The sequence below is a fragment of the Streptomyces sp. NPDC057854 genome (genome assembly GCF_042797055.1).
Classification (GTDB): domain Bacteria; phylum Actinomycetota; class Actinomycetes; order Streptomycetales; family Streptomycetaceae; genus Streptomyces.
This window is the reverse complement of sequence record NZ_JBHVMF010000026.1, coordinates 1-55,264: the sequence shown is the minus strand read 5'-3', so window position 1 is coordinate 55,264 and position 55,264 is coordinate 1. Positions and strand designations below refer to the sequence as shown.

The 55,264-nt window shown below is 72.5% G+C and carries 54 protein-coding genes, 2 pseudogenes and 1 riboswitch (1 of these 57 cut by a window edge); of the genes and pseudogenes, 38 read left to right on the top strand and 18 right to left on the bottom strand.

From position 1 onward, the window contains the following. Both ACFVQZ_RS30370 and ACFVQZ_RS30365 read right to left on the bottom strand, forming a co-directional pair. A protein-coding gene (locus tag ACFVQZ_RS30370) for a GNAT family N-acetyltransferase (protein WP_383627915.1) crosses the window boundary here: on the bottom strand, positions 1-652 show its 5' portion. It extends 602 nt beyond the left edge of the window; 652 of the gene's 1,254 nt are visible here — the first part of the coding sequence; its start codon is at positions 650-652; its stop codon lies off the left edge, out of view. A gap of 220 nt (positions 653-872) precedes the next feature. Next, a complete protein-coding gene (locus tag ACFVQZ_RS30365) occupies positions 873-1,814 on the bottom strand; it encodes a cation diffusion facilitator family transporter (protein WP_030495661.1) in 942 nt (313 codons plus the stop codon). Between the two features lie 417 nt (positions 1,815-2,231). On the opposite strand from ACFVQZ_RS30365, the gene ACFVQZ_RS30360 reads away from it, so the two are divergent. The 17 genes from ACFVQZ_RS30360 (at position 2,232) to ACFVQZ_RS30280 (ending at position 19,902) form a co-directional block, all read left to right on the top strand. After that, positions 2,232-4,046, top strand: coding sequence for a DUF5941 domain-containing protein (locus ACFVQZ_RS30360; protein ID WP_383627995.1), 1,815 nt, complete (start codon positions 2,232-2,234; stop codon positions 4,044-4,046). Beyond that, entirely contained in the window at positions 4,043-4,780 is a 738-nt protein-coding gene (locus tag ACFVQZ_RS30355; protein WP_383627913.1) for a sugar phosphate nucleotidyltransferase, read from the top strand. The genes ACFVQZ_RS30360 and ACFVQZ_RS30355 overlap by 4 nt, the downstream gene beginning before the upstream one ends. Further along, positions 4,768-5,829: an iron-containing alcohol dehydrogenase family protein gene (locus tag ACFVQZ_RS30350; protein WP_030495665.1), complete on the top strand. Its 1,062-nt coding sequence runs from the start codon at positions 4,768-4,770 to the stop codon at positions 5,827-5,829. The genes ACFVQZ_RS30355 and ACFVQZ_RS30350 overlap by 13 nt, the downstream gene beginning before the upstream one ends. Further along, a complete protein-coding gene (locus tag ACFVQZ_RS30345; protein WP_081959203.1) occupies positions 5,807-6,586 on the top strand; it encodes a CDP-alcohol phosphatidyltransferase family protein in 780 nt (259 codons plus the stop codon). The genes ACFVQZ_RS30350 and ACFVQZ_RS30345 overlap by 23 nt, the downstream gene beginning before the upstream one ends. A gap of 162 nt (positions 6,587-6,748) precedes the next feature. Beyond that, a complete protein-coding gene (locus tag ACFVQZ_RS30340) occupies positions 6,749-7,681 on the top strand; it encodes an ABC transporter permease (RefSeq protein ID WP_030495667.1) in 933 nt (310 codons plus the stop codon). After that, the gene (locus ACFVQZ_RS30335; RefSeq protein WP_030495668.1) at positions 7,674-8,462 is read left to right on the top strand and encodes an ABC transporter ATP-binding protein; all 789 of its coding nucleotides are present in this window, start codon (positions 7,674-7,676) and stop codon (positions 8,460-8,462) included. The genes ACFVQZ_RS30340 and ACFVQZ_RS30335 overlap by 8 nt, the downstream gene beginning before the upstream one ends. Before the next feature lie 119 nt (positions 8,463-8,581). Beyond that, complete coding sequence (locus ACFVQZ_RS30330) at positions 8,582-9,214, top strand: TetR/AcrR family transcriptional regulator (protein WP_383627910.1); 633 nt, start codon at positions 8,582-8,584, stop codon at positions 9,212-9,214. 293 nt (positions 9,215-9,507) lie between these two features. Then, positions 9,508-10,395 carry a squalene synthase HpnC gene (gene hpnC / locus ACFVQZ_RS30325; protein ID WP_383627993.1) on the top strand — a complete coding sequence of 296 codons (888 nt, stop codon included), beginning with the start codon at positions 9,508-9,510 and terminating at the stop codon, positions 10,393-10,395. Positions 10,396-10,397: 2 nt separating this feature from the next. Then, on the top strand, positions 10,398-11,333 hold the full coding sequence (gene hpnD, locus ACFVQZ_RS30320) for a presqualene diphosphate synthase HpnD (protein ID WP_383627991.1): 936 nt from the start codon (positions 10,398-10,400) through the stop codon (positions 11,331-11,333). Beyond that, complete coding sequence (gene hpnE, locus ACFVQZ_RS30315) at positions 11,333-12,730, top strand: hydroxysqualene dehydroxylase HpnE (protein ID WP_030495672.1); 1,398 nt, start codon at positions 11,333-11,335, stop codon at positions 12,728-12,730. Before hpnD ends, hpnE begins: the two co-directional genes overlap by 1 nt. Continuing rightward, entirely contained in the window at positions 12,727-13,827 is a 1,101-nt protein-coding gene (locus ACFVQZ_RS30310; protein ID WP_383627908.1) for a polyprenyl synthetase family protein, read from the top strand. Before hpnE ends, ACFVQZ_RS30310 begins: the two co-directional genes overlap by 4 nt. A gap of 107 nt (positions 13,828-13,934) precedes the next feature. Continuing rightward, positions 13,935-15,935: a squalene--hopene cyclase gene (gene shc, locus ACFVQZ_RS30305; RefSeq protein WP_383627906.1), complete on the top strand. Its 2,001-nt coding sequence runs from the start codon at positions 13,935-13,937 to the stop codon at positions 15,933-15,935. Continuing rightward, a complete protein-coding gene (locus tag ACFVQZ_RS30300) occupies positions 15,935-16,591 on the top strand; it encodes a 1-hydroxy-2-methyl-2-butenyl 4-diphosphate reductase (protein WP_383627904.1) in 657 nt (218 codons plus the stop codon). Before shc ends, ACFVQZ_RS30300 begins: the two co-directional genes overlap by 1 nt. 7 nt (positions 16,592-16,598) lie before the next feature. After that, entirely contained in the window at positions 16,599-17,615 is a 1,017-nt protein-coding gene (gene hpnH, locus ACFVQZ_RS30295; RefSeq protein WP_030495676.1) for an adenosyl-hopene transferase HpnH, read from the top strand. A 10-nt stretch (positions 17,616-17,625) separates the two neighbouring features. Continuing rightward, positions 17,626-19,011, top strand: coding sequence for an aspartate aminotransferase family protein (locus ACFVQZ_RS30290; RefSeq protein ID WP_030495677.1), 1,386 nt, complete (start codon positions 17,626-17,628; stop codon positions 19,009-19,011). A 76-nt stretch (positions 19,012-19,087) separates the two neighbouring features. Beyond that, positions 19,088-19,717, top strand: coding sequence for a helix-turn-helix transcriptional regulator (locus tag ACFVQZ_RS30285; RefSeq protein ID WP_030495678.1), 630 nt, complete (start codon positions 19,088-19,090; stop codon positions 19,715-19,717). Between the two features lie 20 nt (positions 19,718-19,737). Beyond that, complete coding sequence (locus ACFVQZ_RS30280) at positions 19,738-19,902, top strand: DUF6126 family protein (protein ID WP_321192919.1); 165 nt, start codon at positions 19,738-19,740, stop codon at positions 19,900-19,902. 15 nt (positions 19,903-19,917) lie between these two features. Here the strand turns inward: ACFVQZ_RS30280 and ACFVQZ_RS30275 are convergent, their stop codons facing one another. Further along, positions 19,918-20,742: a tyrosine-protein phosphatase gene (locus tag ACFVQZ_RS30275; protein ID WP_383627900.1), complete on the bottom strand. Its 825-nt coding sequence runs from the start codon at positions 20,740-20,742 to the stop codon at positions 19,918-19,920. Positions 20,743-21,132: 390 nt separating this feature from the next. Next, a riboswitch (cyclic di-AMP (ydaO/yuaA leader) is annotated at positions 21,133-21,297 on the top strand. A 4-nt stretch (positions 21,298-21,301) separates the two neighbouring features. Between ACFVQZ_RS30275 and ACFVQZ_RS30270 the strand changes: the two genes are divergently transcribed. Beyond that, entirely contained in the window at positions 21,302-22,288 is a 987-nt protein-coding gene (locus tag ACFVQZ_RS30270) for a peptidoglycan DD-metalloendopeptidase family protein (protein ID WP_383627898.1), read from the top strand. Positions 22,289-22,463: 175 nt separating this feature from the next. Then, positions 22,464-23,267, top strand: a complete 804-nt coding sequence (locus tag ACFVQZ_RS30265) for an SGNH/GDSL hydrolase family protein (protein ID WP_030495681.1) — start codon at positions 22,464-22,466, stop codon at positions 23,265-23,267. On the opposite strand, the gene ACFVQZ_RS30260 is transcribed toward ACFVQZ_RS30265, so the two are convergent. From ACFVQZ_RS30260 to ACFVQZ_RS30240, 5 genes are read right to left on the bottom strand one after another with little or no spacing between them, the layout of a single operon-like run. Further along, positions 23,254-24,117, bottom strand: a complete 864-nt coding sequence (locus tag ACFVQZ_RS30260) for an STM4011 family radical SAM protein (RefSeq protein ID WP_383627896.1) — start codon at positions 24,115-24,117, stop codon at positions 23,254-23,256. The genes ACFVQZ_RS30265 and ACFVQZ_RS30260 overlap by 14 nt on opposite strands. Before the next feature lie 9 nt (positions 24,118-24,126). Then, positions 24,127-25,464, bottom strand: coding sequence for an STM4012 family radical SAM protein (locus ACFVQZ_RS30255; RefSeq protein ID WP_383627894.1), 1,338 nt, complete (start codon positions 25,462-25,464; stop codon positions 24,127-24,129). Then, entirely contained in the window at positions 25,461-26,282 is an 822-nt protein-coding gene (locus ACFVQZ_RS30250) for an STM4013/SEN3800 family hydrolase (RefSeq protein ID WP_383627989.1), read from the bottom strand. Before ACFVQZ_RS30250 ends, ACFVQZ_RS30255 begins: the two co-directional genes overlap by 4 nt. 11 nt (positions 26,283-26,293) lie before the next feature. Beyond that, on the bottom strand, positions 26,294-27,439 hold the full coding sequence (locus tag ACFVQZ_RS30245) for an STM4014 family protein (protein WP_383627892.1): 1,146 nt from the start codon (positions 27,437-27,439) through the stop codon (positions 26,294-26,296). Next, the gene (locus ACFVQZ_RS30240; RefSeq protein ID WP_383627890.1) at positions 27,436-28,395 is read right to left on the bottom strand and encodes an STM4015 family protein; all 960 of its coding nucleotides are present in this window, start codon (positions 28,393-28,395) and stop codon (positions 27,436-27,438) included. Before ACFVQZ_RS30240 ends, ACFVQZ_RS30245 begins: the two co-directional genes overlap by 4 nt. 168 nt (positions 28,396-28,563) lie before the next feature. On the opposite strand from ACFVQZ_RS30240, the gene ACFVQZ_RS30235 reads away from it, so the two are divergent. The 3 genes from ACFVQZ_RS30235 (at position 28,564) to ACFVQZ_RS30225 (ending at position 30,899) form a co-directional block, all read left to right on the top strand. After that, positions 28,564-28,890, top strand: coding sequence for a hypothetical protein (locus ACFVQZ_RS30235; protein WP_383627888.1), 327 nt, complete (start codon positions 28,564-28,566; stop codon positions 28,888-28,890). A 70-nt stretch (positions 28,891-28,960) separates the two neighbouring features. Continuing rightward, positions 28,961-29,983 (top strand): DUF6745 domain-containing protein, encoded by a 1,023-nt coding sequence (locus tag ACFVQZ_RS30230; protein WP_383627886.1) that lies wholly within the window; start codon positions 28,961-28,963, stop codon positions 29,981-29,983. 130 nt (positions 29,984-30,113) lie between these two features. Further along, a complete protein-coding gene (locus tag ACFVQZ_RS30225; RefSeq protein ID WP_383627884.1) occupies positions 30,114-30,899 on the top strand; it encodes an SIMPL domain-containing protein in 786 nt (261 codons plus the stop codon). Here the strand turns inward: ACFVQZ_RS30225 and ACFVQZ_RS30220 are convergent. Further along, the gene (locus ACFVQZ_RS30220; protein WP_383627882.1) at positions 30,868-31,503 is read right to left on the bottom strand and encodes a TetR/AcrR family transcriptional regulator; all 636 of its coding nucleotides are present in this window, start codon (positions 31,501-31,503) and stop codon (positions 30,868-30,870) included. The genes ACFVQZ_RS30225 and ACFVQZ_RS30220 overlap by 32 nt on opposite strands. 187 nt (positions 31,504-31,690) lie before the next feature. On the opposite strand from ACFVQZ_RS30220, the gene ACFVQZ_RS30215 reads away from it, so the two are divergent. Further along, positions 31,691-32,935 carry an MBL fold metallo-hydrolase gene (locus tag ACFVQZ_RS30215; protein WP_383627880.1) on the top strand — a complete coding sequence of 415 codons (1,245 nt, stop codon included), beginning with the start codon at positions 31,691-31,693 and terminating at the stop codon, positions 32,933-32,935. Between the two features lie 395 nt (positions 32,936-33,330). On the opposite strand, the gene ACFVQZ_RS30210 is transcribed toward ACFVQZ_RS30215, so the two are convergent. Genes ACFVQZ_RS30210 through ACFVQZ_RS30195 form a run of 4 tightly spaced genes read right to left on the bottom strand, consistent with a single transcriptional unit; the run spans position 33,331 to position 37,079 of the window. Then, entirely contained in the window at positions 33,331-33,825 is a 495-nt protein-coding gene (locus ACFVQZ_RS30210) for a hypothetical protein (protein WP_383627879.1), read from the bottom strand. Further along, complete coding sequence (locus ACFVQZ_RS30205) at positions 33,822-34,406, bottom strand: hypothetical protein (RefSeq protein ID WP_383627877.1); 585 nt, start codon at positions 34,404-34,406, stop codon at positions 33,822-33,824. The genes ACFVQZ_RS30210 and ACFVQZ_RS30205 overlap by 4 nt, the downstream gene beginning before the upstream one ends. A 3-nt stretch (positions 34,407-34,409) precedes the next feature. Further along, positions 34,410-36,653, bottom strand: a complete 2,244-nt coding sequence (locus ACFVQZ_RS30200; RefSeq protein WP_383627875.1) for a DUF6571 family protein — start codon at positions 36,651-36,653, stop codon at positions 34,410-34,412. A gap of 9 nt (positions 36,654-36,662) precedes the next feature. Beyond that, positions 36,663-37,079, bottom strand: a complete 417-nt coding sequence (locus ACFVQZ_RS30195; RefSeq protein WP_321192921.1) for a hypothetical protein — start codon at positions 37,077-37,079, stop codon at positions 36,663-36,665. Positions 37,080-38,291: 1,212 nt separating this feature from the next. On the opposite strand from ACFVQZ_RS30195, the gene ACFVQZ_RS30190 reads away from it, so the two are divergent. Further along, complete coding sequence (locus ACFVQZ_RS30190; protein WP_383627873.1) at positions 38,292-39,359, top strand: hypothetical protein; 1,068 nt, start codon at positions 38,292-38,294, stop codon at positions 39,357-39,359. A 27-nt stretch (positions 39,360-39,386) separates the two neighbouring features. Then, positions 39,387-39,566 carry a hypothetical protein gene (locus ACFVQZ_RS30185; RefSeq protein WP_383627871.1) on the top strand — a complete coding sequence of 60 codons (180 nt, stop codon included), beginning with the start codon at positions 39,387-39,389 and terminating at the stop codon, positions 39,564-39,566. Between the two features lie 149 nt (positions 39,567-39,715). Here the strand turns inward: ACFVQZ_RS30185 and ACFVQZ_RS30180 are convergent, their stop codons facing one another. Continuing rightward, a complete protein-coding gene (locus tag ACFVQZ_RS30180; RefSeq protein WP_383627869.1) occupies positions 39,716-39,856 on the bottom strand; it encodes a hypothetical protein in 141 nt (46 codons plus the stop codon). 767 nt (positions 39,857-40,623) lie between these two features. Between ACFVQZ_RS30180 and ACFVQZ_RS30175 the strand changes: the two are divergent. After that, positions 40,624-41,574: pseudogene (locus tag ACFVQZ_RS30175) on the top strand (iron-siderophore ABC transporter substrate-binding protein). Between the two features lie 27 nt (positions 41,575-41,601). After that, a pseudogene (locus ACFVQZ_RS30170) lies at positions 41,602-42,039 on the top strand (iron chelate uptake ABC transporter family permease subunit); the annotation flags it as partial. Positions 42,040-42,300: 261 nt separating this feature from the next. Here the strand turns inward: ACFVQZ_RS30170 and ACFVQZ_RS30165 are convergent. Further along, complete coding sequence (locus tag ACFVQZ_RS30165; RefSeq protein ID WP_383627867.1) at positions 42,301-43,392, bottom strand: helix-turn-helix domain-containing protein; 1,092 nt, start codon at positions 43,390-43,392, stop codon at positions 42,301-42,303. A gap of 302 nt (positions 43,393-43,694) precedes the next feature. On the opposite strand from ACFVQZ_RS30165, the gene ACFVQZ_RS30160 reads away from it, so the two are divergent. Next, on the top strand, positions 43,695-44,048 hold the full coding sequence (locus tag ACFVQZ_RS30160; RefSeq protein WP_030495700.1) for a hypothetical protein: 354 nt from the start codon (positions 43,695-43,697) through the stop codon (positions 44,046-44,048). Positions 44,049-44,244: 196 nt separating this feature from the next. Here ACFVQZ_RS30160 and ACFVQZ_RS30155 read toward each other — a convergent pair whose 3' ends face one another. The 3 genes from ACFVQZ_RS30155 to ACFVQZ_RS30145 form a co-directional block, all read right to left on the bottom strand. After that, positions 44,245-45,675 (bottom strand): flotillin family protein, encoded by a 1,431-nt coding sequence (locus ACFVQZ_RS30155; RefSeq protein ID WP_383627865.1) that lies wholly within the window; start codon positions 45,673-45,675, stop codon positions 44,245-44,247. 54 nt (positions 45,676-45,729) lie between these two features. Then, complete coding sequence (locus tag ACFVQZ_RS30150) at positions 45,730-46,236, bottom strand: hypothetical protein (protein WP_030495702.1); 507 nt, start codon at positions 46,234-46,236, stop codon at positions 45,730-45,732. A 585-nt stretch (positions 46,237-46,821) separates the two neighbouring features. Continuing rightward, complete coding sequence (locus tag ACFVQZ_RS30145; protein ID WP_383627863.1) at positions 46,822-47,403, bottom strand: hypothetical protein; 582 nt, start codon at positions 47,401-47,403, stop codon at positions 46,822-46,824. 141 nt (positions 47,404-47,544) lie between these two features. Here ACFVQZ_RS30145 and ACFVQZ_RS30140 point away from each other — a divergent pair, with 141 nt between their 5' ends. The 10 genes from ACFVQZ_RS30140 (at position 47,545) to ACFVQZ_RS30095 (ending at position 54,962) form a co-directional block, all read left to right on the top strand. Further along, entirely contained in the window at positions 47,545-47,682 is a 138-nt protein-coding gene (locus ACFVQZ_RS30140; protein ID WP_383627861.1) for a hypothetical protein, read from the top strand. A 26-nt stretch (positions 47,683-47,708) separates the two neighbouring features. Beyond that, on the top strand, positions 47,709-48,671 hold the full coding sequence (locus tag ACFVQZ_RS30135) for a hypothetical protein (RefSeq protein ID WP_383627859.1): 963 nt from the start codon (positions 47,709-47,711) through the stop codon (positions 48,669-48,671). Between the two features lie 395 nt (positions 48,672-49,066). Then, the gene (locus ACFVQZ_RS30130; RefSeq protein ID WP_383627857.1) at positions 49,067-49,888 is read left to right on the top strand and encodes a potassium transporter TrkG; all 822 of its coding nucleotides are present in this window, start codon (positions 49,067-49,069) and stop codon (positions 49,886-49,888) included. 20 nt (positions 49,889-49,908) lie between these two features. Next, positions 49,909-50,472, top strand: a complete 564-nt coding sequence (locus tag ACFVQZ_RS30125; RefSeq protein WP_383627855.1) for a potassium transporter TrkG — start codon at positions 49,909-49,911, stop codon at positions 50,470-50,472. Continuing rightward, positions 50,420-51,136: a potassium channel family protein gene (locus ACFVQZ_RS30120; RefSeq protein ID WP_383627853.1), complete on the top strand. Its 717-nt coding sequence runs from the start codon at positions 50,420-50,422 to the stop codon at positions 51,134-51,136. The genes ACFVQZ_RS30125 and ACFVQZ_RS30120 overlap by 53 nt, the downstream gene beginning before the upstream one ends. Before the next feature lie 73 nt (positions 51,137-51,209). Beyond that, the gene (locus ACFVQZ_RS30115; RefSeq protein ID WP_030495706.1) at positions 51,210-51,497 is read left to right on the top strand and encodes a hypothetical protein; all 288 of its coding nucleotides are present in this window, start codon (positions 51,210-51,212) and stop codon (positions 51,495-51,497) included. After that, entirely contained in the window at positions 51,494-51,823 is a 330-nt protein-coding gene (locus ACFVQZ_RS30110; protein ID WP_383627851.1) for a hypothetical protein, read from the top strand. Before ACFVQZ_RS30115 ends, ACFVQZ_RS30110 begins: the two co-directional genes overlap by 4 nt. Further along, entirely contained in the window at positions 51,820-52,872 is a 1,053-nt protein-coding gene (locus ACFVQZ_RS30105; protein WP_030495708.1) for a helix-turn-helix domain-containing protein, read from the top strand. The genes ACFVQZ_RS30110 and ACFVQZ_RS30105 overlap by 4 nt, the downstream gene beginning before the upstream one ends. A 571-nt stretch (positions 52,873-53,443) precedes the next feature. Further along, positions 53,444-53,875, top strand: a complete 432-nt coding sequence (locus ACFVQZ_RS30100) for an NfeD family protein (RefSeq protein ID WP_030495709.1) — start codon at positions 53,444-53,446, stop codon at positions 53,873-53,875. Between the two features lie 4 nt (positions 53,876-53,879). Next, positions 53,880-54,962 (top strand): SPFH domain-containing protein, encoded by a 1,083-nt coding sequence (locus tag ACFVQZ_RS30095; protein WP_383627848.1) that lies wholly within the window; start codon positions 53,880-53,882, stop codon positions 54,960-54,962. Positions 54,963-55,264: the final 302 nt, after the last annotated feature.

Genomic DNA, 55,264 nt, shown 5'->3' with positions numbered 1-55,264 from the left:
CCATGCCGGGCACGGAGGTGTCGGCGGCGTCGGCGCGCGCCGCGAGCGGGACGTAGTACTCGTCCCAGTCGGAGTCGGGCTGGAGGAAGGTGCCGAGGACGTGGTACCCGGCCGCGACCGCCGCCGCCGAGAGCTCCGCGACCGTACAGAGCGGATAGTGCTCGTCCCAGAAGGCACGGGCCTCCGGGGCGGGCGCCCCGGTGGTCCACGCGCACTCGGTGAGGACCAGCGTGCCGCCCGGCGCGAGCAGCCGGCGCCACTCGGCGAGCGCCCGGTCGAAGCCGATCACGAAGACCGAGCTCTCGGCCCAGACCAGGTCGAAGGAGCCGTCGGGATACGGCAGCGCGCCCATGTCGCCGCGTACGGCGCGGACGGAGCCGTCCAGGCCGCGCCCGGCGGCCGACGCGCGCAGCTCGTCGAGGAACGGCTCGTGGGTGTCGACGGCCGTGACCTCGGCGCCCGCCTCGGCGGCCAGGAGCAGCGCGGAGCGGCCCGGGCCGCAGCCCAGGTCGAGGACCCGCGGACGCTCCGGGAGCGGGCCGGCGAGCCCGAGGAGACGGCGGGTGGTGGCGTCGGAACCGGGACCCTGCCGCGGCAGGCCGCGGTGCAGGGCGAAGAAGGCGTCGTGCAGGAAGGAAGCGTTGTCGGACAACGTGGGAAACCCTTGGTGTGAGAGGGCCCCGGCCGACGACGTGACGGACCGGTGGAAGAACCGGGATCAGGTCAGCCGGAGACCCGGGAGCTGAGGCTGGACCGGGTACGGCCGCGGGTGGCGGCCTCCATCGCGACGGTCATCAACCTCAGCTCCTCTCACGCACGTGTTCGTCCGCCGAGCCTAACAGCCGCGCCGCCCCCGGGGCACGGGCCGAAGGTCACAGGCACAGCTTGGCCTCGTGCGCCGCGTGCCCGGCCGGCTCCAGCTGGAAGGTGCAGTGCTCCACGTCGAAGTGGTCGCCCAGGCAGCCCTGGAGGTCGTGCAGCATCTTCTCGTGGCCCACCGAGTCCAGCGCCGCCGCGTCCACCACCACGTGCGCGGAGAGCACCGGCATCCCGGAGGTGATGGTCCAGGCGTGCAGGTCGTGCACGTCCTCGACGCCCGGCAGGGCCAGGATGTGCGCCCGCACCTCCGCCATGTCGACGCCCTTCGGCGCCGCCTCCAGCAGCACGTCCAGGGTCTCCCGCAGCAGCTTCACCGTGCGCGGCACGATCATCAGGCCGATGACCAGGGAGGCGATCGGGTCGGCGTACTGCCAGCCGGTCAGCAGGATGATCCCGGCGGCGACGATCACCGTCACCGAGCCCAGCGCGTCGGCCAGCACCTCCAGATAGGCGCCGCGGACGTTCAGGCTCTCCTTCTGGCCGCGCATGAGCAGCGACAGCGACACGATGTTGGCCACCAGGCCGACCACGGCGAAGGCGATGGCCAGCCCGCCCTTGGTCTCGGCCGGCTCCATGAACCGCTGGACCGCCTCGTACAGCACGTACCCGCCGACGCCGAGCAGCAGCAGACAGTTGGCGAGCGCCGCCAGGATCTCCGCCCGGGCGAAGCCGAAGGTGCGGTTCCCGGACGGCGGCCGGTTGGCGAAGTGGATCGCCAGCAGCGCCATCGCGAGCCCGATCGCGTCGGTCGCCATGTGCGCCGCGTCGGCGATCAGCGCCAGCGAGTCCGCCATGATCCCGCCGACGATCTCGATCACCATCACGGAGAGCGTGATCCCGAGCGCGATCCGCAGCCGGCTGCGGTACGCGGCGCCCGCGGTACCGGTCGGCGGCGTCCCCCCGTGGCTGTGCCCGTGGTCGTGTCCAGCCCCCATGAGATGGCCTCCCAGTCGTGTTGCGTCGGTGCCCCGAGACGTCAGTGAACTACGGGTGGGGGGTATGTGCAACACGGTACTGAACACCGTTGTCATTGCTCTGACCTGCGACGATGCGCATTCGGCCGACAATCGTGCGATCACCTGCCGGAATGCCGCCGACGACCGCGCCGGGCACGGTTTGGAGGGCCGGCCGCCGATCACGGATGATGATCGCGCGGTGCGCTGCGCATCCCGGCGGCGCGGGGCGGGCCGGCGGGAGTCCGGCGTGCGAAACCTCGGTGAACTCGCGCTCCGTCCATCCGATAGCCTCTGCCGACGTGCCGCCGCCCGGCGCCCGGGGCCCGGAGCGCACCGTCGCGCCCGGGGCCGTCAGGCCCCCGCCGGCCCCCTGCCCGTCCCAAGGAGTGAGTTCGTCTGTCGACCGCCATCCTCACCGGCCCGCCGGCACCCGGATCCTCGCTCGACGCTGATCTGCGGTCGCTCGGCTTCGACGTCCGCCGGGCCGCCGGCCCCGACGAGACGCGTACCCTCCTGGCCGCCGTCCCCGCCGGGGAGCGGGTCGCCCTCGTCGACCCCCGCTTCGTCGGGCACCTGCACGCCCTGCGCCTCGCGCTGACCGACCCCCGCTTCCCGGCCGCCGCCGTGCCCGGCGCGCTCACCGCGCAGCCCGAGGCCCGCCCGGCGCTCGCCCGCGCGCTCGCCGCCGCCCCGGCGCTCACCGCCCCGGCCGCCGCCGCGGCGGAACCGGACCTCACCGGGACCGTCGCCGACGCCCTCGACGCCGACGGCGTCGCCGTGCACCGGCCCGCCCTCGGCACCCTCGTCGCCACCGTCCCGGCCGACGACGACGCCCGCCGCGAGGCCCGCGCCGCCGTCGACGCCGTCGACGACGAGGCCGTCCGCCTGCGCTCCGCCGTGAAGGCCCACGACGGCTTCTTCACCACCTTCTTCATCAGCCCGTACTCGCGGTACATCGCCCGCTGGTGCGCCCGCCGCGGCCTCACCCCCAACCAGGTCACCACCGCCTCGCTGCTCACCGCCCTGATCGCGGCCGGCTGCGCGGCCACCGGCGAGCGCGGCGGCTACGTCGCCGCCGGCGTCCTGCTGCTCGTCTCCTTCGTCCTGGACTGCACCGACGGGCAGCTCGCCCGCTACGCGCTCAAGTACTCGACGATGGGCGCCTGGCTCGACGCCACCTTCGACCGGGCCAAGGAGTACGCGTTCTACGCCGGCCTCGCCCTCGGCGCGGCCCGGAACGGCGACGACGTCTGGACCCTCGCGCTCGCCGCCATGGTCCTCATGACCTGCCGGCACGTCGTGGACTTCTCCTTCAACGAGTCCAACGTCGAGGACACCGCCGCCCCCGGCTCCACCGCGAGGACCAGCCTGGCCCTCTCCAGCCGGCTCGACAGCGTCGGCTGGACCGTCTGGGCCCGGCGCATGATCATCCTGCCGATCGGCGAGCGCTGGGCGATGATCGCCGTCCTCACCGCCGCGACCACCCCCCGGATCGTCTTCTGGGCGCTGATCGCCGGCTGCGCCTTCGCCGCCTGCTACACCACCGCCGGCCGGCTGCTCCGCTCGGTGAAGCGCCGGGGCGCCCGCTCCGACCGGGCCGCCGCGGCCCTCGCCGCCCTCGCGGACTCCGGTCCGCTCGCGCTCCTGGCCGGCCGGATCACCCGCCGCCTCCCCGTACCCGCCCCGGCCGCGGCCCTCCTCGGCGCCGCCCTCGTGCTCGCCGTCGCGGCCACCGCCCCGGTCGGCGGCTGGGCCGCCGTCGCCGCCGCCGGCGGCTACGCGCTGCTGTCCGGCCGCGCCGTCGCCCGCCCCCTCAAGGGCCCCCTCGACTGGTTCGTCCCGCCGCTCCTGCGCGCCGCCGAGTACGGCACGGTCCTGGTGCTCGCCGCCCGGTCGGACGTCCCGCAGGCCGTCCCCGCCGCATTCGGCCTGGTCGCGGCGGTCGCCTACCATCACTACGACACGGTGTACCGCATCCGCGGCGGCACCGGCGCGCCGCCCGCCTGGCTGGTGCGCCTCACCTGCGGACACGAGGGGCGGACGCTCCTGGTGACCGTCCTCGCCGCGCTCCTCGTGGACCGCGGCGACGACTTCACCCTGGCGCTGACCGCCCTCGCGGGCGCGCTCGCGCTCGTGGTGCTCGTGGAGTCCATCCGCTTCTGGGTCTCCTCCGGAGCACCCGCCGTTCACGACGAAGGAGAAACAGCATGATCGGCCTCGTACTGGCAGCCGGTGCCGGACGGCGACTGCGTCCCTACACCGACACCCTCCCGAAGGCCCTCGTGCCCGTGGACGGTGACACCACCGTCCTCGACCTCACGCTGAAGAACTTCGCCGAGATCGGCCTCACCGAGGTCGCGATCGTCGTCGGCTACCGCAAGGAGGCCGTCTACGCGCGCAAGGAGGCCCTGGAGGCGAAGTACGGCCTCGCCCTCACCCTCATCGACAACGACAAGGCCGAGGAGTGGAACAACGCCTACTCCCTGTGGTGCGCCCGTGAGGTCCTCAAGCGCGGGGTGATCCTCGCCAACGGCGACACCGTCCACCCGGTCTCCGTCGAGAAGACGCTGCTCGCCGCCCGCGGCAAGGGCCAGAAGATCATCCTCGCCCTCGACACGGTGAAGAAGCTCGCCGACGAGGAGATGAAGGTCGTCACCGCCGAGGGCGAGGGCGTCCGGAAGATCACGAAGCTGATGGACCCGGCCGACGCGACCGGCGAGTACATCGGCGTCACCCTCATCGAGGCCGAGGCCGCCGAGGCGCTGGCCGACGCCCTGAAGGCCACCTTCGAGCGCGACCCCGACCTGTACTACGAGGACGGCTACCAGGAGCTCGTCAACCGCGGCTTCACCGTCGACGTCGAGCCGATCGGCGAGGTCTCCTGGGTCGAGATCGACAACCACGACGACCTCGCCAAGGGCCGGGAGATCGCGTGCCGGTACTGACCCGACTGATCCCGTCGCCGGTCGTCGTCGACATCCGCAGGGGAGCGCTGGACGACCTGTCCGCGCTCCTCGCGGACCAGCGGATCTCCAGCAACGGCAAGATCGCCGTCGCCATCAGCGGCGGCTCCGGGCTCAAGCTCCGCGACCAGTTCGCGCCCGAGCTGCCCGGCGCCGACTGGTACACGGTCTCCGGCGGCACCATCGACGAGGCCGTCAAGCTCGCCGACGCCATGCGCGGCAAGCGGTACGACGCCGTGGTCGCCCTCGGCGGCGGCAAGATCATCGACGTGACGAAGTACGCGGCGGCCCGGGTCGGGCTGCCGCTGGTCGCCATAGCGACCAACCTCTCGCACGACGGCATCTGCTCGCCGATCTCCACCCTGGACAACGACAACGGCCGCGGCTCCTACGGCGTCCCGACCCCGATCGCGCTGGTCATCGACCTCGACGTGATCCGGGACGCCCCGATCCGCTTCATCCGCTCCGGCATCGGCGACGCGGTCTCCAACATCTCCGCCCTCGCGGACTGGGAGCTGTCCCACCGCGAGACCGGCGAGAAGATCGACGGCCTGGCCGCCGCCATGGCCCGCAGCGCCGGCGAGGCCGTGCTCCGGCACCCGGGCGGCGTCGGCGACGACGACTTCCTGGTGACCCTCTCCGAGGGCCTGGTGATGTCCGGCATCGCCATGTCGATCAGCGGCGACAGCCGCCCCTCCTCGGGCGCCTGCCACGAGATCAGCCACGCCTTCGACCTGCTCTTCCCCGCCCGCGCGGCCAGCCACGGCGAGCAGTGCGGCCTGGGCGCGGCCTTCGCGATGCACCTGCGCGGGGCCCGCGAGGAGTCCGGCGTGATCGTGGAGACCCTGCGCCGGCACGGCCTGCCCGTGACGCCGGAGGAGATGGGCTTCACCGTCGACGAGTTCGTGCGCGCGGTGGAGTTCGCCCCGCAGACCCGGCCGGGCCGGTTCACCATCCTGGAACACCTCGACCTGTCCGACGACGAGATCAGGGACGCGTACGCCGACTATGCCAAAGCCATCGGTAGCTGAGCTCCGCCCGGTCGTCCACCCGCCGGGTGTGAAGGACCGGCGGAGCGGCGAGCACTGGGGCGGCCGCCTCTACATGCGGGAGATCTCGCTGCGGATCACCCGCCAGCTGGCGAACACCCGGGTCACCCCGAACCAGCTGACGTACCTGATGACCCTGGCCGGCGTCCTCGCCGCCCCGGCGCTGCTGGTGCCGGGCGTGGCGGGCGCCGTGCTCGGCGTCGTCGCGGTCCAGCTGTACCTGCTGCTCGACTGCGTCGACGGCGAGCTGGCCCGCTGGAAGAAGCAGTACTCGCTGGCCGGCGTCTACCTGGACCGGGTCGGCGCCTACCTGTGCGACGCGGCCGTGCTCGTCGGCTTCGGCCTGCGCGCCGCCGACCTGTGGGGCGAGGGCCGGATCGACTGGCTGTGGGCCTTCCTCGGCACCCTGGCCGCGCTCGGCGCCATCCTGATCAAGGCCGAGACCGACCTGGTGGGCGTCGCCCGCCACCAGAACGGCATGCCCCCGGTCAAGGAGGCGGCTTCGGAGCCGCGCTCCTCCGGCATGGCCCTGGCCCGCCGGGCCGCCGCCGCCCTCAAGTTCCACCGGCTGATCCTCGGGATCGAGGCGTCGCTGCTGATCCTGGTGCTGGCCGTGGCCGACCAGATGCGCGGCGACCTCTTCTTCTCCCGGCTCGGCGTCGCCGTCCTCGCCGGCATCGCCCTGCTCCAGACGCTGCTGCACCTCGTCTCGGTGCTCGCGTCCAGCAGACTGAAGTAGCGGGCCCCGGCCCGCCGCCCGCCGGAAGATCGCCCGGCGTCCCGGCGGGCCGCCCGGATGGCGTACGGTGTGGCGGCGGACCCGGTGCCGGGGGCCGCCCACCGGTCAGCTGACATCGCGGCACCCCCTCGTGCCGCCATCGTGAACACGAAAGTTTCGACTGTGAGTGACATTCACCAGGGCGGGGCGGTCGCGACCAGCGCGCCTCCCGCCTCCGTCGACGCGGGCCTGTCCCCGGGCGACCTCGCCGCGAAGTACGGCCTCTCGGTCAGCGGAGCCCGGCCCGGACTGTTCGAGTACGTCCGGCAGCTGTGGAGCCATCGCCACTTCATCCTGGCCTTCTCCTCGGCGAAGCTCACCGCCCAGTACAGCCAGGCCAAGCTCGGCCAGGTCTGGCAGGTGGCGACGCCGCTGCTCAACGCCCTGATCTACTACCTGATCTTCGGGCTCATCCTGGGCGCCGGAAAGGGCATGGAGAAGGACGTCTACATCCCCTTCCTGGTCACCGGCATCTTCGTGTTCACCTTCACGCAGAGCTCCGTGATGGCCGGCGTACGGGCGATCTCCGGCAACCTCGGACTGGTGCGGGCGCTGCACTTCCCGCGCGCCAGCCTCCCCGTCAGCTTCTCGATCCAGCAGCTCCAGCAGCTGCTCTTCTCGATGGTCGTGCTCGTCGCGATCGTCATGGTCTCCGGCAGCTACCCGTCGGCGAGCTGGCTCCTGGTGATCCCGGCGCTGCTGCTGCAGTTCGTGTTCAACACGGGCCTCGCGCTGATCATGGCCCGGGCCGGCGCCAAGACGCCCGACCTCGCGCAGCTGATGCCCTTCGTCATGCGGACCTGGCTGTACGCCTCCGGCGTCATGTTCTCGATCCCCGTGATGCTCCAGGACAAGCCGCAGTGGATCGCGGACATCCTCATGTACAACCCGGCGGCGGTCTACATGGACCTGATCCGCTTCGCCCTGATCGACGGCTACGGCTCCGAGAACCTGCCCGACCACGTGTGGGCCACCGGCCTCGGCTGGGCGCTGCTCTTCGGGATCGGCGGCTTCGTCTACTTCTGGAAGGCCGAGGAGAGGTACGGCCGTGGCTGACACCACCGAGAGCGCCAAGACGCCCACCGTCATCTGTGACGACGTCCACATCGTCTACCGCGTCAACACCGGCGGCGGCGGCAAGGGCAGCGCCACCGCCGCCCTCAGCCGGATCGTCGGCAAGGGCAAGGCCGAGGTCAGCCGGGGCGTCCGCAAGGTGCACGCGGTCCGCGGCGTCACCTTCACCGCCTACCGCGGCGAGGCCATCGGCCTCATCGGCACCAACGGCTCCGGCAAGTCCACCCTGCTGCGCGCCATCGCCGGCCTGCTCCCCACCGAGAGCGGCAAGGTCTACACCGACGGCCAGCCCTCGCTCCTCGGCGTCAACGCCGCCCTGATGAACGACCTCACCGGCGAGCGCAACGTCATCCTCGGCGGCCTCGCCATGGGCATGAGCCGCGAGGAGATCCACGCGCGGTATCAGGACATCGTCGACTTCTCCGGGATCAACGACAAGGGCGACTTCATCAGCCTGCCCATGCGCACGTACTCCTCCGGCATGGGCGCCCGGCTCCGCTTCGCCATCGCCGCCGCCAAGAACCACGACGTGCTCCTCATCGACGAGGCGCTCGCCACCGGCGACCGCAAGTTCCAGATCCGCTCCGAGGAGCGCATCCGCGAGCTGCGCAAGGAGGCCGGCACGGTCTTCCTGGTCAGCCACAGCAACAAGTCCATCCGGGACACCTGCGACCGGGTGCTCTGGCTGGAGAAGGGCCAGCTCCTCATGGACGGCCCGACCGAGGAGGTCCTCAAGGCGTACGAGCGCGAGACCGCCCGCTGACGCCCGCGCCGCACCGCGTGCCGCACGCCCCCCGCCGACCGGCGGGGGGCGTTCCGGTTTTCGCCGGTCGCGCGCCCCGGCGGAATGTTCATGCGGTCAACATCGGGCAGGATGAGCCCATGGCAGGGATCTCGGGCGGAAAGAACTACCACCACGGCGACCTGCGCAACGCCCTGCTGTGCGCGGCCGTCGGCCTCGCCGCCGAGGGCGGCCCCGAGCGGGTCGTGCTGCGCGAGGCGGCCCGCCGCGTCGGCGTCTCGCCCACCGCCGCCTACCGCCACTTCGACGGACGCGGCGAACTGCTCCGTACCGTCCGCGGCCACGCCCGGGCCCGGCTCGCCGAGGCCATGGAACGGGCCGCCGCCCGCGAGCCCGGCTCCGACGACCCCGCCCTCGCCGCCGAGCGCCGGCTCGCCGCCCTCTGCCGCGGCTACGTCGGCTTCGCCGTCGAGCACCCCGGCCTCTACCGGGCCGCCTTCGGCACCGTCCGCCCCGCCGGGGACCCGCCGGCCGGTCTCCCCGTCCCGCCGGAGCCCGAGATCCGCGCCTTCGCCCTGCTCCGCGAGGCCATGGACGCCCTCGACCGGACCGGCGGCCGGCGCCCCGCCGCCGGCGCCGCCGCCTGGTCCGCGGTGCACGGCCTGTCGCTGCTGCTCCTCGAAGGCCCGCTGCGCCGGCTCTCCGCCCAGCGCCGGGCCGACGTGGTCGAGACCACCCTCGCCATGGTCGTCTCCGGAGCCCGCGGCCGCTGACCCCCGGGCGCGCCACTATCGCCACTGGTCAGCCCCGGCGTGGCGCGAGGCCCCCCGAATGGCGACCTCCCCCGTACGACGTAAGCTGTACCGGTCTGATCCACACCACCCGCGGTGCCCCCGGGAACACCCCGGCGGGCGCGTGCTCCGTGCGCGGCGGCGTGTCCGAAAGAGGATGGATTGGATCGGCAGTGTAGAACGGGAGATATGACGGCCATGACGCAGAATCTCCATCTTCACGTGGGTGTCGCCGTCCCCGCGCCGGGCGCCGCCCGGTGACGGCTCCCCGGCACGTGCGCGCCGACGACCCATCGCGCACCACACTCGGCAAGTCCGCGGACGAGAACTTCCCCGTGGCCCCCTTCTTCCTGCCCCGCGCCTGGCGCGACGACCTCATGGCCGTCTACGGCTACGCCCGCCTCGTCGACGACATCGGCGACGGCGACCTCGCCCCCGGCGGCGCCGACCCCCTCGGCCTCCCCGCCGATGCCGGCCCGCTCGCCCTCCTCGACGCCCTGGAGGAGGACCTGGACCGGGTCTTCGGCGGCACCCCGCGCCACCCGCTGCTCCGCGCCCTCCAGCCGACCGTCCGCCGCCGCGGCCTCACCCGCGAGCCCTTCCTCGGACTGATCCAGGCCAACCGGCAGGACCAGCTCGTCCGCCGCTACGAGACGTACGACGACCTCCTCGCCTACTGCGAGCTCTCCGCCAACCCCGTCGGCCGGCTCGTCCTCGGCATCACCGGCACCGCCACCCCCGAGCGGATCCGCCGCTCCGACGAGATCTGCACCGCCCTCCAGATCGTCGAGCACCTCCAGGACGTCGCCGAGGACCTCGGCCGCGACCGGATCTACCTGCCCGCCGAGGACCTCAAGCGGTTCCACGTCACCGAGGACGACCTCGCCCGGCCCACCGCGGGCGCCGCCGTGCGCTCCCTCGTCGCCTTCCAGGCCGCACGCGCCCGCGCCCTGCTGCACGCCGGCACCCCGCTCGTCGGCAGCGTCCACGGCCGCCTCCGCCTGCTCCTCACCGGCTTCACCGCCGGCGGGCTCGCCGCGCTCGACGCCATCGCCGCCGCCGGCTTCGACGTCCTCGCCGGACCGCCGAAGCCCACCAAGCCGAGCCTGACGCGCCAGGCGGGAGCGGTCCTGCTCCGGGCGCGGAGAGAGGGGGGATCGTGACCGTGGACCACCTGACCGCGCCGTCCGCGCCGGTACAGGCCGCGTACAGCTACTGCGAGGCCGTCACCGGGCAGCAGGCCCGCAACTTCGCCTACGGCATCCGCCTGCTGCCCGCCGACAAGCGGCAGGCCATGTCCGCCCTGTACGCCTTCTCCCGGCGCGTCGACGACATCGGCGACGGCCCCCTCGCCCCCGAGGAGAAGCACGAACGCCTGGAGGCCACCCGGACCCTGCTCGACCGGGTCCGCAAGGGCGACGTGGCCGAGGACGACACCGACCCCGTCGGCGTCGCGCTCGCCGACGCCGCCCGCCGCTTCCCGATCCCCCTCGAAGGGCTCGACGAGCTCATCGACGGCGTCCTCATGGACGTCCGCGGCGCCACCTACCGCGGCTGGGACGAGCTCAAGGTCTACTGCCGCTGCGTCGCCGGCGCCATCGGCCGGCTCTCCCTCGGCGTCTTCGGCACCCAGCCCGGCGCCGCCGGGGCGGACCGGGCCGCCGAGTACGCCGACACCCTCGGCCTCGCGCTCCAGCTCACCAACATCCTCCGCGACGTCCGCGAGGACGCCGGCAACGGCCGCACCTACCTGCCCGCCGACGACCTCGCCCGCTTCGGCTGCCAGGACGGCTTCGCCGCCCCGCCGCCCCCCGGCGCCGACTTCGCCGGACTCGTGCGCTTCGAGGTCCGCCGCGCCCGCGAACTCTTCGCCGAGGGCTACCGGCTGCTGCCGATGCTCGACCGGCGCAGCGGCGCCTGCGTCGCCGCCATGGCCGGCATCTACCGCCGGCTCCTCGACCGCATCGAGCGCGACCCCGACGCCGTGCTCCGCGGCCGGGTCTCGCTCCCCGGCCCCGAGAAGGCGTACGTCGCCGTCCGCGGCCTCTCCGGCCTCGACGCCCGCCACATCGCCCGCCGCACCGCCCGGGGGCGTGCCTGATGGCCCCCGCCGACCGGGCCGGGACCCCGGCCCCGACCGCCGTCGTCGTCGGCGGCGGCCTCGCCGGCGTCACCACCGCCCTCCAGCTCGCCGACGCCGGCGTCGCCGTCACCCTCCTCGAAGGCCGCCCCCGCCTCGGCGGCCTCGCCTTCTCCTTCCGCCGCGGCGACCTCACCGTCGACAACGGCCAGCACGTCTACCTGCGCTGCTGCACCGCCTACCGCTGGTTCCTCGACCGGATCGACGGCACCCGCCTCGCCCCGCTCCAGGACCGCCTCGACGTCCCCGTCCTCGACGTCGCGCACCCCCGCGGCCCCCGCCTCGGCCGGATCCGCCGCGACCCGCTGCCGGTCCCCTTCCACCTGGCCCGCAGCCTCGCCACGTACCCGCACCTCTCGCTCGCCGAACGGGCCTCCGTCGGCCGCGCCGCCCTCGCGCTCAAGAAGCTCGACCCGGCCGACCCGGCCCTCGACGGCATCGACTTCGCCACCTGGCTCGGCCGCCACGGGCAGACGCCCCGCGCCGTCGAGGCGCTGTGGGACCTCATCGGCATCCCCACCCTCAACGCCCCCGCCCCCGACGCCTCCATGGGGCTCGCCGCCATGGTCTTCCGGACCGGGCTGCTCACCGACCCCGCCGCCGCCGACATCGGCTGGGCCCACGTGCCGCTCGGCCGGCTCCACGACACCCTCGCCGCCAAGGCCCTCGACGGGCTCGGCGTCCGCACCCTGCTGCGCACCAAGGCCCGCCGGATCTCCCGCGCCGACGACGGCCGCTGGCACGTCGAGGTGCCCGGCGAGACCCTGGCCGCCGACGCCGTCGTCCTCGCCGTGCCGCAGGCCGAGACCCACGCCCTGCTGCCCGACGGCGCGCTCGACGACCCCGACCGGCTCCTCGACATCGGCACCGCGCCCATCCTCGACCTGCACGTCGTCTACGACCGCCGGGTGCTGAAGCGGCCCTTCTTCACCGCCCTCGGCTCCCCGGTCCAGTGGGTCTTCGACCGCACCGCGTCCGCCGGACTCACCGGCGGCGGCCAGTACCTGGCCGTCTCGCAGTCCGCCGCCCAGGACGAGATCGACACCCCCGTGGCCGAACTCCGCGCGCGCTACCTGCCGGAGCTGGAGCGGCTGCTGCCCGCCGCCCGCGGCGCCGGGGTCCGCGACTTCTTCGTCACCCGGGAACGGACCGCCACCTTCGCCCCCACACCGGGCGTCGGGCGCCTGCGCCCCGGCACCCGCACCCGTGCGCCCGGCCTCTACCTGGCCGGCGCCTGGACCGCCACCGGCTGGCCCGCGACCATGGAGGGTGCCGTCCGAAGCGGCTTCAGCGCCGCCGGCGCGGCGCTCTCCGCCTTCGGCCGCCGCCACGACCATCCGCTGCAGGAGGCGGCATGAGTGTGATCACAGGAACCAGAGGAGAGACCGTGCCGACCGTGCCCCCGGGGTCCCCGGCCGTCGACACCGCCGACGTCAACGCGCTGCTGGAGAGGGGGCGGACCCTGTCCACCCCCGTCATGCGGGCGGCCGTCGGCCGCCTCGCGGCTCCCATGGACACCGTGGCCGCCTACCACTTCGGCTGGATCGACGCCCAGGGCAACCCCACCGACGGCGACAGCGGAAAGGCCGTGCGCCCCGCGCTCGCCCTGCTCTCCGCCGAGGCCGCCGGCGCCGCGCCCGAGACCGGCGTCCCCGGCGCGGTCGCCGTCGAGCTCGTGCACAACTTCTCGCTCCTCCACGACGACCTGATGGACGGCGACGAGCAGCGCCGCCACCGCGACACCGTGTGGAAGGTGTTCGGCCCCGCCCAGGCGATCCTGGTCGGTGACGCGCTCTCCGCCCTCGCCAACGAGGTGCTGCTGGAACTCGGCACCGTCGAGGCCGGCCGCGCCGCCCGCCGGCTGACCACGGCCAACCGCAAGCTCATCGACGGGCAGGCCCAGGACATCTCCTACGAGCACCGCGAGCGGGTCACCGTCGAGGAGTGCCTGGAGATGGAGGGCAACAAGACCGGCGCCCTCCTCGCCTGCGCCGTCTCCATCGGCGCGGTCCTCGGCGGCGCCGACGACCGCACCGCCGACAAGCTGGAGGAGTACGGCTACCACCTCGGCCTCGCCTTCCAGGCCGTCGACGACCTCCTCGGCATCTGGGGCGACCCGGAGGCCACCGGCAAGCAGACCTGGAGCGACCTGCGGCAGCGCAAGAAGTCGCTGCCGGTCGTCGCCGCCCTCGCGGCCGGCGGGGAGGCGTCCGAGCGGCTCGCCCGGCTGCTCGCCGAGGACGCCAAGGCCCCCGACTTCGACTCCTTCTCCGAGGCCGACTTCGCCTACCGCGCCGCCCTCATCGAGGAGGCCGGCGGGCGCGAGTGGACCGCCGAGGAGGCCCGCCGCCAGCACGCCGTCGCCCTCCGTGCCCTGCACGAGGTGGACATGCCCGCCCGGGTGCGCGACCAGCTGATCGCGCTCGCCGACTTCGTCGTCGTACGGAAGAAATGATCACCCACAGCCAGATATGAGTGCGCAGTCGCCGGCCGGTGCCACCCCGCCCCGGCCGACGGCAGACCCGCAGGAGCAGAAGGAACCGACTGCACGAAGGGGAAGCCATGACAGCGACGACCGACGGAAGCGCCGGGGCAGTGGGCCCCCTCGCGCCCGCGGCCCGCACCACACCGCAGCACCGCACCACCCCCGCCCCGGGACCCCTGGACGAGGCCGCCGCCCTCGCCGTCCGCAGGGCCACCGACCACCTCCTCGCCCGCCAGGCCCCCGAGGGCTGGTGGAAGGGCGCCCTGGAGACCAACGTCACCATGGACGCCGAGGACCTGCTGCTCCGCCGGTTCCTCGGGATCCTCGACCCGGACACCACGGCCGCCGCCGCCCGTCACATCCGCAGCCGGCAGTACGAGGACGGCACCTGGCCCACCTTCCACGGCGGCCCCGGCGACCTGTCCGCCACCGTCGAGGCGTACGTCGCCCTGCGGCTCGCCGGGGACCGGCCCGAGGACCCGCACATGGCCCGCGCCGCCGCCTGGGTCCGCGCCGAGGGCGGCATCGCCGCCGCCCGCGTCTTCACCCGCATCTGGCTGGCCCTCTTCGGCTGGTGGCGCTGGGAGGACCTGCCCGAGCTGCCGCCCGAGCTGGTCTTCCTGCCGACGTGGTTCCCGATGAACATCTACGACTTCGGCTGCTGGGCCCGGCAGACCATCGTGCCGCTCACCGTCGTCTCCGCGCACCGCCCGGTCCGGCCCGCGCCGTTCGCCCTCGACGAGCTGCACACCGACCCGGACCGCCCGGCGCCGCCCCGGCCGCTCGCCCCGCTCACCGGCTGGGACGGCCTCTTCCAGCGCCTCGACAAGGCCCTGCACGTCTACCACCGGTTCGCCTGGCGCGGCCTGCGCAGGGCGGCCATGAACGCCGCCTCCCGCTGGATCGTCGAGCGGCAGGAGAACGACGGCTGCTGGGGCGGCATCCAGCCGCCCGCCGTCTACTCGCTCATCGCCCTCCACCTGCTCGGCTACGACCTGGAGCATCCCGTCATGCGGGCCGGCCTGGAGTCCCTGGACCGGTTCGCCGTGTGGCGGGAGGAGCCCGACGGGCCCGTCCGCATGGTCGAGGCGTGCCAGTCGCCCGTCTGGGACACCTGCCTCGCCACCATCGCCCTCGCCGACGCCGGCCTGCCCGCCGACCACCCGGCGCTCGTCAGGGCCGCCGACTGGATGCTCGGCGAGGAGGTCACCAAGGCCGGCGACTGGGCCGTCCGCCGGCCCGGACTCCCGCCCGGCGGCTGGGCGTTCGAGTTCCACAACGACAACTACCCGGACATCGACGACACCGCCGAGGTGATCCTCGCGCTGCGCCGGGTCCGGCACCCCGACCCCGCCCGCGTGGACGCCGCCGTCGCCCGCGCCGCCCGCTGGACCGTCGGCATGCAGTCCGGCAACGGCGCCTGGGCCGCCTTCGACGCCGACAACACGGGCGTTTTGCCCAACAAACTGCCCTTCTGCGACTTCGGTGAGGTCATCGACCCGCCCTCCGCCGACGTCACCGCCCACGTGGTCGAGATGCTCGCCCACGAGGGCCGCGCCGACGACCCCCGCACCCGCCGGGGCATCGACTGGCTGCTCGCCGCCCAGGAGCCGAACGGCGCCTGGTTCGGCCGCTGGGGCGTCAACTACGTCTACGGCACCGGGTCGGTGCTGCCCGCCCTCGCCGCCGCCGGACTCCCCGCCTCCCACCCGGCGTTCCGCCGGGCCGTCGCCTGGCTCGCCGCCGCGCAGAACCCGGACGGCGGCTGGGGCGAGGACCTGCGCTCGTACGACGACCGCTCCTGGATCGGCCGCGGCGCCTCCACCGCCTCGCAGACCGCCTGGGCCCTCATCGCCCTGCTGGCCGCCGGCGAACGCGAGTCGGAGTCCGTCCGCCGGGGCGTCGCCTGGCTGACGGACACCCAGCGCGAGGACGGCTCCTGGGACGAGCCGTACTTCACCGGCACCGGCTTCCCCTGGGACTTCTCCATCAACTACCACCTCTACCGGCAGGTCTTCCCGCTCACCGCGCTCGGCCGGTACCTGCACGGCGAGCCCGTCCCGCGCCGGGAGGGGTGATGCAGCGCCCGCCCGGGGAACCGGGCGCCGCCGCGCCGCCGCTGCTCGTCGCCTGCGCGCTCGGCATCGAGCGGTTCGCGCTGCGCGGCGGCGGCCGGTCCGGGGCCCCGGGGCCGGTCCGGGTGGTCCGCACCGGCATGGGCCCCGCCCATGCCGCCCGCGAGGTGTCCCGGGCGCTCGCGCGCGACGGCTGGGCCGGGGCCGCCGTCGTCGCCTCCGGCTTCTGCGCCGGACTCGCCCCCGGCATGCACCCCGGCGACCTCGTCGTCGCCGGGGAGACCCGCGACCCCTACGGCACCACCGCCTGCGACGGCACCGCCCTGCTGGTCGACGCCCTCACCCGGGCGCTGCCCGGCCGGACCGTGCACACCGGCCCGCTGACCGGCTCCGACCACGTGGTGCGGGGCCCCGAGCGGGCCGCGCTGGCGGCCGGCGGGGCGATCGCCGTCGACATGGAGTCCGCCGCCACCCTCCGTACCGCCCGGGCCGTCGGACCCCGGCCCCTTGCCGCCGTACGGGTGGTCGTGGACGCCCCCGAGCACGAACTGGTCCGCATCGGCACCGTACGCGGGGGAATATCGGCCTTCCGTGTCCTGCGTGCCGTCCTTCCCGCCTTCTTCGAATGGCACCGTTCTCTGCTGCTCCCCAGGAGGTGAGCGAGTCATGGCCATGCCGCTCCGTCAGTCCGTCCGGGTCGGGACCTATCTCCTCGAACAGAAGCTCCGCAAGCGGGACAAGTTCCCGCTCATCGTCGAACTGGAGCCGCTCTACGCCTGCAACCTCAAGTGCGAGGGCTGCGGCAAGATCCAGCACCCGGCCGGCGTCCTCAAGCAGCGGATGCCGGTCGCCCAGGCGGTCGGCGCCGTCCTGGAGTCCGGCGCCCCGATGGTCTCCATCGCCGGCGGCGAACCCCTGATGCACCCGCAGATCCACGAGATCGTGCGCCAGCTCGTCGCCCGGCGGAAGTACGTCTTCCTCTGCACCAACGCGATGCTGCTGCGCAAGAAGCTCGCCGACTTCACGCCGTCCCCCTATTTCGCCTTCGCCGTCCACATCGACGGACTGCGCGAACGCCACGACGAGTCCGTGGCGAAGGAGGGCGTGTTCGACGAGGCCGTCGCCGCGATCAAGGAGGCCAAGCGGCGCGGATTCCGGGTCACCACGAATTCCACGTTCTTCAACACCGACACTCCGCAGACGATCATCGAGGTGCTGAACTTCCTCAACGACGACCTCCAGGTCGACGAGATGATGATCTCCCCGGCCTACGCCTACGAGAAGGCCCCCGACCAGGAGCACTTCCTCGGCGTCGAACAGACCAGGGAGCTCTTCCGGAAGGCGTTCGCCGGCGGCAACCGGCGCCGCTGGCGGCTCAACCACTCGCCGCTCTTCCTCGACTTCCTCGAAGGCAAGGCCGACTTCCCGTGCACCGCCTGGGCGATCCCCAACTACTCCCTCTTCGGCTGGCAGCGCCCCTGCTACCTGATGAGCGACGGGTACGTCCCCACCTACCGCGAACTCGTCGAGGAGACCGACTGGGACAAGTACGGCCGCGGCAAGGACCCGCGGTGCGCCAACTGCATGGCGCACTGCGGCTACGAACCGACCGCCGTCCTCGCCACCATGGGCTCGCTCAAGGAGTCGCTGCGGGCGGTCCGCGAGACCGTCCAGGGGAGCTGAGGGGCGCACCATGACCGACGGGTTCGACCTGCGGGCCCTGCTCGCCGAGCGCGGCGGCGAGCGGTACGCGCTGCACGCCCGCCACCTCAACCCGCAGCTGCCCCGGATGCTGCACACCATCGGCTTCGACAAGGTCTACGAGCGGGCCGCCGGCGCCCACTTCTGGGACGCCGACGGCAACGACCACCTCGACATGCTCGCCGGCTTCGGCGTCATGGGCCTCGGCCGGCACCACCCCGTCGTCCGCAAGGCCCTGCACGACGTCCTCGACGCGGACCTGCCGGACCTCACCCGCTTCGACTGCCCGCCGCTGCCCGGACTGCTCGCCGAGCGGCTGCTCGCCCACAGCCCCCACCTCGACCGGGTCTTCTTCGGCAACAGCGGCACCGAGGCCGTCGAGACCGCGCTGAAGTTCGCCCGGTACGCCACCGGCCGGCCCAGGGTCGTCTACTGCGACCACGCCTTCCACGGGCTCACCACCGGCGCCCTCTCCGTCAACGGCGAGAAGGGCTTCAGGGCCGGCTTCGACCCGCTGCTGCCCGACACTGCGATCGCGCTCGGCGACCTCGACGCCCTGGAGCGCGAGCTCCGCAGGGGCGACGTGGCCGCCTTCGTGGTCGAGCCGATCCAGGGCAAGGGCGTCCACGAGGCCCCGCCCGGCTTCCTCGCCGCCGCGCAGGCGCTGCTGCGCCGGCACGGGGCGCTGCTGATCGCCGACGAGGTGCAGACCGGCCTCGGCCGGACCGGCGACTTCTACGCGTACCAGCACGAGGACGGCGTCGAGCCGGACCTGGTGTGCGTGGCGAAGGCGCTCTCCGGCGGGTACGTGCCGGTGGGCGCCACCCTCGGCCGCGACTGGATCTTCAAGAAGGTCTACTCCTCGATGGACCGGGTCCTGGTGCACTCGGCCAGCTTCGGCTCCAACGCCCAGGCGATGGCGGCCGGGCTCGCGGTGCTGTCGGTGATGGAGTCCGAGGGGACGGTCGCGCACGTGCGGCGGGTCGGCGGGCTGCTGAAGGGCCGGCTGGAGGAGCTGGTGCCCCGGTACGAGCTGCTGCACGCGGTGCGGGGCCGGGGGCTGATGATCGGGATCGAGTTCGGCCGGCCGAGCTCGCTGGCGCTGCGCGGCCGGTGGGCGATGCTCCAGACGGCCCGCAAGGGGCTCTTCGCGCAGATGGTGGTGGTGCCGCTGCTCCAGCGGCACCGGATCCTCACCCAGGTCTCCGGCGACCACTTGGAGGTGATCAAGCTGATCCCGCCGCTGGTGATCGACGAGGCGGACGTGGACCGCTTCGTGACCGCGTTCACGGCGGTGATGGAGGACGCCCACGGCGGCGGGGGACTGCTGTGGGACTTCGGGAAGACACTGGTCAAGCAGGCGGTCGCGCAGCGCTGAGCCGTCCGCATCCGAAGGTTTTTGCCTCTGGGGCAAGAAACTTGCCTCAGAGGCACGATCCTGGCGGAATGGACGCATGGACCACGTCCCCCGGGGCTCCGCCCCGGAAACCGCCGCCCCCGAGCTCGTGCCCGACGTCGCCCCGCAGCTGCGGGCCCTGCGCCGGCGCCGGGGGCTCACCCTGGAGGCCGCCGCCCAGCGCGCCGGGCTCTCCCCGGCGCACCTCTCGCGGCTGGAGACCGGGAACCGGCAGCCGTCGCTGCCGATGCTGCTGGCCCTCGCCCGTATCTACGGTACGACGGTCGCCGAGCTGCTGGGGGAGGCCCCGCCCGAGCGCGACCCGGTGATCCGGGCCGGGCGGTCCGAGCCGGTCGAGGCGGACGGCTGGATCTACCGGCAGGCTGGCGGCGCCGGGCGCGCCCTGCAGTGCCTCCGCGTGCACGTGCCGTACGCCACCCGGGCCGACATCGTGCGCGTCCACCCCGGCGAGGAGTGGCTGCACGTCCTCGACGGACAGGTCCGGCTCGCGCTCGGCGAGACCGTGCATCTGCTCGATCCCGGGGACAGCGCGCACTTCGACTCGCTCACCCCGCACCGGATCGGCGCGGCCGGCCGCGCCGGCGCCGAGGTGCTGTTCGTCCACACCCTCCTGCAGAGCCCCGCCGCCGAACTGTGCCTGGGCGGCGGCGCCCCGCATTCCCGCTGAACCCCGAAGGGTTGACCGACATGTCCGACAAGTCAGCGCATTCCCGTCCGGTCACCGGAGAGGAGCGCGGGGAGGGCCGCTTCCCCAAGGGGCTGGTGCTCCGCCTCTTCGCGTACCTGGTCGCCGGCCACCTCTTCGCCGCCTTCCTCTACCTGCTCTTCATGCTCGGCGGGCAGAACCAGTAAGCGGTCCCGGGGCGCTCACGCCTCCGTCAGGAACCGCTCGCGCAGCCGCTCGCGGGTCTCGGGCGCCAGCTTCAGGCCCTCCGCGAGGTAGACGTCCACGGACCCCCAGGTCGCGTCGATCGTCTCGAAGGCGGCCCGCAGGTACTCCACCCGCGCGTCGAACAGCGGGCTCAGCAGCTCCACCACCTCGGGCGCCATCCCGTCCCGGGCGGTGGGGCTACGGCGCACCTTGTAGCGGCGGTGCGGGGCGTCGGACTTCACGTAGTCGGCCTCGATCGCCGCGCGCTCCACGCCCAGGGCGAGCAGGGTGATCGCGATCGAGAGCCCGGCGCGGTCCTTGCCGGCCGCGCAGTGCATCAGGGCCGGGACGGCGTCGTCGGCGAGGGCGTGCAGCACCCGGCTGTGCTCGGCGGTCCGCTCCACGACCATCCTGCGGTACGAGGTGATCATCCGCTCCGCGGCCCTGCCCTCGCCCAGCAGCCCGCGCAGGGTGTCGAGGTCGCCCTCCCGGACCAGCCGCCAGAACTCCTTGCCGTCGGCCGGGTCGCTCAGCGGTATGTTCACGTTCCGTACGCCCGGGAGCTCCACGTCGGGCCCCTCCACCTTGGCGTCGGCGGCGTTGCGGAAGTCGAAGACGGTGTGCAGGCCGAGGCCGGCGAGGAAGGCCGCGTCGGACTCGGTGGCGTCGGCGAGGTGGCCGCTGCGGAACAGGGTGCCGGGCCGGACGGCGCGTCCGTCCGTCGTCGGCAGGCCGCCCACGTCCCGGAAGTTGCGGACCTCCGCGAGCTCGGGCTCGCCGGGCTCGAAGGGCGACTGGACCTGCGGCAGCTGTTGCGTCACGGATGCTCCTGGGGGTAGGCGTTCGCGGGGCGGGGAACGAGATCGGTTCCCCCCGCAATCATCCCGGCGCCGGGGGGTGCGGCGCACCCCCCTGAGCAGCAATGGGCGATCTGTCCGTATTGGGATGCTTGGGATAACCCGCCCTGGTTGAGGGGGAGATGGCGTCCGGCGCGTGAGCAGCGTCATAGAAGTGACGGATCGTGGCCGACCGCCCGGACCAATCCCCCTCCGCGAAAAGGGAATCGAGGGTCCGTCATCCACGGAGGGTGACCGGAATTCCGGGCTCGAAGATCGCCCCGGAATGCCCGGAGAATTCGGCGGCTTGTTCGCGCCGACCCCGCTCGTCTAGCGTCGCCGTCAATCCGGTCGGACCGCCGAATCCTGCCACCGTCCGGAATTCGACCCCATCCCATCGCACGGCAGGAGCGGGGGACCCAAGGAAGTACGCCGGTCCCGCGAACGCAGGACGGCTCGGGGTGAAGCCGCGTGAGAAACGCGGCCGGGCATCTCCAGTCCGAACCCGACAGCTCACCTCGCAGGCGCCGGAGAGGAATTCGCCATGCCCGCGAAGGGTAAGCACCGCCGTCCGAAGTCCACCCTGATCACCCGTGGCCTGGTCGCCGCCGGCACCGGTGGCGCCGTCGTCGCCCTGCCGCTCATCGGCGCCACCGGGGCCCACGCCGCCGAGCAGGCCGCCCCGGCCGCCGCCCCCGCCGCCGTCGTGAGCGCCGCCGCGCAGGTCCAGGCCGCCGCGCCCGCCGCCGCCCCGGCCGCGAAGGCCGCCGCTCCGAAGACGTACTCCGTCGTCGCCGGCGACTACCTGTCCAAGATCGCCGCCGAGCAGGGCGTCGCCGGCGGCTGGCAGAAGCTCTACGCGGACAACCGCCAGGTCGTCGGCGAGGACCCGTCGCTGATCCTGCCGGGCATGAAGCTCACCCTCGGCGCCAAGAACACCGCCAAGGCCGCCGCGCCGAAGGCCGCCGCCGAGGCCGCCCCGAAGGCCGCCGCGAAGACCGAGCGCAAGGCCGCCCCGAAGGCCGAGCGCAAGGCCGTCCAGAAGACGCGGTCCGCCGGCGAGCAGACCCGCGCCACCCGCTCCACCGAGCGCGCCGCCGCCCCGGCCGCCGCGCAGCCCGCCTCCTCCGGCTGGGTCGCCCCCGTCACCGGCGGCGTCTCCACCCCGTACCGCGCCTCCGGCTCCATGTGGTCCTCCGGCTACCACACCGGCGCCGACTTCATCGCCTCCTCCGGCACCACCGTCCGCGCCGTCGGCGCCGGCACGGTCGTCTCCGCCGGCTGGAGCGGCGCGTACGGCAACGAGGTCGTCATCAAGCACGCCGACGGCAACTACTCGCAGTACGCCCACCTCTCCTCCCTCGCCGTCTCCGCCGGCCAGTCGGTCAGCGGCGGCCAGCAGATCGGCCTCTCCGGCTCCACGGGCAACTCCACCGGCCCGCACCTGCACTTCGAGATCCGCACCTCGCCGAGCTACGGCGCCGACATCGACCCGCTGGCCTACCTGCGCCAGCACGGCGTCTCCATCTGACGCACCCCCGTCCGGACGCGGTCCGGCCGGCCCCGGCGGAGGCCCGGCACCCCCTGGTGCCGGGCCTCCGCCCTATTCCGGCTTGGCACATTCTTTATCGGTGGCATATATCACCCACCGTCAACCCCTCCTTACGGTCGCGTAGGACACACCCGAAAGGGGAGGATGTGCTGCCGTGGCAGACGATTCGAGAGAAACAGACAAGAGCGCGTTCGGTGCATTCGGGTCGTACGCGGCGATCGGCGACAGCTTCACGGAAGGCGTCGGAGACCCCGGTCCCGACGGGACCTACGTCGGCTGGGCGGACCGCCTCGCGGTGCTCCTCGCCGACCAGCTGCCGGACCACCAGGAGTTCCGCTACGCCAACCTGGCCGTCCGCGGACGACTCCTCGACCAGATCGTGACCGAGCAGGTGCCCCGGGCCAAGGAGCTCGCGCCCGACCTGGTCACCTTCTGCGCCGGCGGCAACGACATCATCCGCCCCGGCACCGACCCCGACGACGTCGCCGAGCGCTTCGAGCGGGCCGTGCGCGACCTCACCTCCGCCGTCGGCACCGTCATGGTCACCACCGGCTTCGACACCCGCGGCGTACCCGTGCTCAAGCACCTGCGCGGCAAGATCGCCACGTACACCGCCCACGTCCGCGCCATCGCCGACCGCTACGACTGCCCGGTCCTCGACCTGTGGTCGCTGCGGTCGGTCCAGGACCGGCGCGCCTGGGACGACGACCGGCTGCACCTCTCGCCCGAGGGGCACACCCGGGTCGCGCTGCGCGCCGCGCAGGTCCTCGGCCTGCCGGTGCCCGCCGACCCCGACCAGGAGTGGCCGCCGCTGCCCGCCCGCGGCCCGCTGGAGGTCCGGCGGGACGACATCCACTGGGCGCGCGAGTACCTCGTGCCGTGGATCGGCCGGCGGCTGCGCGGCGAGAGCTCCGGCGACCACGTCGAGGCCAAGCGTCCCGACCTCATGCCCCTGTAGTCCAGGGGCGGCCGGCGGGGATCCGCTCCAGGACCCCGCCGGCGAACACGTCGTACAGCGGCAGCGTCTCCAGGTGCACGTAGCCGATGTGGCAGTCGCAGACGGCGAGCGGGCAGGCGCGCGGGCGCAGCGCGGCCCGGTACGAGCCGTCGTACAGATTGCCCAGCTCCGCCTTGACGAAGTGGCAGCGCCGCACCGTCCCGTCGCCGTCCACCGACACCACCGACGCGCCGGTCCGGCACGGCAGCCCCACCGAGCGGTGCGGATGCCGGCTGTACGGGAAGAGCGGGTCGATGCCCGTCCACGCCGCCGCCTCCGCGTCGGTGTAGGTGTGCCCCTCGGCCGCGTTCACCCACAGGTAGACGTGGTCGGGCAGCGCGGCCCGCAGCCGCAGCGCCTCCGCGTGGTGCTCGGGCAGCCCCACCACGCCGACGCTGAACCGGACGCCGCGGTCCGCCAGGTCGAGCGCCTTCCCGAGGAAGCGGTCGTACGGGGTCTGGCCCGGGTGGTACGTGCACCACAGGGCCAGCGCGTCCAGGTCGGCCTCGTCGAGCCAGGACGTCCGGCAGCTCAGATTGGTCTGGATCGCGACCCGCTCCACGTGCGGCAGCCGGGACAGCTCCACCAGCGCCCGCCGGTACCAGGAGCGGACCAGCCCCTCGCCCCACGGCGTGAAGAGGATCCGCAGCCGGTCCCCGGTCTGCCCGGCCGCCCAGCCGGTGAACCGCTCCAGCGCCGCCCGGTCCGCCCGCAGCGCCTCCGGGCTGTCCCGCCGCTTGGCGAACGGGCAGTACGGGCAGTCGTAGTCGCAGGAGGCGAGCGGCCCCCGGTACAGCAGCGTCAGGTCCACGCCCGCCCCCTACTTCGGCTCGTACGCGGCCATCGCGGCCCGTACGGCGGGGGAGAACAGCTCCGGACCGAGGCCGTCCGAGTGCGCGAGGCCCTCCGGCGACAGGCGCAGCAGCCCGTCCGGCGCCGACCCGTCCAGCCAGCCGTACCCGGCGAACCGCTCCAGCTCCGGGCCGAAGTCCTCGTGCGCGCCCGACCCGAACCGCTTCTCGTACCCGGCGAGCTCCATGCCCTCGGCCTGCAGCAGCGACTGGAGCAGGTGGCGGCGGCGCGCCTCGCCGCCGTCCACCCACCGGCCCACCTCGGCCCGGGAGAAGTCGGCGGTCTCCGTGTAGGCGTCGATGATCGACCGGATCTCCCGCATGTCGACCGCGTAGTCGAAGGAGTAGTGCAGCGCCGCCGTGTACGAACGCGCGCCGCAGCCCAGGCCGATCATGCCGTCGGTCTGGCAGGCGTAGTCGTCGGGCCCGGCCGGGCCCGCGTCCGCCCGCCGGAACATCCGCATCGACACCTGCTCGTAGCCGTGCGCCAGCAGGTGGTCCCGGCCCCGCCGGTAGAGCCGCAGCCGCCGCTCGTCCCACTCCCGGTCCGACTCGGCCGGGGCCGAGCGGCCGAGCCCGGTCAGCGGGCGCACGTACAGCGGGTACAGGTACAGCTCCTCGGGCCGCCAGGCGAGCGCCGCGTCCAGCGAGTACCGCCAGGTCTCCTCGGTCTGCCCCTCGATGCCGTAGATGAGGTCGATGTTGAGCACCGGCACCGCGGTGTCCCGGATCCGGCCGAGCGCCGCCTCCACGTCCGCGCGGCGCTGCGGCCGGACCGCCGCCCGCGCCTCGGCGTCCACGAAGCTCTGCACCCCGATGCTCAGCCGGGTGGCGCCGCGCGCGGCGAGGACCGCGAGCCGGTCGGCGGTGGCGGTGGCCGGCGAGGTCTCGACGGAGAGCGGCACCGCCCGCAGGTCGGCGCCCATGCGGTGCTCGGCGATGTCGCACAGCCGCTCCAGCTCGGCGGCGGTCAGGAAGGTCGGCGTGCCGCCGCCGAACGCCGCCGTCGCGAACCGCACCGGCGCCGCGTCGCCCAGCGCCTCCCGGACCGCCGCGGCCTGCCGGCCGAGCGCGTCCAGGTAGCGGGTCGTCAGCTCGTCCGGGGCGCCGATCCGGGTGAAGAGGTTGCAGAAGCCGCAGCGGACCTCGCAGAAAGGTATGTGCGCGTACAGCGAGAGGGCGTCCTTCGGCTCGTCCGCCCACAGCGCGGCCAGCTCCGGCCGCTCGGGCAGCGGCCGGTACGCCGTCTTGTGCGGGTAGGCGTAGACGTACGAGCGGTACGGACGCGGGTGCGCGGTGCCGGTCACGCGGCGGCTCCTTCCCGGGGACCGTCCAGCGTGAACTGCGCGTACGGCACCGTCCACACCACCTCGTGGCCGAGCCGGTGGCCCGTGTACCCGTCGTCGCCGTACGCCGTCCCGTGGTCCGAGCAGACGATCGCGAAGCAGCGGCGGCGGGAGGACATCGCGGCGAACAGCCGCCCGATGTGCCGGTCCACGTACTCCAGCGCCGCCGCGTGGGTGGCCCGGGTGTCGCCGGCCTCGCGGCGCGCGCCCGGGGTGTGGAACCAGTTGGGCTGGTGCAGGGCCGCCACGTTCACGAAGAGGAAGAGCCGGCGCCCGGCCGGGAGCGCGGCCACCACCTCCTCCGCCCGCGTCACCTGCGCCTCGAACGAGGTCGGCGACGCCACCCCGAACGACGGCTCCCAGTGGCTCTCCTGGAACAGACCGGGCAGCACCGAGCCGAGCGGCGGCCGCTTGTTGAAGAACCCGACGCCACCCACGCACACCGTGCGGTAACCCTCGGCGGCGAGCGCGGACACCAGGTCGGGGGAGTCGTACACGAAGGTGCCGTCCGCGGTGGTCTCGCTGCCCGCGAACCGGGCCGCGAAGAGCCGCGGATGCGGCCCCGGCACCGCCGGCGTCGGCAGGAAACCGGCGAAGATCGCCTGGTGGGAGGCGTAGGTGAAACTGCCGGGGGCGTGCCGCCGCTCCCACCGCCCGCCCGGCAGGTGCCGGGCCAGGTTCGGGATGCGGCCGGCCGCGGCCAGCTCGGCGGCCACGTCGTACCGGAGGGTGTCGAGGGTGACCAGGAGCAGGTCATGGCTGCCGACGATCTCGTTCATGTCGGGCTGGTTCACGGGGTGGTGCTCGTTCCTGTGGTGCTGGATGTCGGTGTCCCGGAGGCGCGCAGCAGATCGGCGACCTGGGCACCGTACGTGTCCAGGCCCTCCGCGCCGCTGCCGGGGAGGCCGGTGAGGCCGGGCAGGAGGTCCCCGAAGGCGTTGACCTCGCCGACCGCGAAGCGGCGCCAGCCGGCGCCCGGCAGCAGGTCCACGCCGACGCAGCGGGTGCCCGGGAAGGCCGCCGCCGCCCGCTCGCACACGGCGACGGCGTCCTCCCAGCGCCCGCCGGCGGCGGCGATCGCCGCCCGCGCGGCGGCCAGGTCGCCGCGGGCGCCGCCGAGGTGGAGATTGGTCATCGGGGAGCGGCTGGTGCGGACCACGGCGTGCGTGGCGCGCCCGCCGGTCACCACCACCCGCAGGTCGGCGGCCCGGCCGCCCTGCACCGCCTTCGGCAGCCAGCGCTCCACGTGCAGCCCGTCCGGCGCGAGCGCGTCGACCAGGGCGCCGACCTCCCGCGCCCCCGTGTAGCGCCGCACCCGCAGCGAGTTGAAGAGCCGTCCGGCCCCGTCCCGCTCCACCGAGGTGGTCGCCTGCACCCGGCCCCCGGCCGCCGTCTCCAGGGCGAGGACCCCGGAGGCGGAGGAGCCGTGGGCCGGTTTCACGAAGACCCGGCGCAGCCCGGCCGCGGCCGTCAGCGCCACCAGGTCGTCCCAGCCGCGCACCGGCGCCCCGCCGGGGCCCGAGGTCGGCGACGCCGGGACCGGCACCCCGGCGTCGGCGAGCCGGCCGTGGGTGAGCCGCTTGTCGAAGAGGACCGCCGTCTCCGCCGGATCGTCCACCAGCACCGCGCCGGCCCGCGCGGCCTCGGCCGCGAGCCCGGCGACGGCGGCGGTGAACCGCTCGTACCAGAGCCGGCCGCCCTCCACCCGGGCCGGGTCGTCGGCGTCCCGCAGCAGGCGGTCCACCTCCGGCACCTCCCCGGGCGAGTCGACGCGCACGGTCTCGCCCGCCGCGAGGCGGGCCCGGCCGGCCAGCACGTCGAGCCAGGAGACGACCCGCGCCCCGGGCAGCCCGGCGGCGCGCAGCGCGTCCTGGAAGAACGCGACGCGCCGGCCCGCCGGATCGCCGACGACGACGAGGCGCGGGCCGCCGGTCATTCGGCGACGGCGACGTAGCGCCAGACGTCCCCGTCGCCGTCGTCCTCCGGCTCCTGCGGGTCGTCCAGGACCACCCGCACGCCGTGCGGGGCGAGCGCGGCCGTCAGCCGTGCGCCCATCGCCTCAGACAAGTAGTGGTGCGACAGGTCCAGCTCCCGCAGGTGGGTGAGCGGCTGCCCGTCGAGCAGGGCCGCCGCGCCCTCGTCGGTGAGCACGCCCATGCTGAGGTCGAGCCTGTCGAGCCGGGCGACGACCGGCGCGCTCGCCACCGCCGCCGCCACCTGGTCCTCGATGACGCTGTTGCACAGCCCCAGGCTGCGCAGGGCCGGGAACGCCTCGCCGGACAGCAGCGGCGCCAGGTCGGCCGGGGAGGAGTCGCCGCCGTACTCGTCGGTGCCCAGCCACAGTTCCAGGCGCTCCAGGGCGGGCAGGTCGCTGCCGGCGATGCCGCGCACCACCTCGGCGCCGAGCCCGCCGGTCTCCACGACCAGGGTCTCCAGGCCGGTGTGGCGCACCGACGGGAAGGCGAGCCCGCTGCCGCCGCGCACCCCGAGCTCCCGCAGCGCCGGGTAGGCGGCGAGCAGCGGCGTCACGTCGGACTGCACGATCCAGGAGATCTCGCAGTCCTCGACCGTCATGTCCCCGAGGAAGACGGCCTCCAGGCCGGTCAGGCGGTCGTTCGCGGCGATCAGGGCGGTGACGATCCCGGCGGAGGAGGTCTCGTACGCGTCCTCCCAGCCGCCGACCACGATCGCGCGGACCCGGCGGGTGTCGACGCTCTTCAGGAACTGCCCGAACAGGCCGTCCCACTCGGGGTCGTCGGCGTCGCGGTACGTCGGGCCGGACACCCGCCACGCCACCGCCGCGGCGTCGGGGAGGGCGTCGCCCGGCTCGGCGCCGGCGAAGTCGAAGACGGGGAGGCCGTGGAACTCCTCCAGATAGGCCCCAATGGTCATGACGGTGCTCCAGACGACGGACGGCTGTACGGACTGACGGCAAGAGTTCTACCAAGCGGCACTGACAGCGGGGGGCGGCGGGGGCGGGAGCGGACGCGTTGTCAGTGGCGGCCTCTAGCGTCGTTCTCGTGTTCGGGCAGTGGGACCCGGACGGGAAAGGGGAGAGCCATGTACCGGCAGGGGGACGTGCTGATCGTGCCCGTCGACGAGCGGGCCGTGCCCGGCCGGGCGAAGGACGCGCGCGGCGAGCCGAGGGACGGGCGCGGCCGGCTGGTGCTGGCCTTCGGCGAGGTCACCGGGCACGCCCACGCGATCCCGGGGCCCGGCCGGCTGGTGCGCGAGCCGGGGCCGTACGGCCCGTTCCTGCTCGAACTGCCCGAGGGCGGGCGGCTCGTGCACGAGGAGCACGCCACGATCGTCCTGCCGAAGGGCTGGTACCGGGTGGTGCGGCAGCGGGAGTACGTGCCGGGCGCGTACCGGCTCGTGGCGGACTGAGGACAGGGACCGGGGACCAGGGACCGAGACGGAGGGACAGGCAGTGGCAGGCGAGATGGGGGACGGGACGATGAACGACGGGGACATGTACGAGAAGTGGCGGCGTGTCGCCGCGGCCACCGGGCCCGCCGACCGGGCCGCGGTCGAGGACGGCGTCCGGCTGGCCTACGCGAGCGCCGGACTGCCCGCGCCCGCGCGGGTGCTCTGGGCGGACTCGCCGCTCGCCGCCGTCGAACTGGTCGCCGGCCTCACGGACCGGGGGCGGCCGGTGCGCGAGGAGGTGCGGACCCTGCCCTGGGCGGAGGAGCGGCGCCGGCTCCACGACACCCTCGGCCCGGCCGGCTGGACCGCGCACTGGCAGGCCACCGGCGCCCGGCTCTGGGAGCCGACGCGGGCGCTCGCCGAGCGGGTCAGAGCCGCCGTCCTGGAGGCGCTCGACGAGCGCGCTCAGGCCGGCGCGCCCGCCGCGACCGCGGCCCGCGAGCTGCTGTACGACGCGGTGCTCGGCCAGCAGGACGCCGCCTGGCTCGCCGCCTTCGACGGGCACGGGACCCGGCTCGCCGGGCTCGCCGCCGTCGCCGGACAGGCCGGCTGGTGGTGGCCGTACGAGAACGTCGCCGTCGTCTGCGAACGCCCCGTCGCACTGCACCGCGACGAGGCCGGCCGGCTCGACCGCGGCGACGGCCCCGCCCTCGCCCACCGGGACGGCTTCGCCCTCCACGCGTGGCGCGGCATGCCGGTCACCCCCGGCTTCCTCGCCGGGCTCGCCGACCTCGACCCGGAGCGCATCCGCACCGAGGAGAACGCCGAACTCCGCCGCGTCATGCTGGAGTTCTACGGCTACGAGCGCTTCCTCGCCGACTCCGGGGCCCGCCCCGAGGGCCGCGACGAGACGGGCGTGCTCTGGCGGATCGCGCTCGCCGACGACGAGGACGTCGTCATGGTCGAGGTGGTCAACTCGACGCCCGAACCGGACGGCAGCCACCGCACCTACTGGCTCCGCGTGCCGCCCGCCACCCGGACCGCCCGGGAGGGCGTCGCCTGGACCTTCGGCATCGGCGCGGAGGTGTACGAGCCGCTCGTCCAGACCTGAGCGGCCCGGCCGCTGGTACGGAGAGGTGAAGGGCGGCGCCGGTCAGGAGTGGCGCCCGGGAGGCGGCGCCTCCGGGTGCTGGGATGTGCCCGCCGGAGCCACCGGCACCCATCCGTCGAAGGGACCGCCCGTGCCGCACCGCCCCGTGCCCGCCCTCCCGGACCACCGCGTCCGCGCCGCCCGGCTCCTCGCCGCCACCGCCGTCCTCGGCGGGCTGCTCCTGGGCTCCGCCGCGCCCGCCCTGGCCGCCGCGCCGGACCGCTCCGCCCCGCGGGCCGCCGCCCGCTCCGAGGCCCCGGCGACGGTCACCGTCACGGGCAGCGGCAGCGCGTCCGCCGCCCCCGACCTGGCGATCCTCTCCGTGGGCGTCGAGGTCACCAGGGCGACCGCGAAGGAGGCGATGGCCGCGCAGAGCACCGCCGCCGAGGCGCTGCTCGCCGTCCTGCGGAAGGAGGGCGTCGAGGACCGGGACATCCGCACCGACAGCCTCGCCCTCACCCCCGTCTACACCCAGACGACCGGCGGCGAGTCCAAGGTGACCGGCTACCAGGCCGGGCAGACGTTCTCCGTGAAGGTCCGGCGGATCGACCGGGCCGGCCAGGTCGTCGGCGCCGTCAACGACGCCACCGGCGACGCCGGCCGGGTGCACGGCGTCGTCTTCGACGTCGCCGACCCGAAGGAACTGCGCGCCAAGGCCCGCGAGGCTGCCTACCAGGACGCGTACGAGAAGGCGTCCCAGCACGCCCGGCTCAGCGGCCACCGCCTCGGCCGGCTCATCTCGCTCAGCGAGGGCGACTCCCTGCGGCCCGGCCACGGCGCGGTGCCGTCCATGCCGGCCGACGAGCCGACCGTCCCGCTCGCCCCCGGCGAGATCGAGGAGCAGGTCACCGTGTCGGCGGTGTACGAACTCCTCTGACCGCCGGCGGCGCCGGGAGGCCCAGCTCGCGGGCGAGCGCCTCGTCCGCCCACCGCAGCATCGCGGTCCGGGACAGACCGCCCGCGTACACCGTCGTCTGGACGGCGAGCCCGTCGAGGTACGCGGTCAGCCGCCAGGCGGCACTGGCCGGATCGGGGCACGGGAACTCGCCGGCGGCCACCCCCTCCTCGATGACCGAGACCAGCGCCGCCTTCCACGCCCGGTCCAGGCCGGCCGCGACCCGGCGCAGCTCCGGGTCGCGCAGCCCGGCCGCCCACGCCTCGATCCACAGCCGCCACCCCTTGGCCTGCCCGGTCGGGGCGTACCAGCGGACGGCGGCGCGCAGCCGCCGCTCCGCGCTCGCCCGGCGGCCGAGGATCCGGCGCAGCTGCGCCAGATCGCCCTCCGCCGCGTGCGCGAAGGCCGCCGCGACCAGCTGCTCCTTGGTGGAGAAGTGGTACAGCACCAGCGCGTTGCTCACCCCGAGGGCGGCGGCCACGTCGGCGATCCGGACGGCGGCGGCGCCCCGCGCCTCGATCTGCGAGACGGCGGCCCGCAGCAGCTCCTCGCGCCGCTCGGTCACGCTCAACCGCACTCTCGCCACGGCCGGAAGCCTACACAGCACATGACAGCGGCATGATCGACGCGGCGCGCGGCCGGCGGGCGGGGGCGCCGAATCGATACCAGCCGTACCGCTCCGTGATCGGGGTAGACGGGCCGCGCCGGACCGGCCCTGACGGGGCCCGCCCCGGCCGCCCATAATGGAACGACCCCATCGATCAGGAGGACCTGTGACCGGAACCGGCCCAGACCGTCCGCTGCGGGACCGGCTGCGCGCCCTGCGGCCCGAGTCCTTCGGTGCCGAGCCGGCGGGGGAGCGGCTGGCCCGCATCCGCCGCTCGCCGCACTTCGCCGACGGCGTCTTCCAGAACCCCGAGGAGGCCCGCCGCGGCCCCTCCGGTTCCACGGTCGACCTGATGAAGATCTACTTCGAGAAGGAGGCGCGCGCCCGCCGGGCCCCGGCCGGGGTCATCCCCGTCCACCCGACGACCGTCGCGGACCTCGCCCGCCCCGCCGCCACCGGCCTGCGGATCACGTGGCTCGGCCACTCCAGCGTGCTCGCCGAGATCGACGGCGTACGGATCCTCTTCGACCCCGTCTGGGGCGAGCGCTGCTCCCCCTTCTCCTTCGCCGGTCCGCGCCGGCTCCACCCGGCGCCCGCGCCGCTGGCCGCGCTCGGCCCGGTCGACGTCGTCGTGATCTCCCACGACCACTACGACCACCTCGACCTGCCCACGATCAAGGCGCTGGCCGGCACGGACACCCTGTTCGCGGTCCCGCTCGGCGTCGGCGCGCACCTGGAGCGCTGGGGCGTCCCCGCGTCCCGCCTGCGCGAACTCGACTGGCACGAGTCCACCGAGGTCGGCGACGTCACCCTCACCGCCACCCCGGCCCGCCACTTCTGCGGCCGGGCGCTCCGCAACCGCCAGCACACCCTCTGGGCCTCCTGGTCGGTCCGCGGCCCGCGCCACCGCGTCTTCCACAGCGGCGACACCGGCTACTTCCGCGGCTTCCGGGACATCGGCGCGGCCCACGGCCCGTTCGACGTGACGATGATCCAGATCGGCGCGTACGCGGAGTTCTGGCCCAAGAACCACACGGACTATACGCCGATGCCTGGGGCGTGGCCAGACATTCACATGACGCCCGCGCAGGGGGTCCAGGCCCATCTTGACCTGCAGGGAGGTACTCCGGCCGGTGTGATGCTGCCGATCCACTGGGCCACCTTCAACCTGGCTCCGCACCCGTGGGCGGAGCCGGGGGAGTGGACGAAGGACGCGGCGGAGGAGGCGGGGCAGGCGGTGGCGTTCCCACGTCCTGGTGAGCCGTTCGAGCCTGCGGCGGGGAAGCTGCCCGCGGATGCTTGGTGGCGTGGGGTGTCTCAGCCGATCGCTCGTCCGTGGCGCCGGCCGAAGTCGGCGCAGATTCCTGTTGAGGCGTCCGAGCGTGATCTAGACCTGGCGGGTGATCGGTGAGGTCGGGTGAGGACGAGCTGGGCTGGGTCGTGGCCCTGCTGGCTCGTCTCCGGGCGAGGAGCGCGACCGTGTGGCGCGCGCACTCGACGGTCCGTCCCGGCGGAAGCCTTCGGTGAGTGCCCAACGGTTCATGCCGTTGCCGACCAGAGCGGGATCGTCCTCGGTTGTCGTCCGGACGCGCATCGTGGAGCGCTGAGCACGCCCTCGCGGAAGCTTCATCGGTTCGCCGGTGGGACGCGGTGTTCGCGAACACCACGAGGAAGCGGTCTGGTGTACCAGCATGAGCTGGACCTGGGCGAGGATGGCCCGGCTGGTGTCGGGCGGCAGTGCGATGGTGATCTTGTCTGGCCAGTTGGGGTTGCTGACGGGCTTGGGTGCGCTGGGTGTCGACGGCGTCAGTCGCAAGCGCCCTCGCTGAAGGTAGCGTGAGAGATGTAGAAGGCGAGCATGTCCGGGCCGGGCGGCGGCAGGTCCTCGGCTCCAGGAAAGACCACGGGCGGCTCCGGATCCGGGGTCAGAGTGACGCGCACGCAGTACTCGGCGTCGGTGTCCTCGGTGCCGATGGTGTAGTTGCCGTCCTGCCCCTCGTGCGTCTCGACGCCGTACCTGGGGCCGATGTCGGTCTTCCTGATCGCCTCGACGATCAGGGAGCCGTGGTCGCCTGCGAGAGTCGTGTAGTGCGCCTTTCCGTCCAGGTCCGCGACGCCCTGTTGGACGGCGTCACGGAACTCGCCCTCGCCCCACGTCGACTCGGCACGCACTCCGTACAGCACGCCGAGCGCGACGAGCGGCGCCAGGACGATGAGCGCGCGACCGACCGGGTTGCGGTGGTTGTAGACGTACCTGCCGGTACCCCATCCACTCCTGACGAAGACCGGCTCCTCGCTCACGTTGCCTCGCAGCCGGCGATGCGCGCGAGGTTCCTGGCCGCCTCGCGGACGACCGCCGAGCTGTTGCGGATCTCGGTATCGCGCTCGGCGGAGTCCTTCTCCTGTTCCTCGTCCTTCTTCGAGGGCCCGATGAAGGTCACCGTGATGTACGGGGCGGTCGAGCCCATACGGGCGGCGCAGTCGGCGGGCAGCCACGCCTTGGCCTCCTCGGGGAGCGCCCAGCCCTTGAACCCGGGGCCGAGGGGGACGGAGTCCTTCCTGGAGCCGGGGTCGTGCCGCTCGTCCGCGACGACCAGTTTGAAGATCTCTCGGCGGTAGTTGCCGTCGGGGTTGGCGCGCAGCACGGCACACCCCTTGAACACCGCGGTGTCGCCCTTGCCCGGGCTCACCCACTCCTCCGCGCCGACCTCGCCGCCCTTGCCGTCGTCGATCAGCTCTGCCGTCTGCCGGCTGAGCGCACCGTGGCACAGGGCCTGCGGCAGCGAAGGCTTCTTCTCGGTGTCGGGCCAGAGAGCTGCGGTCACGACCGCCGCCCCGGCGACGCCGAGAACGACGGTCAGCGGCAGCCACTTCTCGTCCATCGGTCACTGGCCCATCGACTTGTCGGCGTCTTGCATGCCGTTGTGGTACCACTGCTCGGTGATCGCCTGGAGGTGGTCCTCGTACTCGCCGGGGCTCGTGTCCAGCTCCTCCTCCGACAGTCCGCGATGCGTCGCCATCCCGCGCAGCATGCCGTACAGCTGCTTCTGGCCCTCGTCGTAGTGCTTGATCATGTTTTCGCGGGTCGCGGCGTCGACCTTGGCGTTCTCGTCGTTCAGGTTCGCGCTCAGACCCCAGTCGATCGAGCGCTGGACCCCGTCGCCGACGATCGGGATGGGGGGCAGCAGCCCACCGTAGACGTGATAGTTGACCATTTTGTTCCAGTTGTTGGCGTCCTTCTCGGCCTGACCCAGGTCGTAGATGACGTCGCCGCGCACACCGTCGAGGTGACCGAGCACCGAAGCCGACTGCTTGACCCAGGCCCGCAGCTCCGGGTCCTCCTTGCGGAAGGACTCCTCCGGGAAGCGCGACAGCCCCTCCCCGATCACGGCGGTCTGCGAGCCGTGGATGGCCTTGAAGGCGTTGGGGTCCTCGGCCGTGGAGCGGATGATCCGGGTGAGGTCGCCGCGGTCGATCTCCAGCTGGTTGAAGTCGGTCGGGCCGTCCATCTTCTTGCCGAGGATCTGGTGCACGTCGGAGCCGTAGTCGGCGATCATGTCGGCCATCGGCAGCCGCATGGAGACGGGGACGGCGCTCTGGTCGGTCCTGAGCTCCTTCGTGTACTCGCCCATCACCCGCTCGAAGATCGCGGTCTCGGCGCCGTCGTGGTGGGCGGGCACCGGGTGCATCGGCGTGCCAGGGGCGCGGCCGGTGGCGGCGGCCTCGAGCGCGAGACCGAGCTCGGCCCGGGCCGAGGAGTGCTGGAGCTCCTCCGGCATCTCGCTCTCGACCTCGCCGCCGGGCCACTTCCGGTCGTCCAGGAAGTACTTCAGGTTGTCGGTCGTGTTCGGGTCGAAGTAGTGGGTTGCGGCGGACGGGTTGCGGCTCATGGCGTTCAGCAGGCCCTTCATGGGGTCCTCCTGGGTGCCCTGCCAGTTCTCCATGTGGCCGTCGTACGGGTCGGCGGCGGTCGTCTCCCAGTCCCGGATGGTGTCGGCGACCTCGGTGAGGAAGGCCTCGCTGTACACCGGGTCGCCCTCGTCCTTCTGCCAGGGCGAGGACTTCTCCTTGGGGTCCTTGTTCGGGTCGTAGACCTGGCCGTCGTTGTCCGCGGCCATCAGCTTGGTCAGCGCGCTGAGGCCCGCCGCTCCGCCGCCCAGCTGCCCCGGGTGCCGGTTCGGAAGGCCGTTGCCGTCGCGGGCCACGGCGATGAGGCGGTCGGTCCAGGCGGAGGTGACGCCGCCGGGGGAACCGAGCGGCGAATCGGGTCCGGTGGCGGTGGCGAGGCTGCCGGACAGCGCCCGGTAGAGGCGGGCGTCGGTCGCGGAGAGTTGGCCGTCGCGGCCGCCGGCCTCCAGGCTGCTCGCCAGCAGGAGTACGGCCTCCTGCTGCTCCCGGCCGTTGAAGCTGAGGTTGGTCATGAGCTCGGCGGAGAACGCCGGCGAGCCCTGGCCCTCCTCCACGAGCTTCAGCAGCCGCTCGCGCTCCTTGTCGTCGAGGTGCTCCCAGCGGCCGTAGAGCTTGGCGGCCTCCCGGCCGTTCTCCGCCTGCTGCTTCTCCTCATCGCGCATCCTCTTCGCGTCGGCGATGCCTCCGAGGTCGGCGCTGCCGAAGTCGTTCGGGTGGTTCTTGATCAGCGCGCGCAGGCCCCAGGCGCACAGCTCGTCCGCCTCGGCGGCGCGCTTCAGGATGCCCTCGATCTTGCCGCGTAGCGCCTCGAACTGAGCCTCTGTGGCGAGTGGTTCCGTGCTGTCGGCCGACCGGCGGTCCGGGGGGACGCGATGGCTGATCACACCGTCGGGGTAGATGGTGATGCCCGGCGGAGGGTTGTCGTACGTCGCCTTCAGGTCGGCCTGGGCCGACTTGAGCAGGGTATGCGCGTCCTGGAGGAGGTCGCGGACGGACTCGGCCTCGGTGACCGCGTCACCGAACTCCTTCGCCGTCTTCGTGACGAACTCCTTCGTCACCGTGGCGTTCTCGCCCCGCCAGGTCGACTTGTCCGCCTTCGTCTTCATCGCCGACGCCTCCGTCTTGAGGGCGTTCAGCTTCGTGATCATCTCCGACCACTGGGTGACCGCGGTCTGCGCCGGCCCCAGCTTGGCGTTCAGGAGCTGTTCGAACGTGGGCATGAGAGCTCCTTACCGGAAGAGCTGACTGATCTTGGACGCCGGTACGGCCCCGTCGTCACCGGGCGCGACGGGGCCGACGATGCGCAACTGCGCCGCGATCCAGTCGTCGTCGGCCTGCGCGGACTTCTTCGTGAAGTTCAGATGATTGGAGATGTGCGCACATGCCTGGAGCAGGGTCCTGACCTGTGTCCCCCAGGTCTTGTTGACCTCGCTCAGCGCGGCGCCGGCGTCGAAGCCGTCGCCCTTCAGGCCGCTCGCCGCGGTCTCGCTCGCCGCGGCGGCGTGCTTCCCGCCCGCCTGGAGCCCGTTGAACAGGCCGTGCGCGGCGTGACCGATCGCACCCAGGTCGTCGTCCTCGATGACGTAGTCCGCCGAACCCTTCGCCGGCCCCGAGCCGCCCGTACCGCCGGCCTGGTTCAGTCTCATGGCCGCGGCTTCCTTTGCTGCGGCCCACTCACCCTCGAACGACATCGTCGCCACCCCGTGTCTTGACGGTCGGAATCGCGCCGCCGGCCGCGGGCACCGCATGGGGCCCACAGGCCGAGCATGGGCAATCGATCATACATACGGGTGCTTCCGACCTGGCTGCCTCTTCGCTCCTCCCGGACGCGAGCACAGCGCATCGGCGACGGACGAGGAGCCGGGGCGCGCCATCATCAGGCTCGGCCGCGATCGCAAAGGCCACGAGAAGATCCGGGAACCCCCCACCCGTGCTCTCGCCTCGCACATCGAAAACGCGCGTCAGATCCTGCGCCGCTTAGGCAGCAATCAATACGTCACCGGATGGGACGAAGCGGATGCCCCGGCTCGGGCGGGCATCGCTGACCACCACCCCGACGCCGACAACCAGATGCGTTCTCTGGGAGGAGCCACGGGCTGTCCGGGTGAGATTGCCGCAGCTTTCGGTCCTGACGGCGGGCGGCCGCGACATCGATCCTGCGCCGCAGGATCTCGTCGACGATCGCGTCGGCCGCGTCCTGGAAGGCGGTGAAGACAGCGGGCATCATCAGGGCGCTCATGCAGTAGGAACGGCGGAGGCCGGTCAGTGGATGCCCTTGAACCCCGGGCCGAGCGCATCGGCGGGGGCCTGCGTCCCGTACGCGGGGTGGGGACCGCCGCCGCGGCGGCCGACTCCGGCCCCGCGCCCACCGGCAGGCCAAGCGGCGCCGGGCGCCGAATCGCGCCGCGGCATGCAGTACGTCGCCGGTGGCGGCGGTCCCCCCGCCGCCCGCCGCCCGCCGCGGCCTGGCGCACCTCGCCCGCCTCGCCGGCGACTTCCCCGCCCCCCCGTGCGGTCGTTTCCGACCTCGGCTGGCCCGGACGCCATCACCCCGTCCCAGCAGCGGTCTTGACCCATGGGGCGCAGTCCCGACAGGTCGGGGTTGTGGAAGGAGTACCGGCCGAGCATGACGCGGTGCCGGGCGAACAGCGAGAGGCGCGCGACGTCCTCGTCCCGGCCCCTTTCAGGTGCTCTATGAGCAGGGGCATCCACGCACGTAACTCCTTCTGCCTGCGCCCGTTGGGTGAAGCATGCCAGCATCAGCGTCCAACGCCTCCTGTGCCAGTACAGCCCCGAGTGGAACACCCCTGCCGCGCCCCTTCCTCTTGACCCAGAAGCAGGGAGAAGCGGCCCGTGCCTTGCTCGACTATGTCGCGGCGCTTCCCCTGCCCGGCCCCGACGCGCAGCTTCTGGCGACGCTGGTGACCATCCGGGCAGCACGCGGCGGCGTCGGCAACATCACCGGTCAGGATCTCGCCTCACTTCGCCTCGGCGACGCCCACGAAGCCGTCAACGCCCTGCGGACGCTGGGATGGGAGTTGGCGGACACGGTCTTCAACACCGACCCCACCGCGCCTCCGACTCCCGTCACCGTCCCGGAATTGACCCGCAACGACGACCACCCCCTGCCGCTCGGAAAGCAGACCCGTTCACGCGTCTCTGGGTGGACCACCAAGTCGCTGTCTGCCAAGCCGGTCAAGAGACTCCCGCCCGCCGCCCGCCTGGCCGGCTTGTTCCTCGCCGCCCACGGCACCTCCCGTCTCCTCGGCTCCCTCCCGGACCGCCTACCCGTAGCCTGCAGGGCGGAGCTCCCGAAGCTCCTGGAGAAAGGCTTCCTCGCCGAGCTGTCCGGCGATCGGTACCGTCTCGACCCCCAGGTACGCCACCTTTCCGGACTGCGGCCGCCCACCGAGGAGGAGCGGGCGCGCACCGCCGCCACCAAGCCGGCACGCGGGTTCCACTTCGATGCCGACGCGTGGCTTCGGTGGAAGGAAGCGGCTACTCCTGGCCTGCGAAGGCATATGGAGAGCATCGAGTCCTGCGCCCTGTGCGAGTTTGCCCCGGACCGGGTGGCGGAGGCGTTCATGACCCCCAGCCGGGCCCAGTTCATGTCCAAGCAGACCAAGACGCTGTACGGACAGTGGAAGAGCGAACACCCCGACCGTGGCCCGCAGGTTGCCGCGTTCACGGTGACCTTCCGCGCCGAGCACGGCCATGGTCCCTCGTTCCGGCAGCTCGGGGACGGCATGGGCTGGGACGTGCCCCACCAACTCCGGTGTTTCATCGTGCAGCGTCTTCTGGCGAACGACTGGCTCACGACCACCGGAACCGTCCCCTGGACCCTTCGCCCTGGAACGGCAGCCCAGGCGCACGGCATCACCCTGCCCCGCGCTCGCACCGCCCCCGTCGCCACACAGAGCTCCTGACCTTGCGCAGTTCCACCGGCAGCCGCGATGCCGCACCGACTCACCGCCACGCGCTACGAGCGGATCGAACAGCTCCTGGCCCACCCTAGCCCCGGCGAGGACGAGCGCGTCACCATAGCCCTCGACGACCGCATCCCCCCTGAAACGGACAGCGACGGCGACGACCAGGACGGCGAGAACACGACGAGGAATGGCTGGGGAGCGTAGGGGAAAGGCCCCCTGGTCCGAACAAGCGCCAGCACGGGCGCGGCGGGCGGCACCGGCCGTCCGGCGCGTTCGGCTGTCCTGTGCAATCGAACCTTGATTGCGTGCCGTCGAAGTTTGAGCAGGGCAGAGAGGGGCCCGCAAGGCCCGCCTCAGTGGCTCTTCATCAGGAGGTGCAGCAGCGTGACCACGGCGACCCCGATCAGTAGGGCAGTGTCGAACGACGGGTGCTCCAAGGCCGCATACGTTGCGCTGCCGCCGACGAGCAGGAGCAATACGGTCTGCTGATCCATCCGACTATCCATGAGGAGGCCCCTTCCAGGACGCTTTGCTACGACAGCGCGATCGGGTGCAGCCGCGCCATCACGATCAGCGTCTTCTGGGAAATGACCGCCTCTCAGCTGAGCGCGAGCGTTCGTACGTGCAGGTCACGCAGCTGGTTGCGTGACTCGCAGGGTGCCCTTCTCCACCCGGTGGGCACCGATGAGCCTGTGGAACCCCAAGTTGTGGTTGCTGCGTCAGCGCAGGACAGGCCGCTCAAACTTCGATGGCACACGCTCAAATATCGCTGTCACGGGACATCGGCGTGGGCCCGCTGGATGGCGGCGGCACGTACGGCTTCGGCGGCTTGGTGCGCATGTCCTCGAGCGACATCGGAGCGTCGTCCTCCCGGCTGCCTTCGACTTCGGGAAAGACGCGGGCGGCGAGTGCGCGGCGGGCCTGTTCCTGTCGTTCGACGGCGGCGGCCAGGGCCGGTCCTTCCGGAAGGCGGGGCGACCACGCGGTGAGCGGTGCGATGGGAGCCGGCCGACGCGCTCTCCCGCGTCTTCACCGGCCCGACCGAATGAGTGGGCACGGGCCGGGTCATCGGCGGCCATCGGGAACGGCGACGTGGTGGCGGGAGGCAGGCGTGTACGGCGCGGACGTTCGCGTAGGGCACCACGTGGTTGGCGGCCGTGATGAGCTGCGGCACGCACCAGCGGGCCCTTGTGGCATACGCGGGGGCGTCGGGGACGAGGCCCAGGCGCCGGGACTCCTCGTCGAACCCCGTGGCCTTCACATGACCGGCAAGCTCGGCCGCGGTGAGGATGGTCTCCCACTGAGCCGGGACGCTGCCGCCTGCGGCCGGGGCGACCAGGCCGCGCTAGGTCATCATCATTCCGATCGCCGCGTCCAGAGCACACTGAACGGTCCCGCCAAGAAGGTCGTCGGCACCGAGTGGCACGAGGTCGAACTGCTGGTCTCGCTCGGGATCGACCCGATCGGCGTCGCCGACGTCAAGGGCTACAAGACCTGGAACACCGCCGTCCCGCTGAAGAACGAGCCCAAGGACATCGGCACCCGAGGCGAGCCGAGCATGGACACCATCGCCGCCCTGAAGCTGGACCTCATCATCGCCAGCACCGACCTGCCGCCGACCGCCGTCAAGCAGCTGCGCAAGGTCGCCCCGGTCGTGGAGGTCAAATCGGCCGACGCGGCCGACCCGATCGGGCAGATGAACAAGAACCTCGACTTGCTCGCCCAGGCCACCGGTACCACCGACAGGGCCGCCGAGGTGAAGAGGACGTTCGAGGCGAAGGTCGAGGAGGGCAGGAAAACCCTTGCCGGCGCCGGTCTCGGCGGTGCGAAGGTCCTTCGCCGACGGCTACCTCGTCTCTAACCAGGTCTCCATCCGTCCCTTCACCAGCGGCTCGCTCATTGGCGCCGTCAACGAGAAGCTCGGCCTGAAGAACGACTGGACCGTCAAAGCGATTCGGTGTACGGCCTCGGTTCGACCGACGTCGAGGGCATGACCAATATCAGCGCCGACGTGCACTTCGCCTACATCGGCAACGACGGCGACGAGAACAGCACCCCGTTCACCGGCGCCCTCGCCAAGGACAAGGTGTGGACCTCGCTGCCGTTCGTGAAGAAGGGCAACGTCCACCGACTGCTCGACGGCATCTGGATGTTCGGCGGACCCGGATCGATGACCAAGTACATAGATTCGCTCATCGCCCTGACGGAGTAAGACACCATGGCCGTCACCGCGACCGGAAACGTGCTCGCCGCGCCCGATACCCTCGCCGTCAACGCCGGCTCCTACTTCGCGCTCGGGCTCACGGCGGCCACCGGCGTCTCGCTCCCGCTGCTCGCCTCCTCCGGCACTGCCTTCGCCGGCCGCCTGGCCGCTGCGGCCGTCGTGCTCGGCCTCTCCGGACTGGGCACCGGCACCGTCCGGCTCGTCCTCGCCGGCAGCGCCCTCACCCTCGGTCTGACGGCCATGACCGAGGGACTGCTGCTGCTTGCCCGCCGGATCGATGCCCTCGCCCTCGGCGACGACGCCGCCCCCGGCCTTGGCGTCCCCGTCCGCGCCACCCGCAAGACCGCCGTCGTCCTCGCTGCCCTCCTCGCCACCGCCGCCGTCACCCTGGCCGGACCGGTCGGCTTCGTCGGCCTGTGCGCCCCGGCCCTGGTCCGCCCTCTCGCCCGCCGAGGCGCGGCGCGCTGGCCTTCGCCGACGACGCGAGGCTGCCCGCCGTTGCCGTGGACAACGTTGCCGTCCAACTCTGGGAGACCGAGGCCAGGCTGCCGCTCGGAGAACCTCTGACCTTCACCGGGCACACCGAGCACCAGATCGAGGCCCTCTTCTTCGAGGACATGACCCTGCGGACCGTCACCGGCGGTCGGCCCAACGCCCTCGACCTCACGCCGGAGAAGCCGGCCGAGGCGGCGTGCCGGCGCGTGGGCCTCGACATCACCCGGCAGGAGTGGCAGACGTACGTCTCCGGTGCGCCGTACCGCCCACTGTGCGGGACCCGGCGTGCCGCCCACACTCGGTCTGCCGGTACTCGCTGGGGGAGGCGCCGTAGGCACCCCGGAAGGCCCGGCTGAAGTGGGCCGGCGCCGTGAATCCGCAGCGGACCGCGATCGCCTGCACCGGCAGATCGAGCAGGGCGGGGTCGGCGAGCTCGCGGCGGGCCTGTTCGAGGCGCCGGTGACGGATGAGGGCGGCCACAGTCACGCCCTCCGGCTGGAACAGGCGGTGCAGGTGCCGCGTGGACAGATGGTGCGCCGCGGCGACGGTCTGCGGAGTCAGCCCCGTGTCACGGAAGTTGCGCAGAATGAAAGAGCGGATCGTCAGGACGAGAGTGCGGGTGCGGGTCTCAGCAGGCAGCGTCGCCTCGGCGTTCAGCTCGTGGGAGATCAGACCGGCGACCAGGTCGAGCAGTACGCCGTTCAGGCGTGGCGCGTCGGACAGCTCGTAGGCGCTCGTCTCATCGGACAACTGGACCAGAAACTGGCTCAGCAGGGCGCCGAACCCCCGCCGACCGGACAGCCGCCGACCGAGCACACCGCTCAACTCCCCGGCGCCCGGCAGGTGGAGCCTGGACCTGGGAATCTCCACGCCCATGCCCACCAGGGGCGAGTCGCCGTCCGAGCTGACGTCGTAGGGGCGGGAGGTGTCGAGGAAGTAGATGTCGTAAGGGGCGTTGATGCTGCGGTGGCCGTTGTGGTCGACATGTACCGTCCCGCTGCCCGGCAGGACCAGGGTCAGGTGGAGGAGCTCGGGGTCGGACTGCCGGATCATCCTCGGGGTACGCCGATAGCGCGATGCACACAGGCTCACCGGCCACAGCCACGCGTCATTCAGATGTACCAGCCGCTGACGGGCCCAGAAGTCGTCCGCGCGCGGGCTGGTGATTTCCGAGGGTGCCAGGGTGTCCGTGAAGCGCTCCCGCCAGAAGTCGAATCGGTCGCTCCGCGCAAGGGTGTCCGTGTGGAACACCGACTCGGTCAGCACTGACTCTCTCCTCCTCACGTACCCGTGCACCTCAAGAATCAGCATCGGCACCAGCGTCGAACAAGAGGGCCCGCAAGTGGACTTGATCACGGCATCCGGCTGAACGCCGTCGCGCGGAGGGTGTACGGGGCACACCGGCGCAGGTGCGGCTCAACGCCTCGGCCTACGCCCGGGTCGTCAGCTCCGCAGCCGCTCGATGCTCCGGTGGCCGGTGCGGCGTTGCCGGTCAAGGTGACGGCGCGGAACGTCAATTGTTCCCTTTTGGGCTCTGCCACCATGGGCCGCGTCGGCGAGACCGAGTCCACCCACCGGTCCAGGGCGCAACGAAGGGGGAGCATGTGAAGAAGATGAGGGCGTGTGCCATCGCGGGTCTCTCGGTCGCGGTGTTCGGCACGATGCTGGCCATGCCGGGGCCGGCAGTCGCTGCGAAGGCGTCGGCAGGCGTGCGGTTCGACTGCGTTGTTCGCACAGTGTCGGACGACTACGGCATCACGGAGTACATGGGCTGTATCCAGAACGGGAAGTACAGGGTCTCCCTCAGGACCAAGGACACCAAGCTGGACGGCTGGCCCTCGATAGCCACGATCCGCAGGGGCGGGATCAACATCGTCACCGCCCGCGCCGATGGAAAGGGGAAGTGGTCCCCCTGGATGACCACCGGCTGGACCACGAGCAAGGGTCCGTACACGGTCAATGCGTGATCTGTGACGCTCGAGGCGGCGGGCAGCGACCTCGTGACTGGTTTCAGGCCCCCGTCCGCTGGACGGGGGCCTTGCTGTGCATGGCAGCCGGGGCCGACCGGCGCCTGCCGGCGACGGCAGTGGAGACGGACGCTCACGTCGCCCCACCTCCTCCACGTCCGTCACGCGCATGCCGCGACCCGTCGGGGCGGGTGTCTCAGTCGGTGATGTCGACCGGCGTTCCCGGAGTCGTGGGAGCCACGCCGGCTTCGGGCGCCGACTTCTTCTGGGCGATGCCCTGGAGGAGTGCGGCGAGGTCGACGCCGGTGGCGGAGGAGAGGAGTTCCATGCCCTGCGTGACGTTGTCGGTGACGGTCCGGGTCAACTGGTTGGCCCCGTCGGTGGAGATGACGGTCATCTTGTCGACGGCGGCGAGCGGTTCGGCCGCCTTGGCGACGACCTGCGGCAGCACCTCGACCAGCATCTGCAGCACGGCGGCGTCGCCGTACTGGCCGAAGGCGTCGGCCTTCTTCCGCATGGCCTCGGCTTCCGCCGCGCCCTTGGCGCCGATGGCGGCGGCCTCCGCCTCGCCCTCGATGCGTACGGCCTCGGCGAGCGCGGCACGCTGGGCCTTCTCGCCCTCACCGGTCAGCCGGGCCCGCTCGGCGGCGGCCTCCGCCTCCTTCACCGAGGCGATACGACGGGCTTCCGCCTCCTGCTCGGCCTGGTAGCGGGCGGCGTCGGCCGGCTTGCGGACCTGCGTGTCGAGCTGACGGTCAGTCAGGGCGGCCTGCCGGGCGGCGACCTTCTCCTGCTCGGAGAGGATGTCCTGCTGGCGGGCGGCCTCGGCGAGCGGACCGGCCGCGTTGGCCTGCGCCGCCGCCTCGTCCGTCTGCGCCTTGATCTCGGCCTGCTTCAGGTAGAGGGTCCGCTGGGCGATGGCGATCTCCTCCTCGGCCTTCAGCCGCGCCTGTTCGGCGGCGCGGCGGGCGACGGCCTCGGCGATGTCGGCCTCCTGCTTCGCGCGGGCGGCCTCGGGGCGGCCCAGGTCCTCCAGGTAGGAGCCCTCGGTGGTGATGTCCTGGATCTGGAAGGCGTCGAGGACGAGGCCCTGCCCGGAGAGGCTGGCCTCGGCCTCCTCGGCGACCTGTCCGGCGAACGCGGCCCGGTCGCGGATGATGTCCTCCACCGACATGCGGCCCACGATCGACCGCAGCGCGCCGGACAACACCTCCTGGGTGAAGCCCACGATGCCGTCCTGCTGCATCAGGAACCGCTGGGCGGCGGCCCGGATCGAGTCCTCGGTGCCGCCGACCTTCACGATGGCGACGCCTTCGAGGTTGGCCTTGACGCCCCGCAGGGTGACGGCGCCCCGCACGGCCACCGGGATGTGCCGGCTGGACAGGTCGAGGCTGAACTTCTGCTGGACGAACGGCACGACGAAGACCCCGCCGCCGACGACCACCTTCTGGCCGCTGTTGTCCGTGTACTCCCGGCCCGTCGCCGGGTCGGTGGTCTTCTTGCCGCGACGGCCGGTGATGATGAACGCCTCGCTGGGGCCGGCGACCTTGTAGCGCGTGATCACGACGAGGCCGAGCAGGACGACCAGGACGACGACGCCCACCACGGCGATGAGGACAGGGCTCATGACGAAACCCCCTTCGATCAGAACGAACGATGAAGAACAGCAGCCGACGCGTGGTCAGCGTTCGACGGGGCGGACGGACACCGATGTCGTCGAGAGCACGGACTCGACCCACACCTCGGTGCCGCGGGCGACCGGCGCGTCCGCCTTCGCCGCGTACTTCACCGGCTGCCCGGCGAGGTACAGCAGCACCTCTCCGTAACCACCGGCCGGGATCGCCGTCACCACCGCGCCCGAGGTCCCCGTCAGATCCTCGCCCCGCGGTGCGGGCGCGGCACCGTCGCGCATCAGCGCCCGGCTGAACCTCCATGTCAGCCAAGCCGCGGCGACCCCCGTGACCACGCCCGCACCGGTGGCGACCCCCGCCCCCGTACCGGTGGTGCCGAGCACGATCGCTCCCGTGAAACCGAGGGAGGACACGAACCCGGCGATCACCGGCAACGACAGAAATCCGTCCAGTCCCCCGCCGAGCCCGTCGAGGACCCCCTCCAGCACCCCGTCGAAGACCAGGGACAGGACCAGCAGCACCAGACCGCCGATGCCGAGACCAAGAAACCAGACCATGTCCCCGCTCCTTCGGCTTCCGGGTGCTTTCCGCCGTCCCGGCCATCGTGACAGCGGACCGCACGTACGTTCACTGCCGGACCCCGGCAGTCTTTACGCGCTCTTGATGCCGTGGTCGCGCGGGTGGCCGGAAGCGGCGACGAGAGCGGGCCATGTCCGTGGTCGCTTCCCTGGGCAGGAGTTGCCCCACCTCTTGGGCGGCCGCGCAAGGACTCCGGCGGTGCCGCGTGCGTGCCGGAGCTGGAACGTGTCGTGGAAGCCCGCCATCGCCACGCAGGGAGCCGATCTCGCCCGGTCCACCGCGGTCGTGACCGTCACGCGATCCAGGGGCCTCCGGGCACGCGCGGCGAGGGGACCCGGCTGTCGTGAACGCCGGCAGGGACGGGAGCGGCTTCGGCTCGCGACGCACGGTCTCCGTCCCGGACAGCGACGAGTAAGCACAGCGGGCCTGGTAGAACGCCGGTGCTCAGCACGAAGGCGCGGCACCACGTCGCGGTCATGTCATGGGGACCCAGGCGGGTTGGTGACGGCGAACCGAGTGGCCGCCGCGAGACCATCCGCTCGGGCCGAAGACCGGCTCCTCGCTCACTTCCCCCCACAGCCTGCGATGCGTGCGAGGTTCGTGGCCGCCTCGCGAACGATCGCCGCGCTGTCGCGGATCGCGGTGTCGCGTTCGGCAGGGTCCTTCTCCTGCTCCTCGCCCTTCCTGGAGGGGGCGATGAACGTCACGGTGATGTACGGGGCGGCCGAGCCCATGCGGACGGCGCAGCCGGCGGGCAGCGTGGCCTCGGCCTCCTCGGGCAGTGCCCATCCCTTGAACCCGGGGCCGAGGGGGACGGAGTCCTTCCTGGGGCCGGAGTCGTACCGCTCGTCCGTGATGACCAGTTTGAAGAGCTCCCGGCGGTGGTCACCGTCGGGGCCGGCGCTCATCACGGCGCACCCCTTGAACACCGCGGTGTCGCCCTTGCCCGGACTCACCCATTCCTCCGTGACGACCACGCCCCCTTTGTTGTCATCGATCCGCTCCGCGCTCTGCCGGCTGAGCGCGCCGTGACACAGGGTCTGCGGAAGTGGTGGCTTCTCCTTCGCGGGCCACAGGCTCGCCGTCACGACGGCCACCCCTGTCATGCCGAGCACGAGGGTCAGGGGCAGCCACTTCTTGTTCATCGCCTACCGCCCCATCGCCGTGTCGGCGCCAAGGACGCCGCCCTGCAGTCTCTGTCTGCTCGTAGTCATATTCTTGATCATGTTTTCGTCGGTCTCGGCGTCGGCCTTGGCATTGTCCTCGTCACGTGAGCGTGGGTGGGCATGGGCGCAGCGGCGCACCCGGTACGTGACCGGTGGCCGCGCCTCGAGCGTGAGACCGCCCTCACGAGCGAGATCCTCGACGGCCACGACTGGGGAGCCAACACCACGCAGAAGTACCTGACCGACACCACCAACTGATCCGGCGCGCCAGGAGGAAGCCGACCATGCCGAAGGAAACAGCCCGTCGACCGAGAACGGCCGTCGCGGTGATCGTGCTCGCTGTGAGCCTGGTGCTGCTCGGCGGCGGAGCATGGCTGCTGTTCGGCCGGGACACGGCTCCTCCGTGCAGCGACCTGACGGAGAATCCCCGCGTACAGAAGTCGGTCGGGGAAGCCGTCCGGCCCGGCATGAGCTGCCAGGCCCTGGGCGAGGCCATCGTGAAAGCCTCGGCCGGCGACGGCCAAGGCCGCCACACCCTGGGCCAGGCGCAGGCCCTCAAGGACGTCCTCGTCGCGGTGGGAGAGCAGGGGAACGGCGGCACCACCGTCGATCCGGCGCTGCGCCGGCCGCTCGCCGTCGCCCTGTCCGACTACGGGCCCGACCTGCACGCGATGCTCGGCGGCATCGCCGTCGAGGACTTCGTGACGAAGGCGGCCCCGCACGAGCCGCCGTGGGAGTCCGAGGGCACCTACCACCTGACCGTCCTCACCGACACCCTCAGAAACGTCCTGCGTGAGGTCTCCGAGGACCCCCATGCGTACGCGATGCTGCGTCTGGCCGCGACCCGGACCACCGGGCAGCGCCTCGCCGCCGTCCCCGCGGACGCCAAGGGGTACGGCCTCAGCGTGACCCCCACCGAGAGCGCCCGCGCCCTCGGCGCCCTCGACGGCATTGCCGACGCGGTCACCCGAGGTCTGGAGGACAAGCGGGCTCAGGAATGGCGCGCGGCTGTCGTCGAGGCGCTCCAGGGCGGTCGCGCCTCGGCCGAGAAGGGTATTGCGGAGACATGGTTGAGCGATCTCCATGGCGCCCCGGAGGCACAGCGATACGAGCGTCTGCGCACTCAGGGGGTCGACATGACCCGCCTGTGGGCGGAGCAGCGGAACATGGACGAACCCACGCGGCAGGGGCTCCTCGCCCAGGTGGAACGAAGCGCACTCACCGCCTATCGGGAGATCAAGCCCTGATCCGAGCTGTCCCGAGCGGCCGACACGGTCATCTCGCGGCAAAGACGCGCGAAGACGTCCAGGGCGAGCGAGGTCTGAAACCGTTCCCCGGTCGAAGGCCGACGCGCACTACGCTCGTCACGCCTGCGGACGTGTCGACCTCCTGACGTTCGTGGAGCAGCAGGCAGGCGGCGAGGTGCTCCTCGCACCAGCCGCGTACCCGTGCCTGGGCGGTGGGTCTCCTGTGCACCGACGACAGCACGCCCGCATCGCGGGGAAGGTGCTGGGTACGGCGCAGATCTGTGGGTAGGGTGACGGCCGTTCTTGACACAACGCCGACACGAGGCAGATGTACGACCGGAGGGCCCGGCGCGTGTGAGCCGTAGGAGAGAGGGTCCGTCATCGTGGTGACCACCGTGCGCGGACGGGCTCACTCCTTCTTCTCCGCCCACCCTGCCCGGACCGTCGTCCTGGCGTTTGCCGCCGCCGTCGTGATCGGCACGGGGTTGCTGATGCTGCCGGCGGCCGCCGAGGACGGCGGCGCCACCGATGTGCTCACCGCCCTCTTCACCTCCACCTCCGCCGTCTGCGTCACGGGCCTCGCGGTCGTGGACACCGGCACGTACTGGAGCGGTTTCGGCGAGGGCGTCATCCTGGCCCTCATCCAGGTCGGCGGCTTCGGCATCATGACCCTGGCCTCCCTGCTGGCCCTGCTGGTGTCGGGGCGCCTGCGGCTGAGGCTGCAGCTGACGGCCCAGGCCGAGACGAAGAGCCTCGGCATCGGCGACGTACGTCGCGTCCTGCTCGGGGTCGCCGGTACGACGCTGATGGTCGAGCTCGCCGTCGGCGCGCTTCTCGCGCTGCGGTTCCGGTTCGGTTACGGCCACACCGTCGGCGACTCCGTCTACCTCGGGTTCTTCCACGCGGTGTCCGCCTTCAACAACGCGGGCTTCGGACTCCACGCCGACAGCCTCACCCGCTACGCGCACGACGGGTGGGTCACCCTGCCCATCGCCGCCGCCGTCATCCTCGGCGGCATCGGCTTCCCCGTCCTGCTGGAGATGCTGCGCCACCGTACCCGGGTCCGGACGACCGGCCGGAAGAACTGGACCCTGCACACCAAGCTCACCGTCATCACCACCGTCGCGCTGCTTGTCACCGGAACGGTTCTCACGGCGCTGATGGAGTGGACGAACCCCGCCACCCTCGGAGCCCAGGACCTCTGGGGCAAGCTGTGAACAGCTTCTTCCACTCGGCGATGAGTCGTACCACCGGATTCAACTCCCTGGACGTCGGTGCCATGCAGGCGTCGACCCTGCTGCTGACGTGCATGCTCATGTTCGTCGGCGGCGGCAGCGCGGGCACCGCCGGTGGCATCAAGGTCACCACCTTCGCCGTCCTCGCAGCCGCGATGCTCGCCGAGGTCCGCGGCGAGCCGACCTCCGCCGTCCTCGGCCGCCGACTCGGCCCGCACGTGCTGCGCCAGGCACTCACCGTCGCCCTGCTCGGCATCGGCCTGGTCATGACCGCAACCCTGACTCTGCTCTCGGTGAGCAGGGCCTCGTTCGAGGCCGTGCTGTTCGAGGTGGTCTCCGCCTTCGCGACGGTGGGGCTGTCCACCGGCATCACCGCCGACCTGCCCGGCAGCGGACAGCTCGTCCTCGTCGCCCTGATGTTCATCGGCCGCACCGGCCCGATCACCCTCGTCTCGGCACTCGCCCTGCGCGAGCGGACCCGACGCTACGAACTCCCCGAGGAGCGACCTGTCATTGGCCAGCTTCCTGCACCGCCTGCGCAAGCGCCGAACCTACCGGCCAGGTGAGGTCCGGTCGCAACCGGATCAGCGTGTCGCCGTCATCGGCCTCGGCCGCTTCGGCAGTTCCCTCGCCAACGAGCTGATGCGCCGGGGCTGGGACGTCCTCGGCATCGACGCGGACGCCCGCCTCGTCCAGAAGTACAGCGACCAGCTCACCCACGCCGTCGTCGCCGACGCCACCGACCCCGACGTGCTCGGCCAGCTCGGCGTGCACGAGTTCACCAGCGCCGTGGTCGGCATCGGCAGTGACATCGAGGCGAGCATCCTCATCAGCTCCAACCTCCTGGAAGCCGGTGTCCCCAACATCTGGGCCAAGGCGATCAGCCGCCAGCACGGCCAGATCCTCGAACGCCTCGGCGTGCACCACGTCGTCCTGCCCGAACACGAGATGGGCGAACGCGTCGCGCACCTCGTCACCGGCCGGATGCTCGACTTCATCGAGTTCGACGACGACTACGCCCTGGTCAAGACGGTCGCCCCGAGCGCGGCGACCGGCCGGTCCCTCGGTCAGTCCCAGGTCCGCAGCCGCTTCGGCGTGACCGTCGTCGGTATCAAGCGTCCGGGTGAGGACTTCACCTACGCGACCGCCGAGACGGTCGTCGCGACGGGCGACATCATCGTCGTCACGGGAAAGACCAGGGCGGTGGAGGCCTTCACCGAGCTGCCCTGACATAGGATCGTCCGCTGGTGAGCCGGGAAGCCTGGTCGGCACTGTCTTCCGCCTGCCCCGAAAGAGCCCGGCCGTGCCCTTCACCCTGCTTCTGCTCGCCCTGTTCGCCCTCGCCTTCCTGGTCTTCGACGTCGTCCTGTGCGTCCGGGTGTGGCGGATGACGGAGCTGCCCCGGTGGCGGCGGCTCCTTCCCGCACTGCTGCTGTGCGTGGCGCTGGCGGCGAGTGCGGGCCGCGCCTGGGGCGTCACGGGCGTGGCCGAGGCGGTCGCGTTTCCGCTCCACGTGGCCACCGCGCTGCTCGGAATGTACGAGGTGGACCGGCGGCGCCGGCGCCGTGAGCGTCCGGGCGTGACCGTATGAGTACGTCGCAGAGCTGGGGACTCGTCGTGGGCGGAGCGGTGTTCCTCCTCGTTCCGAGTGTCGCCGTGCTGGCCGGCCGGCGGCCGTGCTTCCTGCGCGGTTCACGGGCTCCGGCGCCGCTGCTGAGCGCTGTCGGTCTGTGTGCGTACGCGGCTGTGCTGGTCGACGAGATTCCCCGCCTGGCCGGTGCTTCTCCTGCCGTGCGCGGCACGTGCTCCTACGTCGGGCTGGGATTGATGGGGACGGCCGTCGGTCTGTTCATCCTCTACGAAACGCTCGCCGCCCTGGACCGGCGGGGGCGGAAGCGACGGTGGGGCGGGAAATGAGAGACGACTACACACCCGAGTACGTGTCGTTGCTGGCGGACGTGGCGGCCACCGGCCGACGCCTGACCAGGGACGAGATCGAACGGCGCCGTCAGGCCGGTGAGGAGGCGGCCGGTGCCGGGCACGCCCTGCGGGAGCTGGTCGGCAACCATTTGAGCGCGGTCCGGTCCGCCTGGCCCGAGCGGCCCTTGAGCCGGAGGACGGTCATGGACCTGCTCGCCGTGGTCGAGCAGTCCGTGGACGCCTTCTCCGCCGGATTCGAACGGGCCCAGCGACTCGCCGTCCGCCAGGAGGAGGCCGAGCGCCGGGAGTTCATCGACGACCTGCTGTACGGGCGCAGCGACCTGGGCCGCACGGCCGAACGGGCCGAACGCTTCGGCCTGCGCCTGTCCCAGGCCCACGCCGTCGCCGTCGCCCGCGGACCCCAGGCGTACACCGAAGCCGACCCGGTCCCGCAGCAGGTGGAACGGGCTCTGATCGGCCGGTTCGGCGACCGGCACATCCTGCTCACCACCAAGGGCGGCCGGATGGTCTGTGTCGCCCCCGGTGACCAGCCCGATGTCCTCGCCCACTTCGCCAAGCAGGCGTTCGCCGCCACCGGCGGGGGACAGGCGGCGATCGGCAGGCCCCAGCCGGGACCCCGAGGCGTGGTGCACTCGTACGAAGAGGCCCTCGGCGCCCTCGACCTCGCGGATCGTCTCGGCCTCGACGCGCCCGTCCTGTACGCCGTGGACCTCCTGGTCTACCCGGTTCTCACCCGGGACCGGCAGGCCATGGAGGACCTCGTCCGCAGCACCCTCGGGCCGCTGCGCTCGTCGCGCGGCGGCCCGGAACCGCTTCTCGACACGCTGAGCGCCTACTTCGGGAGCGGATGCGTGGCGACCCGGACGGCCCAGGATCTCAACCTGTCCGTCAGAGCGGTCAGTTACCGCTTGGAGCGCATCCATCGGCTGACCGGCGCCGACCCGGCCGACCCGGCCAGCCGCTACACCCTTCAGACCGCCGTGATCGGAGCCCGCCTGCTCGGCTGGCCGGAGAAGGACTTCTGAACGCGCACCAGGACCCGGTACTACGGACCGCCGGGCATCACCTTGCCCATGACAAGGTCGCGCTCACACCGGAGGGCATGGAATACCGCACCTCCTGCAGCCGCAGGACGCTCCCGCTCATCGGGGGCTGCCCGTGGCGCGCAGCCACGGCCGTGACGGTCGGGATCTCCTCGCGAGGAGCCCCGGGCTGCCTCCTGTCACAGGCGCGCCTCCCCGACAACGCCCCACGTCGCCGACACCCATGTCACGTCGACGGGGACGGCTCCCTGCGGTGTGTCGGCCACGCCGCCCTCGTACGCGATCCCCGGTTGCCTGCATCACCCGGCAGGTCACCGAGCCCGCTCATGCCAGTGAGGTGCACGCGACCGCGCTCCCCTCGCGACCGTGCCCACCGGAATCCTCGACCGGGAAGCGGCGGAGATCCGCGGCCGGACGGAAGCGGACGTCAGGGAACGCGGTGAGGGACGCAGCGGTCAGGAGTCTCGCGTAGCTGCACGCAAAAGGGGGTAGAACCCCCAAAACGGCTAGAAACGTGACCGTGTCGCGTCGCCATCAGCGTCCGGAGGACGCCATGGGTGTCTGGCTGGTCTGGTTGATCCTCGCGGGGGTGCTCGCGGTGGCGGAGATCTTCACGCTCACCGCCGCGCTCGGCATCCTGGGCGTGGCCGCCGCGATCACCGCGGGCGCCGCCGCCCTGGGGCTGGGGGCGCCGCTGCAGCTCGTGGTCTTCACCGTTCTCTCGGCGACAGGCCTTTTCGTCGTGCGCCCCGTGGCCTTCCGTCATCTGGTGGAGCCCCCGGCGGAGAAGTTCGGTGTCGACGCGCTGGTGGGCCGGCCCGCCCGCGTCGTATCGGAGGTCACCGGGGCGGGCGGCAGGATCCGTCTCGGCGGCGAGGAGTGGACGGCGCGGGCCTACGACGAAACGCTCGTGATTCCTCCGGGGGCCACCGTCGACGTCGTCGAGATCGACGGCGCCACCGCCGTCGTCTATCCCCGGGAGTAGAGCCATGGACGTGTCCGGAGTGCTCATCGCCGGTCTGATCCTCGCGGCGCTCGCCGTGTTCACCGTCGTTCGCGCGGTGCGCATCGTGCCGCAGGCGCGCGCCCGCAACGTCGAGCGTCTCGGCCGCTACCGGCGCACCCTGAGGCCGGGGCTGAACCTCGTGATCCCCTACATCGACCGGGTCTACCCGGTGATCGACCTGCGGGAGCAGGTGGTCTCCTTCCGGCCCCAGCCGGTGATCACCGAGGACAATCTGGTCGTCGAGATCGACACCGTGCTGTACTTCCAGGTCACCGACCCGCGGGCGGCCGCCTACGAGATCGCGGACTTCCTCCAGGGTGTCGAGCAGCTCACCGTCACCACCCTGCGCAACGTCGTGGGCTCGATGGACCTGGAGAAGACCCTCACCTCGCGCGACACCATCAACAGCCAGCTGCGCGGGGTGCTCGACGACGCCACCGGCAAGTGGGGGCTGCGCGTCAACAGGGTGGAGATCAAGGCCATCGACCCTCCGCAGTCCATCAAGGACGCGATGGAGAAGCAGATGCGCGCCGAGCGCGACAAGCGGGCGGCGATCCTCGGGGCCGAGGGGCAGCGGCAGTCGCAGATCCTGACCGCGGAGGGGGACAAGCAGGCCGCCGTGCTCCGGGCGGAAGGCAATCGCACCGCCGAGATCCTCAAGGCCGAGGGGCAGTCCCGGGCCATCGACGAGGTCTTCCAGGCCGTTCACCGCAACGACCCTGACCCGCAGCTCCTCGCCTACCAGTACCTGCAGACGCTGCCCCAGCTCGCCCAGGGCGCGGGCAGCACCTTCTGGGTGATCCCCGGCGAGGTCACCGCAGCCCTTCAGGGCGTGTCGCGTGCCTTCAACGAGGTGCTGCCCCAGTCGCCGGCGACCCGGCAGACGTCCGCGGAGGACAGGGCCGCCACCGAAGCGGCCGAGGACGCGGCCCGCGCCGCGGAAGCCGCCGCCGAGGCGCTCGCGGACGCCGCCGAAGCCGACCCCGACGTGCGCCCCCTCGCTGCCGACGGGCAGTCGGCGGGGGTGTCGGGGCAAGGAGAGAAGGGGCCGGAGAGCGCCCCGTGACGCCGGGCCGGAGGGACGCGTGACAGGGCTGTCCAGCTCGCACGCTCCTGACCTGCGAAAATGCGTGCCCTCTGAACGGATCGCCATGTCCGGATAACGGTCACGTCACGGGTGCTGGTCTTTTTCCGGATTACTGCGCGTTATGTGATTTAGGTCACATGGTGATGAGTGGGTCTGTGTTAGGAATGCGCAACTCCGCAGGTGGCGCCACCCCTCGCCGCCTTCCGGAAGGGCCGGCACGTACCGGCCCCGTACCCCCAGGCGATCACGCTCCGAGTCCGCGGACGTCGATCCCCGGGTCG

What these genes read in the sequence shown, in the direction of transcription:
- ACFVQZ_RS30365 (WP_030495661.1), bottom strand. Translation starts at nt 1,814, where the DNA reads ATGGGGGCTGGACACGACCACGGGCACAGCCACGGGGGGACGCCGCCG.
- ACFVQZ_RS30355 (WP_383627913.1), top strand. Translation starts at nt 4,043, where the DNA reads ATGATCGGCCTCGTACTGGCAGCCGGTGCCGGACGGCGACTGCGTCCC.
- ACFVQZ_RS30345 (WP_081959203.1), top strand. Translation starts at nt 5,807, where the DNA reads ATGCCAAAGCCATCGGTAGCTGAGCTCCGCCCGGTCGTCCACCCGCCG.
- ACFVQZ_RS30330 (WP_383627910.1), top strand. Translation starts at nt 8,582, where the DNA reads ATGGCAGGGATCTCGGGCGGAAAGAACTACCACCACGGCGACCTGCGC.
- hpnE (WP_030495672.1), top strand. Translation starts at nt 11,333, where the DNA reads ATGGCCCCCGCCGACCGGGCCGGGACCCCGGCCCCGACCGCCGTCGTC.
- ACFVQZ_RS30310 (WP_383627908.1), top strand. Translation starts at nt 12,727, where the DNA reads ATGAGTGTGATCACAGGAACCAGAGGAGAGACCGTGCCGACCGTGCCC.
- shc (WP_383627906.1), top strand. Translation starts at nt 13,935, where the DNA reads ATGACAGCGACGACCGACGGAAGCGCCGGGGCAGTGGGCCCCCTCGCG.
- ACFVQZ_RS30300 (WP_383627904.1), top strand. Translation starts at nt 15,935, where the DNA reads ATGCAGCGCCCGCCCGGGGAACCGGGCGCCGCCGCGCCGCCGCTGCTC.
- hpnH (WP_030495676.1), top strand. Translation starts at nt 16,599, where the DNA reads ATGGCCATGCCGCTCCGTCAGTCCGTCCGGGTCGGGACCTATCTCCTC.
- ACFVQZ_RS30290 (WP_030495677.1), top strand. Translation starts at nt 17,626, where the DNA reads ATGACCGACGGGTTCGACCTGCGGGCCCTGCTCGCCGAGCGCGGCGGC.
- ACFVQZ_RS30285 (WP_030495678.1), top strand. Translation starts at nt 19,088, where the DNA reads ATGGACCACGTCCCCCGGGGCTCCGCCCCGGAAACCGCCGCCCCCGAG.
- ACFVQZ_RS30280 (WP_321192919.1), top strand. Translation starts at nt 19,738, where the DNA reads ATGTCCGACAAGTCAGCGCATTCCCGTCCGGTCACCGGAGAGGAGCGC.
- ACFVQZ_RS30270 (WP_383627898.1), top strand. Translation starts at nt 21,302, where the DNA reads ATGCCCGCGAAGGGTAAGCACCGCCGTCCGAAGTCCACCCTGATCACC.
- ACFVQZ_RS30250 (WP_383627989.1), bottom strand. Translation starts at nt 26,282, where the DNA reads ATGAACGAGATCGTCGGCAGCCATGACCTGCTCCTGGTCACCCTCGAC.
- ACFVQZ_RS30245 (WP_383627892.1), bottom strand. Translation starts at nt 27,439, where the DNA reads ATGACCGGCGGCCCGCGCCTCGTCGTCGTCGGCGATCCGGCGGGCCGG.
- ACFVQZ_RS30240 (WP_383627890.1), bottom strand. Translation starts at nt 28,395, where the DNA reads ATGACCATTGGGGCCTATCTGGAGGAGTTCCACGGCCTCCCCGTCTTC.
- ACFVQZ_RS30235 (WP_383627888.1), top strand. Translation starts at nt 28,564, where the DNA reads ATGTACCGGCAGGGGGACGTGCTGATCGTGCCCGTCGACGAGCGGGCC.
- ACFVQZ_RS30230 (WP_383627886.1), top strand. Translation starts at nt 28,961, where the DNA reads ATGAACGACGGGGACATGTACGAGAAGTGGCGGCGTGTCGCCGCGGCC.
- ACFVQZ_RS30205 (WP_383627877.1), bottom strand. Translation starts at nt 34,406, where the DNA reads ATGGACGAGAAGTGGCTGCCGCTGACCGTCGTTCTCGGCGTCGCCGGG.
- ACFVQZ_RS30200 (WP_383627875.1), bottom strand. Translation starts at nt 36,653, where the DNA reads ATGCCCACGTTCGAACAGCTCCTGAACGCCAAGCTGGGGCCGGCGCAG.
- ACFVQZ_RS30195 (WP_321192921.1), bottom strand. Translation starts at nt 37,079, where the DNA reads ATGAGACTGAACCAGGCCGGCGGTACGGGCGGCTCGGGGCCGGCGAAG.
- ACFVQZ_RS30185 (WP_383627871.1), top strand. Translation starts at nt 39,387, where the DNA reads ATGCCGCACCGACTCACCGCCACGCGCTACGAGCGGATCGAACAGCTC.
- ACFVQZ_RS30180 (WP_383627869.1), bottom strand. Translation starts at nt 39,856, where the DNA reads ATGGATCAGCAGACCGTATTGCTCCTGCTCGTCGGCGGCAGCGCAACG.
- ACFVQZ_RS30165 (WP_383627867.1), bottom strand. Translation starts at nt 43,392, where the DNA reads ATGCTGATTCTTGAGGTGCACGGGTACGTGAGGAGGAGAGAGTCAGTG.
- ACFVQZ_RS30160 (WP_030495700.1), top strand. Translation starts at nt 43,695, where the DNA reads ATGAGGGCGTGTGCCATCGCGGGTCTCTCGGTCGCGGTGTTCGGCACG.
- ACFVQZ_RS30155 (WP_383627865.1), bottom strand. Translation starts at nt 45,675, where the DNA reads ATGAGCCCTGTCCTCATCGCCGTGGTGGGCGTCGTCGTCCTGGTCGTC.
- ACFVQZ_RS30150 (WP_030495702.1), bottom strand. Translation starts at nt 46,236, where the DNA reads ATGGTCTGGTTTCTTGGTCTCGGCATCGGCGGTCTGGTGCTGCTGGTC.
- ACFVQZ_RS30145 (WP_383627863.1), bottom strand. Translation starts at nt 47,403, where the DNA reads ATGAACAAGAAGTGGCTGCCCCTGACCCTCGTGCTCGGCATGACAGGG.
- ACFVQZ_RS30140 (WP_383627861.1), top strand. Translation starts at nt 47,545, where the DNA reads ATGGGCGCAGCGGCGCACCCGGTACGTGACCGGTGGCCGCGCCTCGAG.
- ACFVQZ_RS30135 (WP_383627859.1), top strand. Translation starts at nt 47,709, where the DNA reads ATGCCGAAGGAAACAGCCCGTCGACCGAGAACGGCCGTCGCGGTGATC.
- ACFVQZ_RS30125 (WP_383627855.1), top strand. Translation starts at nt 49,909, where the DNA reads ATGAGTCGTACCACCGGATTCAACTCCCTGGACGTCGGTGCCATGCAG.
- ACFVQZ_RS30110 (WP_383627851.1), top strand. Translation starts at nt 51,494, where the DNA reads ATGAGTACGTCGCAGAGCTGGGGACTCGTCGTGGGCGGAGCGGTGTTC.
- ACFVQZ_RS30105 (WP_030495708.1), top strand. Translation starts at nt 51,820, where the DNA reads ATGAGAGACGACTACACACCCGAGTACGTGTCGTTGCTGGCGGACGTG.
- ACFVQZ_RS30100 (WP_030495709.1), top strand. Translation starts at nt 53,444, where the DNA reads ATGGGTGTCTGGCTGGTCTGGTTGATCCTCGCGGGGGTGCTCGCGGTG.
- ACFVQZ_RS30095 (WP_383627848.1), top strand. Translation starts at nt 53,880, where the DNA reads ATGGACGTGTCCGGAGTGCTCATCGCCGGTCTGATCCTCGCGGCGCTC.